The 56005-nt window shown below is 55.1% G+C and carries 52 protein-coding genes and 3 pseudogenes (1 of these 55 only partly in view); 31 read left to right on the top strand and 24 right to left on the bottom strand.

Features of this window, described 5'->3' with window-relative positions; genetic code table 11:
- Together MRY16398_RS25185 and MRY16398_RS25180 are read right to left on the bottom strand one after the other, a co-directional pair.
- Positions 1 to 449, bottom strand: the 5' portion of a protein-coding gene (locus tag MRY16398_RS25185; RefSeq protein WP_039076886.1) for a DUF1349 domain-containing protein. Its footprint begins 124 nt before the window's first position; only the first 449 of its 573 coding nucleotides appear in the window; its start codon is at positions 447 to 449; its stop codon lies off the left edge, out of view.
- 26 nt (positions 450 to 475) lie between these two features.
- A complete protein-coding gene (locus MRY16398_RS25180) occupies positions 476 to 733 on the bottom strand; it encodes a zinc ribbon domain-containing protein (RefSeq protein ID WP_125125408.1) in 258 nt (85 codons plus the stop codon).
- 211 nt (positions 734 to 944) lie between these two features.
- Here MRY16398_RS25180 and MRY16398_RS25175 point away from each other — a divergent pair, with 211 nt between their 5' ends.
- On the top strand, positions 945 to 2066 hold the full coding sequence (locus MRY16398_RS25175; protein WP_125125407.1) for a ribosomal protein uL16 3-hydroxylase: 1122 nt from the start codon (positions 945 to 947) through the stop codon (positions 2064 to 2066).
- Positions 2067 to 2148: 82 nt separating this feature from the next.
- Here MRY16398_RS25175 and mtr read toward each other — a convergent pair whose 3' ends face one another.
- The 3 genes from mtr to tnaC form a co-directional block, all read right to left on the bottom strand.
- On the bottom strand, positions 2149 to 3393 hold the full coding sequence (mtr, locus tag MRY16398_RS25170; RefSeq protein ID WP_071193542.1) for a tryptophan permease: 1245 nt from the start codon (positions 3391 to 3393) through the stop codon (positions 2149 to 2151).
- 220 nt (positions 3394 to 3613) lie between these two features.
- The gene (tnaA, locus tag MRY16398_RS25165; protein ID WP_125125406.1) at positions 3614 to 5002 is read right to left on the bottom strand and encodes a tryptophanase; all 1389 of its coding nucleotides are present in this window, start codon (positions 5000 to 5002) and stop codon (positions 3614 to 3616) included.
- Positions 5003 to 5126: 124 nt separating this feature from the next.
- Entirely contained in the window at positions 5127 to 5222 is a 96-nt protein-coding gene (gene tnaC, locus MRY16398_RS25160) for a tryptophanase leader peptide (RefSeq protein ID WP_072039686.1), read from the bottom strand.
- Between the two features lie 271 nt (positions 5223 to 5493).
- Here tnaC and MRY16398_RS25155 point away from each other — a divergent pair, with 271 nt between their 5' ends.
- Positions 5494 to 7119: an Eco57I restriction-modification methylase domain-containing protein gene (locus MRY16398_RS25155; RefSeq protein ID WP_125125405.1), complete on the top strand. Its 1626-nt coding sequence runs from the start codon at positions 5494 to 5496 to the stop codon at positions 7117 to 7119.
- Positions 7120 to 7806: 687 nt separating this feature from the next.
- Here the strand turns inward: MRY16398_RS25155 and MRY16398_RS25150 are convergent.
- Both MRY16398_RS25150 and MRY16398_RS25145 read right to left on the bottom strand, forming a co-directional pair.
- Positions 7807 to 10803 carry an Eco57I restriction-modification methylase domain-containing protein gene (locus MRY16398_RS25150; RefSeq protein WP_125125404.1) on the bottom strand — a complete coding sequence of 999 codons (2997 nt, stop codon included), beginning with the start codon at positions 10801 to 10803 and terminating at the stop codon, positions 7807 to 7809.
- A 164-nt stretch (positions 10804 to 10967) separates the two neighbouring features.
- Positions 10968 to 13127 carry a TonB-dependent siderophore receptor gene (locus tag MRY16398_RS25145; RefSeq protein WP_125125403.1) on the bottom strand — a complete coding sequence of 720 codons (2160 nt, stop codon included), beginning with the start codon at positions 13125 to 13127 and terminating at the stop codon, positions 10968 to 10970.
- A 436-nt stretch (positions 13128 to 13563) separates the two neighbouring features.
- On the opposite strand from MRY16398_RS25145, the gene MRY16398_RS25140 reads away from it, so the two are divergent.
- Genes MRY16398_RS25140 through MRY16398_RS25120 form a run of 5 tightly spaced genes read left to right on the top strand, consistent with a single transcriptional unit; the run spans position 13564 to position 18307 of the window.
- Entirely contained in the window at positions 13564 to 14391 is an 828-nt protein-coding gene (locus MRY16398_RS25140) for an ABC transporter ATP-binding protein (RefSeq protein WP_107223766.1), read from the top strand.
- Positions 14388 to 15404: a FecCD family ABC transporter permease gene (locus tag MRY16398_RS25135; protein ID WP_125125402.1), complete on the top strand. Its 1017-nt coding sequence runs from the start codon at positions 14388 to 14390 to the stop codon at positions 15402 to 15404. Before MRY16398_RS25140 ends, MRY16398_RS25135 begins: the two co-directional genes overlap by 4 nt.
- Positions 15401 to 16453 (top strand): FecCD family ABC transporter permease, encoded by a 1053-nt coding sequence (locus MRY16398_RS25130; protein ID WP_125125401.1) that lies wholly within the window; start codon positions 15401 to 15403, stop codon positions 16451 to 16453. Before MRY16398_RS25135 ends, MRY16398_RS25130 begins: the two co-directional genes overlap by 4 nt.
- Positions 16454 to 16466: 13 nt before the next feature.
- Positions 16467 to 17417, top strand: a complete 951-nt coding sequence (locus MRY16398_RS25125; protein WP_071193548.1) for an ABC transporter substrate-binding protein — start codon at positions 16467 to 16469, stop codon at positions 17415 to 17417.
- Positions 17414 to 18307, top strand: a complete 894-nt coding sequence (locus MRY16398_RS25120) for a MurR/RpiR family transcriptional regulator (RefSeq protein WP_039076875.1) — start codon at positions 17414 to 17416, stop codon at positions 18305 to 18307. Before MRY16398_RS25125 ends, MRY16398_RS25120 begins: the two co-directional genes overlap by 4 nt.
- Before the next feature lie 90 nt (positions 18308 to 18397).
- Here the strand turns inward: MRY16398_RS25120 and MRY16398_RS25115 are convergent, their stop codons facing one another.
- The 4 genes from MRY16398_RS25115 to MRY16398_RS25100 all read right to left on the bottom strand — a co-directional run bounded on the left by MRY16398_RS25115 (position 18398) and on the right by MRY16398_RS25100 (position 24724).
- Positions 18398 to 19762, bottom strand: coding sequence for an efflux transporter outer membrane subunit (locus tag MRY16398_RS25115; RefSeq protein WP_125125400.1), 1365 nt, complete (start codon positions 19760 to 19762; stop codon positions 18398 to 18400).
- Between the two features lie 2 nt (positions 19763 to 19764).
- On the bottom strand, positions 19765 to 22872 hold the full coding sequence (locus MRY16398_RS25110; protein ID WP_125125399.1) for an efflux RND transporter permease subunit: 3108 nt from the start codon (positions 22870 to 22872) through the stop codon (positions 19765 to 19767).
- Positions 22872 to 23993: an efflux RND transporter periplasmic adaptor subunit gene (locus MRY16398_RS25105; RefSeq protein WP_125125398.1), complete on the bottom strand. Its 1122-nt coding sequence runs from the start codon at positions 23991 to 23993 to the stop codon at positions 22872 to 22874. The genes MRY16398_RS25110 and MRY16398_RS25105 overlap by 1 nt, the downstream gene beginning before the upstream one ends.
- Before the next feature lie 155 nt (positions 23994 to 24148).
- Positions 24149 to 24724, bottom strand: coding sequence for a TetR/AcrR family transcriptional regulator (locus MRY16398_RS25100; protein ID WP_110295115.1), 576 nt, complete (start codon positions 24722 to 24724; stop codon positions 24149 to 24151).
- A 508-nt stretch (positions 24725 to 25232) separates the two neighbouring features.
- On the opposite strand from MRY16398_RS25100, the gene MRY16398_RS30725 reads away from it, so the two are divergent.
- The 4 genes from MRY16398_RS30725 to foxA all read left to right on the top strand — a co-directional run bounded on the left by MRY16398_RS30725 (position 25233) and on the right by foxA (position 29692).
- Positions 25233 to 25382, top strand: a complete 150-nt coding sequence (locus tag MRY16398_RS30725) for a hypothetical protein (RefSeq protein ID WP_172600686.1) — start codon at positions 25233 to 25235, stop codon at positions 25380 to 25382.
- 80 nt (positions 25383 to 25462) lie between these two features.
- On the top strand, positions 25463 to 25918 hold the full coding sequence (locus tag MRY16398_RS25095; RefSeq protein WP_232034363.1) for a lysozyme inhibitor LprI family protein: 456 nt from the start codon (positions 25463 to 25465) through the stop codon (positions 25916 to 25918).
- Between the two features lie 559 nt (positions 25919 to 26477).
- A complete protein-coding gene (locus MRY16398_RS25090) occupies positions 26478 to 27431 on the top strand; it encodes an AraC family transcriptional regulator (RefSeq protein ID WP_125125397.1) in 954 nt (317 codons plus the stop codon).
- Between the two features lie 164 nt (positions 27432 to 27595).
- On the top strand, positions 27596 to 29692 hold the full coding sequence (foxA, locus tag MRY16398_RS25085; RefSeq protein WP_125125396.1) for a ferrioxamine B receptor FoxA: 2097 nt from the start codon (positions 27596 to 27598) through the stop codon (positions 29690 to 29692).
- Between the two features lie 131 nt (positions 29693 to 29823).
- Here foxA and MRY16398_RS25080 read toward each other — a convergent pair whose 3' ends face one another.
- Entirely contained in the window at positions 29824 to 31242 is a 1419-nt protein-coding gene (locus MRY16398_RS25080) for an aminotransferase-like domain-containing protein (protein ID WP_039076868.1), read from the bottom strand.
- Positions 31243 to 31418: 176 nt separating this feature from the next.
- Between MRY16398_RS25080 and MRY16398_RS25075 the strand changes: the two genes are divergently transcribed.
- The 3 genes from MRY16398_RS25075 (at position 31419) to MRY16398_RS25065 (ending at position 33471) form a co-directional block, all read left to right on the top strand.
- On the top strand, positions 31419 to 31586 hold the full coding sequence (locus MRY16398_RS25075; protein WP_071193555.1) for a DUF1127 domain-containing protein: 168 nt from the start codon (positions 31419 to 31421) through the stop codon (positions 31584 to 31586).
- Between the two features lie 92 nt (positions 31587 to 31678).
- Complete coding sequence (locus tag MRY16398_RS25070; RefSeq protein ID WP_039076867.1) at positions 31679 to 32284, top strand: ATP-dependent Clp protease proteolytic subunit; 606 nt, start codon at positions 31679 to 31681, stop codon at positions 32282 to 32284.
- Positions 32285 to 32421: 137 nt separating this feature from the next.
- The gene (locus MRY16398_RS25065) at positions 32422 to 33471 is read left to right on the top strand and encodes a DUF1176 domain-containing protein (protein ID WP_039076866.1); all 1050 of its coding nucleotides are present in this window, start codon (positions 32422 to 32424) and stop codon (positions 33469 to 33471) included.
- 107 nt (positions 33472 to 33578) lie between these two features.
- On the opposite strand, the gene MRY16398_RS25060 is transcribed toward MRY16398_RS25065, so the two are convergent.
- Complete coding sequence (locus MRY16398_RS25060) at positions 33579 to 34355, bottom strand: NAD(P)H-dependent oxidoreductase (protein ID WP_079497336.1); 777 nt, start codon at positions 34353 to 34355, stop codon at positions 33579 to 33581.
- 88 nt (positions 34356 to 34443) lie between these two features.
- Between MRY16398_RS25060 and MRY16398_RS25055 the strand changes: the two genes are divergently transcribed.
- From MRY16398_RS25055 to MRY16398_RS25040, 5 genes are all read left to right on the top strand, one after another.
- On the top strand, positions 34444 to 35337 hold the full coding sequence (locus MRY16398_RS25055) for a LysR family transcriptional regulator (RefSeq protein ID WP_172600685.1): 894 nt from the start codon (positions 34444 to 34446) through the stop codon (positions 35335 to 35337).
- Positions 35338 to 35356: 19 nt separating this feature from the next.
- Positions 35357 to 35776 (top strand): FosA family fosfomycin resistance glutathione transferase, encoded by a 420-nt coding sequence (locus MRY16398_RS25050; protein WP_125125395.1) that lies wholly within the window; start codon positions 35357 to 35359, stop codon positions 35774 to 35776.
- A 152-nt stretch (positions 35777 to 35928) separates the two neighbouring features.
- Positions 35929 to 36054 carry a type II toxin-antitoxin system HicA family toxin gene (locus MRY16398_RS25045; protein ID WP_409349122.1) on the top strand — a complete coding sequence of 42 codons (126 nt, stop codon included), beginning with the start codon at positions 35929 to 35931 and terminating at the stop codon, positions 36052 to 36054.
- Positions 36035 to 36103, top strand: a complete 69-nt coding sequence (locus tag MRY16398_RS31475) for a type II toxin-antitoxin system HicA family toxin (RefSeq protein ID WP_409349132.1) — start codon at positions 36035 to 36037, stop codon at positions 36101 to 36103. Before MRY16398_RS25045 ends, MRY16398_RS31475 begins: the two co-directional genes overlap by 20 nt.
- 49 nt (positions 36104 to 36152) lie before the next feature.
- The gene (locus tag MRY16398_RS25040; protein ID WP_125125394.1) at positions 36153 to 36560 is read left to right on the top strand and encodes a type II toxin-antitoxin system HicB family antitoxin; all 408 of its coding nucleotides are present in this window, start codon (positions 36153 to 36155) and stop codon (positions 36558 to 36560) included.
- A 53-nt stretch (positions 36561 to 36613) separates the two neighbouring features.
- Here MRY16398_RS25040 and MRY16398_RS25035 read toward each other — a convergent pair whose 3' ends face one another.
- Positions 36614 to 37276 (bottom strand): O-methyltransferase, encoded by a 663-nt coding sequence (locus tag MRY16398_RS25035; RefSeq protein ID WP_336513204.1) that lies wholly within the window; start codon positions 37274 to 37276, stop codon positions 36614 to 36616.
- 99 nt (positions 37277 to 37375) lie between these two features.
- Here MRY16398_RS25035 and MRY16398_RS25030 point away from each other — a divergent pair, with 99 nt between their 5' ends.
- The 8 genes and pseudogenes from MRY16398_RS25030 (at position 37376) to MRY16398_RS24995 (ending at position 42182) form a co-directional block, all read left to right on the top strand.
- The gene (locus MRY16398_RS25030; protein WP_110295109.1) at positions 37376 to 38023 is read left to right on the top strand and encodes a TetR family transcriptional regulator; all 648 of its coding nucleotides are present in this window, start codon (positions 37376 to 37378) and stop codon (positions 38021 to 38023) included.
- A gap of 53 nt (positions 38024 to 38076) precedes the next feature.
- A complete protein-coding gene (locus MRY16398_RS25025) occupies positions 38077 to 38601 on the top strand; it encodes a hypothetical protein (RefSeq protein WP_039078200.1) in 525 nt (174 codons plus the stop codon).
- Positions 38592 to 39026 (top strand): putative T6SS immunity periplasmic lipoprotein, encoded by a 435-nt coding sequence (locus MRY16398_RS25020; protein WP_064572398.1) that lies wholly within the window; start codon positions 38592 to 38594, stop codon positions 39024 to 39026. The genes MRY16398_RS25025 and MRY16398_RS25020 overlap by 10 nt, the downstream gene beginning before the upstream one ends.
- Positions 39027 to 39064: 38 nt before the next feature.
- Positions 39065 to 40024 (top strand): ankyrin repeat domain-containing protein, encoded by a 960-nt coding sequence (locus tag MRY16398_RS30820; protein WP_197718599.1) that lies wholly within the window; start codon positions 39065 to 39067, stop codon positions 40022 to 40024.
- A gap of 192 nt (positions 40025 to 40216) precedes the next feature.
- Positions 40217 to 40527: pseudogene (locus MRY16398_RS25010) on the top strand (type II toxin-antitoxin system HigB family toxin).
- A pseudogene (locus MRY16398_RS25005) lies at positions 40494 to 40649 on the top strand (helix-turn-helix domain-containing protein); the annotation flags it as partial. The pseudogenes MRY16398_RS25010 and MRY16398_RS25005, both read left to right, overlap by 34 nt.
- 194 nt (positions 40650 to 40843) lie before the next feature.
- A pseudogene (locus tag MRY16398_RS25000) lies at positions 40844 to 41125 on the top strand (HlyD family secretion protein); the annotation flags it as partial.
- The gene (locus MRY16398_RS24995; protein ID WP_125125393.1) at positions 41115 to 42182 is read left to right on the top strand and encodes a DUF2955 domain-containing protein; all 1068 of its coding nucleotides are present in this window, start codon (positions 41115 to 41117) and stop codon (positions 42180 to 42182) included. The pseudogene MRY16398_RS25000 and the gene MRY16398_RS24995, both read left to right, overlap by 11 nt.
- Here the strand turns inward: MRY16398_RS24995 and MRY16398_RS24990 are convergent.
- From MRY16398_RS24990 to MRY16398_RS24970, 5 genes are all read right to left on the bottom strand, one after another.
- Positions 42176 to 42415 carry a DUF2164 domain-containing protein gene (locus MRY16398_RS24990; protein WP_039078211.1) on the bottom strand — a complete coding sequence of 80 codons (240 nt, stop codon included), beginning with the start codon at positions 42413 to 42415 and terminating at the stop codon, positions 42176 to 42178. The two genes, MRY16398_RS24995 and MRY16398_RS24990, sit on opposite strands and share 7 nt — an antisense overlap.
- 77 nt (positions 42416 to 42492) lie before the next feature.
- The gene (locus MRY16398_RS24985; RefSeq protein WP_107223750.1) at positions 42493 to 42750 is read right to left on the bottom strand and encodes a DUF3343 domain-containing protein; all 258 of its coding nucleotides are present in this window, start codon (positions 42748 to 42750) and stop codon (positions 42493 to 42495) included.
- Positions 42750 to 43514, bottom strand: coding sequence for a putative 2-hydroxyacyl-CoA dehydratase activator YjiL (gene yjiL / locus MRY16398_RS24980; RefSeq protein ID WP_125125392.1), 765 nt, complete (start codon positions 43512 to 43514; stop codon positions 42750 to 42752). Before yjiL ends, MRY16398_RS24985 begins: the two co-directional genes overlap by 1 nt.
- 9 nt (positions 43515 to 43523) lie before the next feature.
- Entirely contained in the window at positions 43524 to 44675 is a 1152-nt protein-coding gene (locus MRY16398_RS24975; protein ID WP_125125391.1) for a double-cubane-cluster-containing anaerobic reductase, read from the bottom strand.
- Positions 44676 to 44787: 112 nt separating this feature from the next.
- Positions 44788 to 46023, bottom strand: coding sequence for an MFS transporter (locus tag MRY16398_RS24970; protein ID WP_125125390.1), 1236 nt, complete (start codon positions 46021 to 46023; stop codon positions 44788 to 44790).
- A 337-nt stretch (positions 46024 to 46360) separates the two neighbouring features.
- Here MRY16398_RS24970 and MRY16398_RS24965 point away from each other — a divergent pair, with 337 nt between their 5' ends.
- Entirely contained in the window at positions 46361 to 47467 is a 1107-nt protein-coding gene (locus MRY16398_RS24965; protein WP_125125389.1) for a glycosyltransferase family 9 protein, read from the top strand.
- 55 nt (positions 47468 to 47522) lie between these two features.
- Here MRY16398_RS24965 and MRY16398_RS24960 read toward each other — a convergent pair whose 3' ends face one another.
- Positions 47523 to 48803: a DUF445 domain-containing protein gene (locus MRY16398_RS24960; protein WP_125125388.1), complete on the bottom strand. Its 1281-nt coding sequence runs from the start codon at positions 48801 to 48803 to the stop codon at positions 47523 to 47525.
- Positions 48804 to 48992: 189 nt separating this feature from the next.
- Here MRY16398_RS24960 and MRY16398_RS24955 point away from each other — a divergent pair, with 189 nt between their 5' ends.
- The 3 genes from MRY16398_RS24955 to MRY16398_RS24945 all read left to right on the top strand — a co-directional run bounded on the left by MRY16398_RS24955 (position 48993) and on the right by MRY16398_RS24945 (position 51691).
- Positions 48993 to 50531, top strand: a complete 1539-nt coding sequence (locus MRY16398_RS24955) for a DNA recombination protein RmuC (RefSeq protein WP_232034362.1) — start codon at positions 48993 to 48995, stop codon at positions 50529 to 50531.
- A 73-nt stretch (positions 50532 to 50604) separates the two neighbouring features.
- Positions 50605 to 50886 carry a type II toxin-antitoxin system RelB/DinJ family antitoxin gene (locus MRY16398_RS24950; protein ID WP_172600684.1) on the top strand — a complete coding sequence of 94 codons (282 nt, stop codon included), beginning with the start codon at positions 50605 to 50607 and terminating at the stop codon, positions 50884 to 50886.
- Between the two features lie 19 nt (positions 50887 to 50905).
- On the top strand, positions 50906 to 51691 hold the full coding sequence (locus MRY16398_RS24945; RefSeq protein ID WP_125125385.1) for a hypothetical protein: 786 nt from the start codon (positions 50906 to 50908) through the stop codon (positions 51689 to 51691).
- Between the two features lie 7 nt (positions 51692 to 51698).
- Here the strand turns inward: MRY16398_RS24945 and yjiA are convergent, their stop codons facing one another.
- The 4 genes from yjiA to MRY16398_RS24925 form a co-directional block, all read right to left on the bottom strand.
- Entirely contained in the window at positions 51699 to 52652 is a 954-nt protein-coding gene (yjiA, locus tag MRY16398_RS24940; protein ID WP_125125384.1) for a GTPase, read from the bottom strand.
- A gap of 10 nt (positions 52653 to 52662) precedes the next feature.
- A complete protein-coding gene (locus MRY16398_RS24935; RefSeq protein WP_039078221.1) occupies positions 52663 to 52866 on the bottom strand; it encodes a YbdD/YjiX family protein in 204 nt (67 codons plus the stop codon).
- A 96-nt stretch (positions 52867 to 52962) separates the two neighbouring features.
- Positions 52963 to 55116: a carbon starvation CstA family protein gene (locus MRY16398_RS24930; protein ID WP_071193572.1), complete on the bottom strand. Its 2154-nt coding sequence runs from the start codon at positions 55114 to 55116 to the stop codon at positions 52963 to 52965.
- Between the two features lie 251 nt (positions 55117 to 55367).
- Positions 55368 to 55910 carry a hypothetical protein gene (locus MRY16398_RS24925; protein ID WP_125125383.1) on the bottom strand — a complete coding sequence of 181 codons (543 nt, stop codon included), beginning with the start codon at positions 55908 to 55910 and terminating at the stop codon, positions 55368 to 55370.
- Between the last annotated feature and the right edge of the window lie 95 nt (positions 55911 to 56005).

Here is a 56005-nt window from a genome sequence, read left to right as displayed (position 1 = left end):
AAAGGGCACAAACGCAGCAACGGCCAGCTCAGACCATCCGTCGAATATTGCAGACGCAGGGCGTCATCTTTACGCGTCAGACGCAGCCAGAATTCGCGCGGGTTGCCCGGAAAAATCCCCGTCGCCCAGTCGGAATAGTCCAGTGTCAGCACGCTGCCGATAGCGGGGGCGCCATCGTTGAATTCAATACCCGCCTTCAGCCAGTGGCGGTTATCGGTCATCAACATAATGCCCGCCTGGTCATAAAGGGTGGTGAATTCCGCACAGATTTTGACCTGAAAGGTAAAATCCTCAGCGACCTCTTTGGCGAACAGATGACCGGAGAAGCGTTCGAAACCGTACCAGGTTTTGTGCCAGAAATCGGTGTGATCATCGGTGACAACCGACAGAACACCCTCTTCACATTGCCATTGGGCAGGTTCGTTAACCCATTGAAACTCCTCGTGCATGACGCTTCTCCTTTGTCTTTTGCGTGTTATACCGGCCCCTGCGCTTTGTCTGCCCAGGCCGGCATGGCCGTCAGATAGCGCACCGCGCGCTTGCGTGACTCTTCCGGCCCGACGTGTTGCCATGAATCAAGATAGCCTGCAAGTCCGGCTACCGCCTCCTCCCAGGATTTAAGATTGCCTTCGCTGTCGGTGCAATACTTGCAGTATTTGTCGCTCGGCCCCAGGGCGTCGGGGGCGGAAAGCGGCATTCCGCAGGAATGGCAGCACGCTTCATGTTGGGACATAGGACACTCCTTGTTTGATGAGATGAACAATAAATGTACATATTTTCGCCAGGGCAGAAGTGCCGCACGATCATATAACCACAAATAAAAAGTGGATTTTCAGTTGTGCTAGCGTGATCCTGCTTACGTCTAACCCTTGACCACCGACAAAGTAAATCCCGCCGATCCCTCACATAATCACGGCCGCTTATCATTCCACAGGTGTGACCCCATGGCTTACCAACTAAACCTTAACTGGCCTGAATTTTTAGAGAAATACTGGCAGAAAAAGCCGGTTGTATTGAAAAACGCATTTGCGAACTTTGTTGATCCGATCACCCCAGATGAGCTGGCAGGCCTGGCGATGGAAGTGGAAGTCGACAGCCGCCTCGTCAGCCATTTCAACGGTGAATGGCAAGCCAGTAACGGCCCGTTCGAACATTTCGATGGCCTGGGGGAAACGGGTTGGTCGCTGCTGGCGCAGGCGGTAAACCACTGGCACGCGCCGTCTGCCGAGCTGGTTAAACCGTTCCGTGCGATCCCGGAGTGGCGCTTTGACGATCTGATGATCTCTTTTTCCGTACCGGGCGGCGGCGTTGGCCCGCATATCGACTGGTACGATGTTTTCATTATCCAGGGGATGGGCAGCCGCCGCTGGCGTGTAGGGGATAAATTGCCCCTGAAAGAGTTCTGTCCGCATCCGGCGCTGCTCCACGTTGAGCCATTTGAGCCGATCATTGATGAAGACCTGGCGCCGGGCGATATTCTCTATATTCCGCCGGGATTCCCGCACGACGGTATTACCCACGAGACCGCGTTTAACTATTCCATCGGTTTTCGTGGGCCGAATGGCCGCGATCTGATCAGCAGCTTTGCTGATTATGCGGTTGATAAAGATCTGGGTGGCGATCACTACACCGATCCGGATTTAACCTGCCGTGAAAATCCGGGGCGGGTTGAAGAGTACGAGCTGGAGCGTCTGCGCGGCATGATGATCGAGATGCTCAATCAGCCGGAGGATTTCAAGCAGTGGTTTGGCCGTTTTATCACTACACCGCGCCATGAGCTGGATATCGCCCCGGCTGAACCGCCGTATGAGCCGCAGGAAGTGCTGGAAGCGTTGCAGGAAGGCCAGGTGCTGACGCGTCTGGGCGGGCTGCGCGTGTTCCAGGTTAGCGACTGTTTCTTCGTGAATAGCGAGCGTTTCGATACCGTTGCGCCGAAAGCCGCAGAAGCGCTGTGCCGCCATTTGTTGATCGGTAAAGAGGAGCTGGGTGAGGCGTTGAATAACCCAACCTTTATTGCCGAGCTGACCGGGCTGGTGAACCAGGGCTACTGGTATTTCGACGAATAATCGCCATCCCGGATGCGGTCTCATGTTCGGCCCACGGTCCTGATCCCCTCTCCCGGTGGGAGAGGGGCAGGGTGAGGGCAAACTAGCGGTACACCGGCAACAGATGAAAGCTGGAAAGCACGTGAATAATAGCGTTACCCGCGCCGAAACAGAGAATTAATATAATCATCGCTTTACCGCCCCACACACGATAATGCGGGCTGCCGAAGCGTTTACGCGATGCGCTGGCCAGCAGCGCTGGCACAATCGCCGCCCAGACAGTCGCGGCTAATCCGGCAAAGCCAATCGCATAAATAAACCCGTTCGGCCACAGCACGCCCCCAATAATTGGCGGCAGGAATGTGACCAGCGCGGTCTTAAAACGCCCCTGCGGGCTGTCGTCAAACTTAAACAGATCCGCCAGATAGTCGAACAGCCCCAGCGTCACGCCGAGGAACGAACTGGCGACGGCAAAGTTTGAGAACACCGTCAGCAGCAAATCCAGCCCGCGGCTGTTCAGCACACCGCTCAGCGCCTGTACCAGCACATCGATGTTGCCGCCTTTCCCGGCGATATCAATAAATGCCGGGCGCGGAATATTACCCATCGTACCGACCAGCCAGAAAACGTAGAGAACCAGCGCCATCAGCGTACCGAGCAGCAGGCAGCGGCGGATAGTCAGCGGGTCTTTGCCATAGTATTTCATCAGGCTGGGCACATTGCCGTGATACCCAAACGAGGCCAGGCAGAACGGCAGAGTCATCACGAGATAGGGCAGGTAGCTGGGGTTCACTTCGGCGGTGTTAAACAGTACCGCTGGCTGCACGTGCCAGATTAACCCGCCAAAGCTCATAAAGAAGGTGAGGATCTTGGCGCCCAGCACAATGGTGGTCATGCGGCTGACGGCCCGTGTGCTCAGCCAGACAATAAAGGCCACGACCAGCGCGAATAACAAGCCGCCCAGCCGTGCCGGGAAGTCGATATTCATTTGTGAAAAGGTATGGTGAATAACGGAGCCGCTGGCGGAAATATAAGCGTACGTCAGAATATATAAAACAAACGCGACGGTAAGGCCGTTAATAATATTCCAGCGATTACCGAGAAGGTCTTTGGTAATAGTGTCGAAGCTGGCGCCAATATGATAATTCAGGTTAGCTTCAAGAATCATTAATCCTGAATGCAACATACAAAACCAGGTAAAAACTAATGCGAGCAGTGACCAAAAAAACCATGAGCCAGACATGACAACCGGTAAAGAAAACATGCCCGCGCCAATAATGGTGCCACCAATAATCATTGCGCCACCAACGAGCGATGGCGCTTTATTTGTTACTGATAGAGTAGCCATAGTACGTTTCCATAGACGTCATATTCCGCATCGCCCGAGTGGGCGACGTATATACCCGTCATCTTTCACGTTGCATATGCGTTGGCGTGCACTCCCCCTTCTGTAAGCTCCAGGAGGTTTACGCTCTTGCTAACTTTCTGCAACTCGAATTATTTGGGGTAGAGCTATTCAGGCGTAACATCGGAAAGACGCGCCCGTTGCAGGCGCGTCCGGGTGAGTTTTATTCCACCGGTTTTAAACGGGCCACGAAGTGGCGCAATACCGGCGGTTCATAGGTGAAGGTCAGGCCTTTGATGGACGATGCGCGTTTTTTCACGGCAATCAGCGAATCAGCGATGTAGTCCATATGGTCGTTAGTGTAGACGCGGCGCGGAATAGTCAGGCGCAGCAGCTCCATCGGCGACGGTTTTTGCAGGCCGGTGGCCGGGTCGCGCCCTAACAGCAGCGAGCCAATTTCCACGCTACGAATACCCGCTTCCAGATACAGCTCGTTATTCAGTGCATGTGCCGGGAACTGTTCTGCCGGGATATGCGACAGCAGCAGTTTGGCATCGACAAACACCGCGTGGCCGCCGGTCGGGTACTGGATCGGAATACCGCCTTCGCGCAGACGCTCGCCCAGATACTCCACCTGTGCAATACGGTAGGTGAGGTAATCTTCGTTGGTGCCTTCTTCCAGGCCGATAGCCATCGCTTCCATATCGCGTCCGGCCAGGCCGCCGTAAGTGACAAAGCCTTCCATCGGCACGCAGCGGATGCGTACTTCGTTAAACAGATCTTCGTCTTCGCGGAAGCAGCACATGCCGCCGATATTCACCAGCGGATCCTTTTTCGCGGACATGGTCAGCATGTCGCCATAGGTATACATCTCGCGGATGATCTCTTTAATCGATTTATCCGCGCAGCCCTCTTCGCGCTGCTTAATAAACCAGGCGTTTTCGCAGAAGCGCGCGGAGTCAATGACCACCGGGATCTTATGACTTTTCGCGATTTGGTAGACTTCACGCATATTGGCCAGCGAAATCGGCTGGCCGCCGGAGCTGTTACAGGTCACGGTGGTGACGATCGCCGCCACGTTTTCCGCACCCTGCTCGGCGATGGTCGCTTTCAGTTGAGCGATATCGAAGTTGCCTTTCCAGTCGTACCAGGAGGTGGTATCGAACGCTTTCGGCGTCACTACGTTGATGGCTTTCGCACCGTTCAGTTCCACATGTGCGGCGGTAGTGTCGAAGTGGAAGTTGGAAATAAAGACCGGTTTTTTCGATTTGCAGCGCGCGATCAGCGACGGGAAGAGGATCTGTTCAGCACCGCGCCCCTGGTGGGTTGGGATGGTGAACGGATAGCCGATGATCTCTTTTACTTTTGCGCATAAATTCTGGTAGTTACGTGAGCCTGCATAGGCTTCGTCGCCCATCATCAGCCCGGCCCACTGGCGATCACTCATGGCCCCTGTGCCAGAGTCAGTCAGCAGGTCAATATACACATCCTCGCTATTAAGCAGGAAAGGGTTATATCCGGCTTCGGCCAGCGCTTTGACGCGGTCGTCGTAAGTGGTCATGCGGATATTCTCAACCATTTTAATGCGGAAAGGTTCTGGGATGCGTTTCATAATATTTCTCCAATAGCGTGCCTTGCGACGTCACGATATTTTCGGCGGTATAAAGCGCGCATAAAAATATCGCTCAACGTCGTGTTGAGTTTGATTTTTTTAATGAATAATGGGCAGCGGAGAATTAACGAGGGAAGTCGTTGGTAATGCGCGGATCGAGATTGTACCAGGCGTTCAGACCGCCCTGAGCAATGAGGCGGTAACTCAATCGGTATTTCATTACAGCGTCCTCTGACGTTACGGGAGTACTAAAAATAGATAAATATGAAAAAATATCCGCGATTAAACTCACAAATAGTTTATTGAGAGAACTATTCACTGTGAAATATGATGGCAGACACATTTTGCGTTCACTTTTTTAATCGCAATAACCCTGTGAATTTAAGGGGCTTGCTACCGTTTTCCTCATCCTTTGAGAATCGCAGCAAAGGCTGTACCCTATGTCGCGCAGAAACGGCGCACTGACCGCGCGGGCTTTTCAAAGGTAACGAATGAAATTCAAAGCAGACCAGACCAGCCAGAAACTCCGGGGTGGTTACTATACGCCGCAAAACTTAGCCGATTACGTGACCCGCTGGGTGTTGAGCACACATCCGGCCAGCGTGCTGGAACCGAGTTGCGGTGATGGTGCATTTATTCAGGCTATTCATAACAACAATGGCGATAAAGCGGTCAACCTGGAATGCTTTGAGCTTTTTGATATCGAGGCGCAAAAAGCCGTGCAGCGCTGCGAGACCCTGGGGTTTTCCAACGCGACGGTGACCGAAGGCGACTACCTGGTGTGGGCCAATAAGCAACTCGCTGAAAACCATATGCTTTATGATGGCGTGGTAGGCAACCCGCCGTTTATCCGCTACCAGTTCCTCGAAAATGAATTTCAGGTGCAGGCGGAGCTGGTGTTTAAACAGCTCAAGCAGAAATTCACCAAACATACCAATGCCTGGGTCCCGTTTTTGCTCTCTTCGCTGGCGCTGCTTAAAGAGGGCGGGCGGCTTGGCATGGTGATCCCATCGGAAATCATTCACGTGATGCATGCGCAGTCGCTGCGCAGTTACGCGGGGCAGGTGTGCTCGAAAATCGTGATTATCGATCCGAAAGAGATCTGGTTTGAAGACACCCTGCAGGGGGCGGTGATCATCCTGGCTGAGAAGAAAACCGATCCACAGCAGGAAACCGAAGGTGTGGGGATCGTCAGCGTTAACGGCTTTGATTTCCTTGCCGAAGATCCCAACGCGCTCTTTGCGCGTACGCCGGGGATCAACGGGGAAACCGTCGCCGGGAAATGGACCAAAGCGGTGCTGGAGCGCGATGAGCTGGCGCTGATTCAGTCGCTTATCAATCATGCGTCGGTGCATCAGTTTAATGATATTGCCACCGTGGACGTGGGGATCGTCACCGGGGCGAATGAGTTTTTCCTCGTGGATAATCAGACCGTTGAGCAGTATCAACTGGCCGATTATGCCCATCCGATGTTTGGCCGCAGCCAGCATTGTCCGGGGATTTTGTACGATGCAAACCAGCATGCGGAAAACCAGCGTGACGGCTTGCCGACTAATTTTCTGTATATCGCCGACGAGTTCGACGCGCTACCGTTAAAAGTGAAGGAGTACATCCTTTTCGGCCAGTCGCAGGAGTTGCACACGCGCTATAAATGCCGCATTCGCAAGCCGTGGTACAAGGTCCCTTCGGTTTACAGCACCAGTATCGGCATGCTGAAACGCTGCCATGAAGCGCCGCGTTTAATCCTCAATCAGGCGGAAGCCTACACCACCGATACCGCCTATCGTGTGCGTTCGACCTTTACCAGCAGTGAAAATCTGGTGTGCAGCTTTTTAAATCCGCTGACGGCCATTACCGCTGAGCTGGAAGGGCGCTATTACGGTGGCGGCGTGCTGGAGCTGGTGCCGTCGGAGATTGAACAACTGTATATCCCGGTTATTGAGGGGATGGAACACGATCTGGCGGGTATCAACCAGCAGGTGAAAGCCGGTGAGATCGCCGCCGTGATCCGCAGCCAGGGCGAGAAGATCCTCGCGGCGTTAGGTTTTAGCAAAAGTGATAACGATAGGCTGATGGCGATCTGGGAAAAGTTAAAGGATCGCCGGTTACGGAAATAACCCTCCCCCGGTGGCGCTTCGCTAACCGGGGCTACGACTGGTTTTCCCCCTCTCCCCAAAGAGGAGAGGGGACCGTTCGTGCTCGCATTTTTGTGGGGATTCCTCACCCCACAGGGAGAGGGGACTATTTCGTGCGGCCTGAACGTCTTCAACCTTTTTAGCCACGGCTGGCTCGTTTTCCCACATGACAACCACAGCGACATCTTTGTGCCCCCTTGGCGCAGAGCTTGTAGCGAGGGGGTTGAGTCCCCGCTGAAATCGGTGAGACGAAGACCCGATGACAAGGTCAGGCCGCCAGGGATGGCGGACTGAGGTTTGTCGAGACAGGACAAAATCGTCTGGAACGATTTTGAACAACGCAACGCGTTGGCCCGAAGGGCGAGCCCCAGGGATGGGGCGAGTAACTCGAGTCAAACCGACCGCAGGCAGCGGGGCGGGAGGCGAACGCAGTGCGAAGCACCGATTTTTTGCGGGGCCGCGGGGATTGTAAAGGGGAACGCGGTGTTCCCCTTTACCCGTTCACGTGTTCGGGTGGTCCATTTCGCCATGAACATAAGGTGAACGGAACCCTCCACCTGAGCTGCATATTCCCCTCACCCTAACCCTCTCCCCAAAGAGGAGAGGGGACCGATCGTGCTCGCATTTTTGTGGGGATTCCTCAGCCCTGAGGGAGAGGGAGAAAACCACTCACAGCCCCTTATACAACGCCTCTATCGACGGGATTTTCTCGTCCAGCTCACCCAAATCAAACAGCGCCGCAATCAACGCATCTATCCGCGCCTGCTGGGTGTCAAACTGGCGCTGATAAACGATTTTTTCCCGTGCGGATGCCTGCGTAATCTGCGCATACAGGTGGTTGAGCTGCCTTTGCAGAGTGGCGATATCATCATGGCGCGCCGCGTCCGCGCTGTCGGCAAAGCGGATGGTCGGAATCGGCATCCGGGTCTGGATTTTGGTGCCCCTGGCGATAAAGCCGCCGCGGAAAATCTCCCCATAAATCGATGCGAACCACTCCAGATGGCGGGAAGTCAATAGCGCCTGAATATAGTAAATGGAGTAGGGGCAGTCGTCGGGAACGTTAATAATGCTGTAGCCCGCGGTGCCGCCGGAAGAGACAAACGTCCGGTGGTTATCAATGGCGTATTTGTAGCCATTCGACAGCACGCCGACGATAATTTTTTGCGGCACATCGCAGTTCTCCAGCGCCTGGCTGCGCCCATAGCGATACCACTCATGCGGCGTTGTCGGGTCTGGTTTTATCGACCGCTTGCCATTATCAAGATGCGGTTTGACCACCTGCAGAAAAGCGAACGTCTGCGGATAAAGGGCACGTAAATCGTCGTACTCAATAAACTGAATGCGGCCATCCACCTTATGATAGGGGTAAATGACGAAGGCGTTCGGCTCCACATCTTTATAGCTGTAGAAGTTATCCTGACCCGAGCGTGGCGTTTCAAAATAGGGGCGGGTTAAGGCCTCTTCAACGGAATATTCCACGCCGTCGTAAACGAACCAGACATAGCCATTTTCCGTTTTCAGGCTTTTATGTACGTAATATTCATTGGCGCTGGTCTGGATACCGTTGGCAATGGCTCCTTTGCCCAGAATCTCCCCCAGTTCGGCAGACTTGCTGAACATTCGCTGCAAAATATCGTTCGTTTCTTTCTCCAGCACCCAAGTGTCGGAGTCCAGCTTATCGGGCGAATGGAGACTTAACAGCGACGATTTATCTTCACGGGTCAGCCACTTTTTAAAGTCTTTCACTTCATAAAAAGCGAATTCATTCTGCGGCGATTTTTGCAGGCACAGCAGGCAGGTATAAGTGGTTTTATTGAGAAAGACCTGATGCGAACCAAACGAAATCAGTTTGCTCAGATAGCGGTTATCCGCCAGCAGCTTACGCAGGTTTTTCCCCGCGCCGATTTTGGTGAATTTGGACGGAAGAATATAGCCCAGATAGCCACCCTCTTTTAGCAACTGCATGGCGCGTTCAACAAACAGGAAGTATTTATCGAACTGTTTGTAAGCCGACTGGTATTTCTTTTTGTAGACAGGCAATTCGGCCGGGGTGAACTGCTTCATATGCTCCGTTGCCATATACGGAGGGTTGCCGACAATCACATCGAAGCTGTTTTCATCAATATGCAGCGGGTTCACGCTATAGCTGTCCGCCGCCGCAACCCCGTCATTTGCATCCACCAGACTATTGCCGAAAATAATGTTGCGCTGAATTTTCGGCAGGATGGGTTTGTCATCGCCAATCGTCTCTTTCGATTCCCCTTCTAGCAACTTGAGCAGCAGACCAAAAGCACAGGCTTTTACCGCGTTGTAATCTTTATCGATACCGTAAATACAGCGGCTGAGCAGCTCTTTTTTCACCGACAATTTCAGTTTGAAGCTGTGCGGCGAAAGCTGTTGAAGCTTCGTGCGATCGTGCCTGATGTAATAGTCGACCAGCGTATCCTGGAGATACTGAAAGACCTCCAGAAGAAAGGCTCCCGAGCCGCAGGCGATATCGGCGAATTTAGCATTAAGGATCTGCTCATCGTTTTTGCCCCGGCAAAATTCGCTTACCGTGTTGCGGATAATCTCTTTAATGATGTGTACCGGTGTGGTCACCACATCGCGATCGAGATGTTCCTCTTTAGGGCGAATTTCGGGCGCGCCGTTGGGGCCAATTTTGATTTTTTCGCTCAGGAAGATCTCGTAAATACTGCCGAGAATATCGGAAGAAAAGACCGCAAAGGAGTAAGTGCTTTGTGGGAAATAGAGCTGATTGATGATCTCCCAAATCGCAGAATTATCATTACTGATCAGCTCCGCAATATGGTCGAGGGCGAACAGGCCGGAGTCATATTTGCGATCCGAGGCCTGCAACGTCTGCACCAGCGCCTGGTAATCCTGTTTCTGCGCTAAAGACCAGAGTGTCTCATAAGCTTCTAAGTCACGATCTTCACAGACGCGCAAAAAGACAATGCAGTTAATGTAGTTCTGCGTCAGATCGTTGATCTCTTCTTCATTCAGACCGGGCTTGAGGGAGAGAAACTCCCTGGCGAGCAATAAACGCCATTGATTGATTTGCCGGAGGAACAGATCGTCGACACTAAAGCGCAGGATCTTGCTTTCAATGGCGGACCATTCGTTATCAAATTGCCCGGAATAGACGCTATCACGGCCAATTAGCGCCATAATTTCATCGAAATGGGCCGCCAGTTCGCTGTAGTGATACAGTTTGATACGTGAGTGGCTGGTCTGGTCGCTCTGTTCTACCGGATTGGAGCAGTCATAAATGGCGGTATATTCGAAATTAGTCAGCACCGAGATTTTTAATTTGCCGGTAAAGCCGTAGCGTCGCACCTGTTTTGCCGGTTCCGGGTCGAGGGTAATATCCACGCTCGGCTTTTTGGCTTCGACAAAGAATTTACGCTCAGAGAACAGACGGAAGGTGTAATCCGGTTTCTTCGCGTTTTCCCCCATCCGCGCTTTTAATCCCTCTTCGACCAGCACTTCACGCTCGTTGGTCGGTTTACCCTGGGCATTGATAATGTCCCAACCCAGAAGGGTAAACAGCGGATCGAGAAAATCAGTTCGTAGCTGCGTTTCGTTATATTTTCTGGAGTGGTAGTAGGCCAAATCATTCTGATATTTCGCCACCAGTTGCTCAAGCTGCTCAATTTTTGTCATCTGATTTCCCGATCCTGACGTGCGGTATTTTCCCTGTGGGCGTTACGCTAAGCGGATCATCATAGGCAATACGCGCAACGATGTCTTTCCCTGGAAACCGGGGCGGCTTGCGACAGGCAAAAAAAAGCCCCGCAAACGCGGGGCAATGCTCACAAACATTAACCTTAAAAATCCATTTTCACCGTGAACTGCACTTCACGCGGATCGCCAGGCTGGTTACCCAGGTTGTTGGTGGCGATGGACGAAGTGTAATAGGACTTGTCGAACAGGTTTTTCACGTTCAATTGCAGCGTGACCGGGTATTGCAGCTTCATCTTGTAAGCGGCGAAGGCGTCAGCCACAAAATAGCCCGGCAGGTAGTAATCCGCGCCGTTGGTAGCCGAGCGACGATTCACCCCGTGACCGCCGCCGCCGAGCGTTAGCGTATTGCCGCCTGGCATATTGCGGATGTCATACGTCAGGAACACAGAACCGGTATGGCGCGGCACGTTTGGCAGCGGTTTCCCGGCATATTCCGGATCTTCGAGTACTTTGGCGTCGGTATAGCTGTAGCTGGCGATAACATTCATATTGCTGGTCAGCGCGCCGGCGATATCCATTTCCACGCCCTGCGAACGCACGCGGCCTGCGGTTTTCGCCACGGTCTCGTCACCGACAATCTCGCTGTACATCACGTTGCGTTTGTGAATATCAAACAGGGAAATATTGGCGGTGACGCCGTCAAAGAGGTCGAACTTCGCCCCCACTTCCCACGCGGTGGAGGTTTCGGGCGGCAGATCGCCAATATAGCTGGCGATGGAGTACTGCGGCATAAACGACTGCGCCACGTTGCCGAACAGGGAGATGGACGGCGTCAGCTTGTAGACCAGGCCGAATTTCGGCGTCCACTGTTCGTCGGTGCTGTCGGTGTTCACATTGAACGGACGGCCTTTGCCTGCGTACTCGGTGTAGTACTGGTAACGCACACCGGCGACGGCGATCCATTTGTCCGTCAGGTACAGCGCATCCTGAACATAGGCTGAGTAGCTCTCCTGCCTGATGGTCTGGTCGCTGTCCGATGCTGACACCGAGGTACATTTGCTGGCATTGCCGTAGGTCGGGTTATAGATATTGAAATCTTTGACGTTTTTACAGCGGATCATATCGGTACGCAGCAGATCGTAATTTTCATACGACACGCCGCTCAGGATCTCGTTATAGAACCCGGCGATATCCACGTTGCCCTGCAGATCGGCGCGGGTGCTGTGCATCCGCTGGGTCGATCCCTGGGTGGCATCCACTCGGCGCGTTAGATTCCCGGTGGCGGCATCATAGGCCATCACGCGCGACTGGTTATCGGTGTATTTGTCCTGGCTAAAGCTGTAGTCAAACTTCGCCGTCCATGCGCTGTTGAGACGGTATTCGGCATTCAGTTGCGCCAGATCAGACGCACCATCGGTAATGTTGAACGGCTCATCGAAGCGGGTTTCACGGCTCACATTCACCGGCTGTTTGGTCTTGAGATCGAAAATCGTGCCGCGATCAAACGGGGTGTTGTAGTCACGGTGCGAGTACAGCACGCTCACCGTGGCGTCATCGCCAAACCAGGTCAGCGACGGGGAGATAAAAGTGCTTTTCTCTTTACCGAAGTTGCGCCAGTAATCTTCATTCTGATATTCGCCAGTCAAACGATACGCCAGGCGAGTGCCTTCAATCGGCCCGGTAACATCGAGATCCCCGGTGCCACCGCCAAAGCTGGAAGAGGTGGCAGAGACGGAGCCACCAAAAGTGGTTTGCGGGCGTTTCGTTACAACATTGATAAGCCCACCGGGATCCAGAATACCGTATAGCGTGGAGGCCGGGCCTTTCAGTACTTCGACGCGCGAGGTCGCAGCATTAAAGCTGCGCGGCAGCACCGTTCTCAGACCATTGGTCATGATTGACCCGTCGCGGTTCGCGCCAAAGCCACGGCGCACAAAGGCATCCTGCGTGCCGCCTAAGGTGTTGGTCTGCACCACGTTACTGACGTTATACAGCGCTTCATCCAGCGTTGTCGCATGCTGATCTTCCAGCACTTTATCGCTCACGGTGTTAACCACCTGCGGAATATCCAGCAGCGGCATGGTGGTGAGCGTTGCCGCCGAGGTGTTCAGCGGTTGATAGCCCGCCGTCGCAGCCTGATCTGCCGATGACGCGCCTGCCAGTACGGTCAGCGTGTCACTGTCTTTATCCTGCGCAGCGTTTGTTGCTGCCTGTGCCAGAGGTGAAAAGGTTGCCCCCAGGAACAACGCAGAAAACAGTGCGTGCCCTTTTTTCCCGGAGATCGAAGAAGTTAACTCAGCCATGTTGTCCGTTTTTCCAAAATGCCCTCTGCCAGTCATGCATAAGGGAAGATTTTTATTCATTGCCCGCGACTGTAAATCTATCCTTCGGCGTGAAATATTCATGCCGGATATGTAATTGAGAATCATTCAATCATGGCGAAATGTAGTAGTAAATGGAAAAGTGAGAAAAATGACTACACCACATTTTGCGGATGAAAATGCGCCTGAAAACATCCCCTTTATCCATTTAGTTTATTGAAAATAAACAGATTAAAAATAAGGCTCAGCCAATGAAGTGGCTGTAGTCACCCTAAAATAACCGGTGAAGTTATGGGTATTTGAATCTCTTGACTACTACAGTGCCTGGCGGCAAAATCTAAAAGAGAATGATATTTATTTTTATTTGTTAAGCTGGCGCGCGCGGAGTGTACCACGTGGTTGCGGCGCAGGAGTATACATGCCACAGCAGGTGGACAACGCGGCCAGTCGGCCCGGAATTGTGCTGGATAATCTCTCGGCAGGTTATCAACAAAAGGTGATTGTTGATGGCATCAGCCTTGCCATCCCCTCCGGCAAAATGACCGTGCTGGTCGGTGCGAACGGCAGCGGCAAATCCACGCTCCTCAGTACCATTGCGCGCCTGCTCAAACCGCTGGGCGGCAGCGTCCAGCTTGACGGCAAAGCCATTCACCAACAGCCGACCAAAGCGGTCTCGCGCCAGTTGGGGATCCTGCCTCAGTCACCGTTAGTCCCCGAAGGGCTCACCGTGTTTGAACTGGTCTCCCGTGGACGCTTCCCCTGGCAAACTTTTATGCGCCAATGGTCTGACGACGACCAGCGGGCGGTAGAAGAGGCGCTGGCGGTAACCGGCACCACAGCGTTCGCGCATCTTCCGGTCGACAGCCTCTCCGGCGGCCAGCGTCAACGCTGTTGGATTGCGATGGCGCTGGCCCAGCAAACCCCGGTGATTTTACTCGACGAACCCACCACTTTCCTCGACCTGCGTTATCAGGTGGAGATCCTTGAACTGCTGCACTCGCTGACCCGCCAACACGGGCGCACCGTAGTGGTGGTATTACACGATCTGAACTTCGCGGTGAATTACGGCGATACGCTGGTCTTTCTGCGTCAGGGCAAAGTGGAAGGCGTGTTGCACGAAGGCGATCCCTGCCCGGCGGAGCTTATCAAATCGGTCTTTGATGTTGATGTGCATGTCTCCATTAACCCGATGACCGGGAAACCCTTCTTTATGCCATTTCGCCGTCAGCACGAGCCGCACGCATGACCACACAACCCCTTCTTGTACGCCGCCGTAGCGGGCGAAGCGGGCTGGCACTCCTGCTGGTGCTGGTGTTACTCGTGCTGGCCTCGGTGGCCCATCTGGGGCTGGGGGCGCGCACGATTGGCCCGCAAACCGTTGTCCGTGCGTTTCTGGCCTTCGACCCGCGCAACTTCGACCATCAGATAATTATCAGCCTGCGTCTGCTGCGCCTTGTGGCGGCGCTGGTGGTAGGGGCGGCGCTCGGCGTCGCCGGGGCGCTGTTACAGACGGTGATCCGTAATCCGCTCGGTGAGCCGCATATCCTTGGGCTGAATGCAGGAGCGGCGCTGGCGGTGGTTGCGACCACCGCGCTTGGGTTCACTTTCGGTCCTGGGCAACCGCTGATCGCCGCCTGCGGTGCCGGGGCGCTGTTTGCGCTGGTGATGGGTATTGCCAGCGCCGGGAAAAGCGGGCTGACGCCGATGAAGGTCACTCTGTGTGGCGTGGCACTCACCGCGTTTACCTCCTCTCTTACCGCCGCCATTCTGATCCTTGATGAACAAACCCTGCTGGCAATGCGCACCTGGCTTGCCGGGGATCTGGCAGGGCTACGCTGGGAGGCGGTCCGCACTGCGGCGCTGGTGGCAGCGATGGGGCTGGTTCTGGCACTGTGGGTGGCCCCGGCGCTCAATATGCTGGCGCTGGGGGATCAGGTGGCTATCGGGCTGGGGATCTCGCTGGCGCGTACCCGTGGCCTTGGGCTTGTTGCCATTGCCTTGTTGTGCGGGGCGGCGGTATCACTGGCCGGGCCGATCGGTTTTATCGGCCTGGTCGTCCCGCATCTGGTGCGCCGTTTTGCTACCGATGACCTGCGCCCGGGCGTGCCGCTTTGCGCGCTCACGGGGGCATTACTGTTGCTGCTGGCGGATATCGCCGCCCGTACGCTGGTCGCCCCCCATGAGCTGGCAACCGGGGTGATGACCGCGCTCGTGGGAGCACCGCTGTTTATCCTGCTGGCATCGAGGTTGTTCAAATGAGTTCGCTGCTATCGCGCGCAGGCTTTCGTTCGTTTCGTCTGGGGCGTTTTTCCCGTTTATGGCGGCCAAAGACGGCAGTGTGGGGCGCCGTGCTGCTGGTGCTCGCGCTGGGGTTATTACTTACCGGCCTGATGCAAGGCTCGCTGCCGGTTCCCGCATCGGCGATCGGGCACGCGCTCTTTTTCCCACAGGCGCTTAATGCAGAACAGTTGTACATCGTGTGGGATATCCGTTTGCCGCGCCTGCTGATGGCGCTGCTGTGCGGCGCCATGCTGGGTATGGCCGGGGCGGCGATGCAGTCGATCACCCGCAATGGTCTGGCGGACCCTGGGCTGCTGGGGGTGAAAGAGGGCAGTAGTGTGGCGGTGCTGGCGTTAATCCTCCTCTTCCCGGCGCTGGGGCTGGCCTGGCGGCCCGTAGCGGGCATGGCGGGCGGCCTGCTGGCGGCGTTGATCGTGCTGCTGCTGGCGCGGGATTTTTCGCGTCCGCGTTTTATTTTGCTCGGTATTGGCGTCTCCTGGACGTTTGCGGCAGGCATTGGGGTGTTTATGACCACCGCCGATGTGCGCGATGTACAGACCGCGCTGGTGTGGCTGGCGGGCAGCCTGCATACCGCTACCTGGCCGCTGCTGCTGGTGGCGACCTGCTGGGCGCTGCCTGCCGCGCTGATTTTGTTTGTTACCGCGCGGGCCTCAGATGTGGCGCTGCTCGGCCATCAGGCCGCCGCCGGGCTGGGCGTGCGGATGGCGTGGCTGATGCGCATTCGTTTTTTTGCTCCGGTGTTACTGACCGCCGCCTGCGTCTCCTGTGCGGGTAGCATCGGTTTTGTCGGGCTGATTGCGCCGCATATGGCGCGTTTTCTGCTGCGCGGCGGCCAGGTGGCGCTGTTGTCCGGCAGTGCGTTGCTCGGTGCGCTGCTGGTGCTGGTGGCCGATTCGCTGGGGCGGCTGGCATTTGCGCCGCTGCAAATCCCGGCGGGCATTGTGATTTCATTAACGGGCGGACCATTTTTCCTGCTGTTGCTCTGGCAGCGGCGGGACCGGTTATAACTCAGGGAGCTGTATGCGTTTACTATTCGCTTTTTTATTACTGGCGGTGACGGCGGTGCATGCCGAACCCGCGACCCGCACCTTTACCGATGATCTGGGGCGGACGGTGACCGTGCCGCTGCATCCGCAGCGTATTGTCTCGTTGCACGATCTCGATATCACCATTCCGCTGATTGAGCTGGGCGTGCCGCCGGTCGCCAGTCATGGCCGCACCCGGCCCGACGGCAGCCATACGCTGCGCTCCAGTGCGATGTTGACCGGGGTGGATTTTGATAACAGCCAGATCGCGTTTATCGGCACCGCAACCATTGATATTGAAGCCGTGGCGGCGGCAAAACCGGATCTGATCATTACCGAGCCAAGTCGCAATACGCCGGTGGAGCAACTGGAAAAAATCGCCCCGACCGTCAGTATCGATCACCTTGACGGTGGCGCGCCGCGTATCTATAGCAAACTGGCGGAGTTGACCGGCAGCCAGGCGCGACTTGCCATTCTTGAACGTCGCTATCAGGCGCAAATCGCGGCGCTAAAAGCGACGGTGGATACCGGTAAAATCCGCGTGTCGGTGATTCAGGCCAACCAGGGGAAAATCAACGCCCTGCATACCTATCATTCGCTGGGACGTGTGCTGCGTGATGCCGGGTTCACCTTCCCGCCGCTGATTGAGCGCATCCCGGAGGGCGGACGCATTGATGTCAGCGCGGAGCGGTTGCCGGAGCTGGATGCCGATTTTGTCTTCGCTACCTGGCGTGGGGATACCGGCGGTAAGCCGCAGGATGAGATGGCGGCGATGGATGCGGTAATGCCAGGCTGGTGTAATTTTCTGTCGGCCTGCCGTACCGGGCATTATGTGTTGATTTCACGGGAAGAGGCCATTTCCAACTCCTATGCGGCGCTGGGGCTGATGGCGGCGCAGGTGCAATCGCAGATTGCCGGGCGTCCGTTACCGGGTGCAACGCCATGATGCGCGCAACGAAAAGCAAAGGGCGGGTGGATGTCTATGGCGAGCGCTACCGGGCGCGGGCGCATACGCTGTCGCCGCGCTTATTGTCGGTGGCGCGCTACATCCACGATAACCGGGACGTGGTGCTGGAGCATACGGCCATTGAAATTGCGGCGGCCACGCAAACCTCGGACGCCACGGTGGTGCGTGCGATTCAGGCGCTCGGCTTTGCCGGGTTACGCGACCTGAAACAGACGATGGAGCACTGGTTTGGGCCGACGGTGACCTCGGCGGAAAAGATGAGTACCACGGTCGGAGCGCTGTCATGCGATGTCAATTCCGGCATCGATTTTGTGCTCGAAGGGCACCAGTACACCTGCGAGGTGTTGTCTGCGCCGGATAACCGTTATGCCATCGCGCAGGCCGTCGCCCTGCTGGTGGAGGCGCGTCAGGCGGCCATTTTTGGGATTGGCGCTTCGGGAATTCTGGCCGATTACACCGCCCGCCTGTTCAGCCGCGTCGGGCTGCCCGCGGTGGCGCTCAACCGTACCGGTATTGGGCTGGCAGAGCAGTTGATTAGCCTGCAACGCGGCGATGTGCTGGTGATGATGGCGCAGAAATCGGCCCATCGGGAGGGGCTGACGACCCTGAAAGAGACCAAACGGCTGGGTATTCCGACGATTTTGCTGACCAATGCGCTGGATTCGCGTTTTAGCAAAGAGGCAGACGTGGTGATCCATGTGCCGCGCGGCGGTGAGAAGGGCAAAATCCCGCTGCATGGCACGGTGTTGCTGTGTCTGGAGATGATTGTGTTGTCCGTGGCGTCGGCTACCTCCCAGCGTGCCATCAAAACGGTGAAACGCATCAATGAGTTTCACCGTGGCCTGAAGCCCGGCGGCAAAAAGGTGTAATTCCGGCGATGGGCAAGGGGGCATTCCCGGATGGCGGCAGTCGAACGGTCCCCTCGCCCCTTTGGGCAGACGGTTAGGGTGCGAGGAAAATCACCCCACGCCACCCCCCAGGGATTGCCACAACGTTACCCGGTTCTCAAGATCTGTCTGCTGCAGCGAAATCAACCCCTCCTGCGCCGACCATAGCGAACGCTGTGCGGTCAGCACCGATAAATAATCCCCGGTCCCCGCCTGATATTGACGCTGAGCGATATCCAGCGTTTTTTGTTCGGCAGCCACATATTCACGCTGGGCGTCGAGCTGTTCATCCAGCGTCTGGCGGCGGGCGAGGGCATCGGCAACATCTTTAAACGCGCTCTGAATCGTTTTCTCGTAGGTGGCGATCAACCCTTTCTTCTCTGCTTCCGCGTAGCGCAACTGCGCCAGGTTGCTGCCCCCGGTAAACAGCGGCAGCGAAATCGACGGGGCAAACGACCAGACCTTCATACCGTTATTAAACAGCGACGACAGGGCTGAACTGCCCACCCCTGCGCTGGCGGTTAACGAAATCGACGGGAAGAAATTCGCCCGTGCCGCACCAATGTTGGCATTGGCGCTTTTCAGGTTGTGCTCCGCTTCCTGAATATCCGGACGGCGCAACAATACCGAAGACGACACCCCCGCAGGCGTCAGCTTGATGCTGTCCTGCGCCAGGCTTTCGAGCGTACCGGGCAGCAGACTTTGCGCCACGGTCGTTCCCGCCAGCAGATTGAGCGCATTGATATCCTGCGCCACCTGGGTTTTGTAACTGGCGACGCTCGCGCGTGCCTGCTGATAGACCGCCATGGCTTCGCTTACATCCGTCGCCGCCGCCGTCCCCACCTGCTGTTGACGCTTCACAATCGTGAGCGAATTTTGCGCACTCGCCATTGTCTGCTGCGCCAGCGCCAGGTTGCTGTTATCCGCCGCAAGCGTAATCCACGCGGTGGTGATTTCCCCCACCAGCGTCAGGCGGGCGTTTTGCGCGGTATATTCGCTGGCAAGCCAGGTCTCCCGCTGGGCCCGCGCGAGGCTCTGGTTACGGCCAAACAGATCCAGTTCAAAGCTCGACACCGCGCCATTGGCCTCTGCACTGGACGTCACGCCGGTGGCCGCAGTACGGCTGCGGGTGTTGCTCAACTCCGCATTGACGGTGGGGAAGAGCGCGGCCCGGTCTTCGGCATAGAGCGCGCGTGCCGCATCGATATCGGCAATCGCTTTTTGCACATCGCGGTTTTGGGTGAGCGACAGGCTCACCACCTGCTGCAGGCGGCTGTCATTGACCACCTGCTTCCAGTCGGTGGCGACCGCCTTCGCCTCGCCGCTGCTACCCGGCAAAGTGGCAGGAACCGGGGCTGCCGGGCGTTGATAGGTCGGGTCGAGCGACACACAGCCCGCGCTCAGGAGAGCCAAAACAAGCACACTAATTCGAAACATAATTACTCCTGGCGTTGACGTTTACCGGCGAACAGACGTTTCACCAGCACAAAGAACAGCGGAACAAAGAAGATGGCGAGCAGCGTGGCGGCCAGCGTACCGCCGATGATGCCGGTCCCGATGGCGACACGGCTGTTGGCTCCGGCCCCGGTCGCCACTGCCAGCGGCAGCACCCCGGCGATAAACGCCAGCGAAGTCATCATAATCGGACGCAAGCGGGTTCGTGCCGCACGCAGCGCCGCCCGGCTCAGGGAATAGCCTTCCTGCACCGCCGCTTCGGCAAACTCGACAATCAAAATGGCGTTTTTCGACGACAGACCGATGGTGGTCAGTAGCGCGACCTGGAAGTAGACGTCATTGTTCAGACCACGCATCCAGGCCGCCAGCGCCGCCCCAAGCAGGCCGAGCGGGATAACCAGGATGACCGAAATCGGCACGGACCAACTCTCGTAGAGCGCTGCCAGACAGAGGAACACCACCATGATCGAGATGGCATAAAGGCTCATGGCCTGGCCGCTGGCGAGTTTCTCCTGCAATGACAGGCCGCTCCAGGCCCAGGTAGAACCGGCGGGCAGATTATTAGCGAGGGTCTCCATTTTGGTCATCGCGACGCCGGAACTGAACCCGCTGGCATTCTCCCCCTGAATTTCATAGGCCGCCGAGCCGTTGTAGCGCACCAGACTTTCCGGGCCATATTCCCAGTGGGTGGTGGCAAAGGCGGAGAACGGCGTCATGCTGTCATCGCTGCCGCGTACGTACCATTTTTTCAGGTCAGACGGCGCGGCGCGAAACGCGCTATCCCCCTGGATATAGACCTTCTTCACGCGTCCGCGATCGATAAAGTCATTCACGTAGGTCCCGCCCCAGGCGCTGGATAGCGTATTGCTGACATCGCTGAGCGACAGACCCAGCGCGACGGCTTTATTGCTGTCGATATCCACCTGCAACTGCGGCATTTGTGGCAGGTCGTTGGCGCGAACGGCTTGCAGCTCCTGGCTTTTGCTGGCCTCGCCAATCAACTGGTTACGCATTTTCAGCAGTTCGTCGCGATCGGTACTGCCACTTGCCAGCAGCTCAAAGGTAAAGCCGTTACTCTGCCCCAGACCGTCCACTGACGGTGGGATCATGGCGAAAATGCTGGCATCGCGGAGAGTGCTTAACTGCCGGGTGGCCCGCAGGGCGATCGCCTGGGCGGTATTTTCCGCCCCCTTACGCTCTGACCAGTTTTTCAGCGAGACGAAGGCCATCCCGGCGTTCTGGCCGTTACCGCTAAAGCTAAAGCCAGTGACCGTGAAGATGGCGTTGGTATTGGCTTTCTCTTTGGTGAGGAACCAGTCGGTCACTTTGCTGGCGACCGCATTGGTGCGCGGCGCGGTGGCCCCGGCGGGCAGGGTGAACTGCACCATGACAGAGCCCTGGTCTTCGGTCGGCAGGAAGCTGCCGGGCAGACGCCACATGACAAACGCCATCGCCGCACAGAGCACGCCATAGGTGGCGAGCACGGTCACGGAGCGGCGCAAGACGCGCAGGACACGGTGCTCGTATTTATTTTCGGTGCGGGCATAGAAGCGATTGAACGCGCCGAAGAAGCCTTTCTTATGGGGCTTACTGTGCTGCATCACCGTGCCGCACAACGCCGGGGTCAGGGTGAGCGCAACAATCACCGACAGGGTCATAGCCGAGATGATGGTGACCGAGAACTGACGGTAAATCACCCCGGTAGAGCCACCAAAGAAGGCCATTGGCAGGAATACGGCGGAGAGTACCAGCGCAATCGCCACCAGCGCACCGGAGATTTCGCCCATCGATTTTTCAGTAGCTTCGCGGGCGGGCAGCCCTTCGTCGCGCATAATACGCTCGACGTTTTCCACCACCACGATGGCGTCATCCACCAGCAAGCCAATCGCCAGCACCATCGCAAACAGCGTCAGGGTGTTAATCGAGTAGCCAAAGAGCGCCAGTACCCCAAAGGTCCCCAATAGCACGACGGGCACCGCCATTGCCGGAATCAGGGTGGCGCGGACGTTTTGCAGGAACAGATACATCACGCAGACCACCAGTACGATGGCTTCGATGAGCGTCTGCACCACATCTTCAATGGAGATTTTGATAAAGTCGGTGCTGTCTTTCGGGTAGGCGACGTCATAACCCTGCGGCATGCTATGACGGAACTCGGCAATTTTATCTTTCACCAGGGTGGCGGTATCCAGGGCGTTCGCGCCAGGGGCCAGCATCACCGCCAGGCCCGCCGCCGGGTGGCCGTTTAGTTTCGCTGTCGCCGAATAGTCTTCGCTGCCCATCTCTACGCGGGCAACGTCGCCGACGCGGACCACCGCACCGTTGGTTTCACTTTTGATGATGATATTGCGGAACTGCTCCACGGTTTGCAGGCGAGACTGCGCACGCACGGTGGCCGTCAGTTGCTGACTGTTTGAGGCCGGCAGCGCACCGATCTTCCCGGCGGAAACCTGCACGTTTTGCGCTTCAATGGCGGTCTGCACATCAGACGGCATCAGCGCATAAGAGGCCAGTTTGTCCGGGTCCATCCAGATACGCATGGCATATTCCGCACCGAACACCTGCAGGCTCCCCACGCCGTTAACGCGCGCGAGCGGGTCCTGCACATTACTCACCAGCCAGTCGGCGATATCGGAGCTGGAAGCACGGTCGGTTTTGTCATACATCGCCATGATGAGCAGGAAGCTGCTCTGGGATTTCACCACCGTCACGCCAGATTGGGTGACTTCGGTTGGCAGGCGGGATTCGGCCTGTTGCACCTTGTTCTGTACCTGCACCTGAGCGGTGTCCGGGTCGGTACCCTGTTCGAACGTCACGGTGATGGTCACCTGGCCATCGGAACTGCTGGTGGAGGTGAAATAGAGCAGGTTATCGAGCCCGGTAAGCTGTTGTTCGATAACCTGGGTCACGCTGTTTTCCAGGGTTTGCGCCGATGCGCCGGTGTAGGTGGCGGTGATTTTTATCGAAGGGGGCGCCACATCCGGGTATTGCGCGATGGGCAGCGTGCGGATAGCCAGCACCCCGGCCATCATGATCAGTATGGCGATCACCCAGGCAAAGACCGGGCGACGCACGAAGAAGCTGGAGAACATCAGGCTTTGCCTCCATTGTTTTGCACTTCAACGGCTTTCGCCTCTGCACCGGCGGTAACTTTATCGGTACCTTCAACAATCAGCTTGTCGCCGCTTTGCAGCCCTTTCAGGACCAGCCATTTATCGCCGTAGGTGTCACCCGTTTCGACACTACGCTGCTCGACCTTGTTTTGAGCGTTGACCACCAGCGCCGTGGCATTGCCTTTGCTGTCGCGGGTGATGCCCTGTTGTGGGGCGAGAATGGCGTTTTCCATCACGCCTTCATTGACTCTGGCGCGGACAAACATGCCGGGCAGCAGTTGCTGATGCGGGTTAGGGAAGATAGCGCGCAGGGTGACAGAACCGGTGGCTTCATCCACGGCCACTTCGGTCAGCGCCAGTTTGCCGGTTTCGCTGTAGGTGCTGCCATCTTCCAGAATCAGCGATACATTCAGCGTGCTGTCGTTACTGGCGAGCGCCTGCTTACGTAAACGCAGCAGGTCGGCACTGGAGCGGGTGAGATCGACATACATGGTGTCCAGCCCGCGCACGGTGGCCAGCGCCGTGGTTTGTTCGGCAGTGACCAGCGCACCGGGAGTAACAGACGAGATGCCAATCCGCCCGCTAATCGGCGACGTGATGGTGGTCCAGTTCAGGTTGATACGCGCGCTTTCCAGCGCCGCCTGTTTGGCGCTGACGCTGGCGCGATCCTGCGCACAGGTAGATTTCGCGTCGTCGGCATCCTGCTGTGATACGCCGTTGTCTTTTACCAGCAGCGCATAGCGGCGCGCTTTCTGACAGTCGGATTCCACCAGCGATTGCGCCTGTTTGAGTGAGGCATCGGCTTCATTGAAGGCGGCACGATAGCTGGACGGGTCAATCTGATACAGCGGCTGGCCGGCTTTCACTGCGTCACCTTCGGTGAAGAGGCGCTTCTGAATGATGCCGCCAACTTGCGGGCGGACTTCCGCGCTTAGCGAGGCCGAGGTGCGCCCGGTCAGGGTGCTGAATACGGCAAGCGGTTGGCTCTGGAGCGTGACGACCCCGACTTCCTGGACCGCGTTGTGTTGTGCAGGTGGCGTGGCATTGTCGCAGCCAGTTAATGCGAATAATGCCACGACGGTGGTTTTTATTAACTTCATTATATTTTCCCGGCGTGTAAAAGGCCTGCCCGTTGATAATCAAAGGGCGGCTGGTTGACCATATTTTGGCGATGGCAATACGCCACTTCCGCTATTAGCGGAAATGATGACGGGCGATGTCGTTATACATCGCCTGAAATTCGTTTAGTCCCGGATTATTTTTCAGTAAATAACATATGCATTATGTCCTGATATATTTTCTGTAATTGCGCCGGGTCGCATTTTTGCGGCGTCAGGTTTCTAAAAATGGTGCCTTCTATCAGCGACGCCATAATCTCCACACAGCAGCGGACACGGCTATCTTCAAGATGCGGGTGCGCCTTTTTCAGGTGGGCACAGGCGGTTTCATACATGCGCGCATCGGCCTGCGCCATCATTGCTGCAACGCGTGGATTGCGGGTTGCCTCGGCCGCCACTTCCAGCATCAGCGCATCATCGTCGTGGCTGAGCGTTTGCCGCCAGGCCAGCACCTGCGGGATATGCTGAGTCTGGGCGTTGCTTTCCATTTCCGCGATACGGTAGTCGATGATGCGGCGGATCATCTCTTCGATAATGGCGTCTTTACTGGCGAAATAGCGATAAATCTGCCCGACGCTCAACTGAGCCTCCAGCGCGATTTGCGACATGCTGGCCGCGTGAAAACCGCTGGCACGAAAGCAGCGCCGCGCCGCGACAATGATTTCGTCCTGGCGCATCTGATGGCGTTCTTGCTGCGAGACTTTTTGTGTCATGCCGGGCTCCGGGTAGTGGTGTTGAGAATGATCGTTCTCATTTGCCGTAAGAATATATGAATTTTGCGCCAGGCGTTAAGCATTTTCTGGGGAGATAATATGGATTTACAAAAGTCCATATTGTGGAGAAATAATGAAGAAGATAATGGGGAAATTAAGGAGAAAGGTGTCGATAAGCCATTGGGAATATTAATGGGGGTAATATCCATAATATTTGTGTGTATCATTAATTAGCGTTGCGCTAATGAAATAAGAATATGGTTCAACTTTCATCTTTGAGAGCAGACCAGGACACGGCTTACGCTCTCAGATATCGAAGGGAAACGCAGTATGTCTGTTTGACCTGGAGGGTTTTTTGTAAGCATGAAGATGAGAGTGGATAAGTGGCATCCATGCGTTATGCTTTTCACGCGTCCTGGATAGGTCATCTATACCGAGACCAGGTGATCAGTGGGGGTAATGGTGCCGAAGCCCACTGGTTGGTAGCAATCTTAAAGGGAATATCATTATGGCTGACAATACCTCACAGTTTTCTGGCGTATCAGGTTCCGTGGGGACGTCCGGAATGAACAATCCGAATGACGTGAAAGCGTTGCAAAAGATGATTATTGATGCCGGATATAATCACATCCGTGGAAATAATATCTGCTTAAGATGAAAAATAATCTCATTAATTACCGTAAAGCTGATTGAATATATGAGCAATGAGTTAACTTGCCAAAGAATAAGGTATTTGCAATGAAACCTTTACGTGCAACGCTGGCGCTCCTGTTTCTGATGCCTGCAGTTTCATATGCGGCTCTTTATGAAGGGATGGAGAGAGATGTTTGCTTTAAAAATCAGAGCAATATACATATTGCTTATGATTGTCTGTCAAAAAAAACGGCGGAATCTTCGCATGCTCTGGATAATATTATTGCTGAGACGAATAAGCAAATAAAAATTAACAATCCAGGTCCGGTCTTCCGCAGCGAAGATCCGAAATTGACGATAGGGGATATCTACAGTAAATCATTTCTGGCTGCACAAGTGGACTGGAAAGCATATAGAGAAAATTTATGCCTGGCTGTCGCGTCACAAATAGGTGAGGATGCAAATGACTACCAGTCATATATTGATCAATGTGTGATTAATTTGAATAAGCGGCATGTTGAAGAAATAAAGATGATGGATATTAAATCTGGGCATAACTGAAATGGCTGGGCTGAAAAGTTACGGTAAGGTCTGTTGTTATTTTGGGATAAACGGCTCCTGAATTCTTAACATGAGGCGTGGTGATTGAGAGATCCCCCGGCGGCGCTGCACTTGCCGGGGCTACGTGGTAGATACTGTGAATGTCTGCAACCTTTTTAGCCAGGCTGACCCGTTTCCCAGCATGACAACCACAGCGACATCTTTGTGTCCCCCTGGCACGTTCACGGGTTCTTGCGCTATTGAAAAGCAAGGAACATAAGGGGAACGGAACCCTCCACCTGAGCCGCATATCCCCCTCACCCTGACCCTCTCCCCAAAGAGGAGAGGGGACCGTTCGTGCTCGCATTTTTGTGGGGAATCCTCTGCCCCTGTACGGTCCGAATAAGGCGTTTACGCCGCATCCGAGGTTGACCTAAAGGTGAGAACAATTCTCAATATTATTGCCGCCTGGCGGGGGCAATGGTAATCTGTAGGCGTTTTTCAGGGCGTCGACCCGGAAATTTTCGCGCATCCCCGGTGGAATGTTGAACATTGGACAGGATCACAATGGCTGCCCGCTATGCAAAAAAGACACTTTTCCGTTGAAGATTTTATCGGGTTTGGCGAACGCTACGGCATTGATTATCGCTTCCCGTCACTCTCTGCCTGCCGCGACGTCAGTAAAGAAAAACACATTGTGATTCAGGGCGATGTCGAAGAGATGACGTTCTCATCCGGTCTCAACCTCACCAGCTCAGATATCCGCGTCCTGCAACCCTATGAAACCACCTCCTTGCATAGCTGCCCGCTCTATATGCTGGTGGTGCTGGAAGGTAGCGTGATGCTGCGCGTCAACGGTCAGGAATTTGTGGTGCGCTCCGGTATGGCCTTTACCTCGCGCCTTGGCGAGCAGCAGGTGATGAACGCCGTACACCTTGCTGACTACCACTTACGCACGCTTTCGCTGGGCGTAGACCCGGCGCGCTGCTGGCAATCGCCGCTGCTCTCTGCGTTGCTTCAGCAGTGGGAAAACGGCGGGGCGCCAACCTTCTTATGGCAGGTGCCGGGCTTTTTGCTCTCTGGCCTGCAATACATCCAGCAGTCCAGCCAACCGGGGCTGTCGCGCCAGTTAATGCTCGAAGGCGTCATGCTACAACTGCTAGGTCACGGCCTGTCACAGCGCCTGCAAAATCACACATCCCGCCATGCCCCCAGCGGCGAACAACATCGGCTCGAAACCGTGCGTCGCTTGCTGGAGCAGCAGCCGGAGAAAGAGTACACCCTCACGGAACTGGCCCAACTGGCCGCCATGAGCAGCAGCAGCCTGCGGACCAAGTTTCGCCAGGCCTATGGTCACTCGGTGTTTGATTATCTTCGCGATTGCCGTCTGGAGCTGGCCCGCCGCTACCTTGCACAGGGGTACAGCGTGCAGCAGGCAGCGTGGATGTCGGGCTATCAGCATGCCACCAATTTTTCTACCGCCTTTCGCCGTCGCTATGGCATTACCCCCGGAGAGGCGCGCCACGCCTGTTAATCCCCGTTATTCATCCGGTCATCCACGGGCCTGTAGACCAAAGTTCCACAGTGGTGATGCGTTTTGTCACCGCGCATACGTCTCTTGTCATTGCGCATAGCTGCCGCCGTCGGCAAAAGGGTAATAATTCTTATTTACAATAAAAACGGCTTCTGGAGATTTTCATGTTCGCAAAAACGCGACTGGCGCTGATGATTGGCTGCATGACGGGTGGATTGAGCGCGACGGTCCTGGCACAGGACACCTCGTCGACAAAAGAAGAGACGGTGGTGGTGACCTCACAAATGCAAAGTGGCGCAACCAAGCTGGAAACGCCGGATATCGAAACCCCGCAATCGGTCTCTATTGTGACGCGCCAGCAGTATGAAGAGCAGGGGGCCACCAGCGTGCGCCAGGCGGTGGGTTACACGCCGGGTGTCTATGCCAACCAGATTGGTGCCTCCAACCGCTTTGATTACATCGTCTTGCGCGGCTTTTCCGACGGGAGTCTGGATAATATCTATCTCGACGGCCTGAAAATGATGGGTGACACCAACTCGCACAGTTCGTTGGTGGTGGACCCGTGGTTCCTCGACAGTATCGAAGTGGTGCGCGGCCCGGCTTCCGTACTGTATGGTCGCTCTTCGCCTGGCGGGATTGTGGCGCTGAATTCCCGTAAACCGTCGTTTGATCCGGGGGGCGAAATCAAAGTGTTCGCCGGGAATAACAACCAGCGCGGTGCGGCCTTTGATGTGACCGGCCCGGTGGATGATAACGACCGCGTTGCCGTGCGTTTAACCGGCATGACCCGCTATGCGGATTCCCAGTTCGATCCCTTAAAAGAAGAGCGCTATGCCCTGATGCCTAGCCTCACCTGGCGCATCACCGATAGCACACGCCTGGATCTGATGGCCTATCTGCATCGCGATCCGGAAGGCGGTAGTCACTCGGGCTTACCGTATGAAGGCACCGTTGTCCCTCACGCCGGGCAGAAAATTTCTAATACCTTCTATGAAGGGGAAGACGATTACGACAAGTACGACCGCCGCGAAAATATGGTCGGCTACAACTTCGAACACGCCTTTGATAGCGGCTGGTCAGTACGCCAGAAATTGCGCTATCTGCACACCAAAGTGAACCTGAATCAGGTGTATGCGGCAGGCTGGCTCAACGATACCGAACTGAACCGTGGCTATTCCGGTTCTGATGAGAAGATGAATGCCATCACGCTCGACAACCAACTGGATGGCAGCGTGGAGACCGGCCCGGTTAACCATCGCCTGTTGATGGGGGTGGATTACCAGCGCCGCAGCAATAATGTGGCCGGTTACTACGGCGCTTTCCCGGCGATCGACGCGTTTAACCCGGTATATGGCGCAGATCCGGATTACATCACGCAGTACAGCAGCGAGAAGCATAAGCTGGAGCAGACCGGGATCTACATCCAGGATCAGATGTCACTCAATAAGTGGCGACTGACGCTGGGCGGCCGCCACGATCAGGTGAAGGTCACAAACGTTAATAAGCTCAATGACACCAGCGATACCCTGGATCAAGGCCATTACAGTAGCCGTGCGGCATTACTGTATCTGTTCGATAACGGGATTGCGCCTTACGTGAGCTACTCAACCGCGTTCACGCCCACCAGCTTTACCGATGAAAACGGCAAGATCCTGGAGCCGATGAAGGGGAAACAGTGGGAAGCCGGGTTGAAATTCGAGCCGGAAGGGACGCAGACGATGTACAGCGCCTCGGTGTTCCGCATTAACCAGAAGAATATCGCCACCAAAGAAGAGCCAACCGATCCGTACCGCTCTATCGGCGAGATCGAATCCGAAGGGGTGGAACTGGAAGCGGTGGGGCAGTTAACGGATAGCCTGCGTCTACAGGCGGCCTATACCTACACCGATATTCGCTACAAGAAGAGCAGCCCGGAAGAGCAGGGCAAGCGCGCCGTCTACGCACCGCGTAATCAGGCCAGCGCCTGGCTGAGCTACGATGTGAAGAGCGGGCCGCTGGACGGGCTGACCGTCGGTTCCGGCGTGCGCTATGTGAATGGCCTTACCTCGGATCGCCAGAACACGCATACGCTGCCGTCCTATACACTGGTGGATCTGGCGGTCGGCTATGACCTGTCGAAGGTGGGTTTGAAAGGGCTGAGCGCACAGGTCAACGTCAATAACCTGACGGACAAGAGCTATATTGCCGCCTGTAACTCGCTCTCTTACTGCTACTTTGGTGCCGAGCGCAGCATTGTGGGCAGCCTGTCGTATAAGTTCTGAGTGTCTTGAGAACTCCCGGGTGGCGGCGCGCACGCGCCTTACCCGGGATACGATTTTACCGGGGCCGCGGTGCGGTGGTTTGGTAGCCCCGGTAAGCGAAGCGCCACCGGGGAAGGAAAACGAAGGGGAGATTAACTCTCTTCCATCGCGAAATGAATAGCTTCGCCCAGCTTCGAAATGGCCTCGCGATACCGTTCAGTCAGCGGCAGGGCGCAGTTAATGCGCAGGCAGTTGCGGTATTTCCCCGAGGCGGAAAAAAGCGAGCCCGGCGCAATCTGGATTTTCAGCCGACAAAGCTGGCGCGAGACACAGAGCATATCCACCCCTTCCGGTAGCTCCACCCACAGCATATAGCCACCTTTTGGCCGCGTAACGCAGATTCCGCATGGAAAATACTGGCGGATCCAACAGGTATAGGTTTCCAGGTGCTGCTGATAAAACTGGCGCATCCGGCGAATATGGCGATGGTAGTGGCCGTCGCGAATAAACGCCGCCATCGCCAACTGATTAGTGGGCACTGTGCTGCCGATAGCGGCATATTTCATATGCAGCACCCGATCGCGATAGCGCCCCGGTACAATCCAGCCCACACGCAGCCCCGGCGCGACCGATTTGGTAAACGAGCTGCACAGCAACACGCGGCCATCGATATCAAAAGATTTAATGGTGCGCGGGCGGGGATAATCGGTGACGAGCTCGCCATAGATATCGTCTTCGAAAATGACAATGTCATGGCGCTGCGCCAGCGCCAGTATCGCTTTTTTGCGCGCATCCGGCATGATCGAGCCCTGCGGGTTGCTGCAACTCGGCACGAGGATCACCCCTTTGATCGGCCACTGTTCCAGCGCAAGTTCCAGTGCCTCAATGCTGATCCCGGTTTCCGGATCGGTTGGGATCTCCATCGCTTTAATGCCAAAACCGCGCAGTAACTGCATGGTGCCATAGTAGGAAGGGGACTCCACGGCCACGATATCACCCGGTTTACACACCGAAAGCAGGGCGATGCTCAGCGCGCCGTGGCAGCCGTTAGTGATCACGATATCTTCCGGGTCCACCACCGTGCCGCCATCAACCATCAGGCGGGAGATCTGCTCGCGCAGTTCGCGGCGTCCTTGCAGGGCGTCGTAGCTCAGAATGTCGCACTGATTGTGCTGCACCAGACGCGCCATTTCGCGCCACAGCGGTTTCAGCGTCGGTTGCGAAATGTCCGGCGCACCGCCGCCAAAATTGAGCATCTCTTTGTCCGAACGGGCATCGAGCAGTGTGAGCACTTCATCCCACTGCGTCACTTCTACCGGGCGCTGAACCGGGCGCGATATGGCAGGCACCGGCGGTTTAGCTTTGCGCGGGGCGACAAAATAGCCCGAGCGCGGCTGCGGGGTGATCAACTGTAGGTTTTCCAGTACCTGATACGCCTGCTGTACGGTGCTGATGCTCACGCCGTGCTCCTGGCTCAGATTCCTGACGGATGGCAGTTTCTCGCCATGGCGGTAAAGCCCTTGTTCAATGCGCTCCGCCAGTAAGGTGGCCAGGTTTTCATAACGTGTCATGCTGTATCCTTTGTTGTCACCATACAGATTGTAAAACCAGTACAGATGGCGGAGAAAAATGCCGTTCAGATACAGTTGTAGGTGATCTGTATGTTAAAGAAAAGTAATTTCTGCGTCTGTATTGCATACAGGGATTCCAGAGAAAATAGGGCTCTGTTCAGGTGAGGAGAGACGCGATGGAATTCTTTGAAAATAGACCGCAACGACCATTTTTCGGGTTAGTACAACTGTGGCATTGGGCGAAAAGAAAATGGGAACGGCGCAAGACGCGGATAATTTTGAGCAATCTTAGCGATGAGCAACTGAAAGACCTGGGATTGCGTCGTGACGATCTGGGTTATTGATCCCCCAAAAGTGCGGAGATAACATCTTGTTATTTTCCGCCTTTTATGGCGTAGACTATGCTTAATGCCATTATCACTACGGGGGATTCACCATGCATTATATGGGCAGTAAAGACGACGATAAAAAAGAGAACGAAGGCGGCAACGTCACTCAGATGATGCAGCAGAAGTTGCTGGATTCGCGCTCGATCATTATCTCCGGTGAGATTAACCAGACGCTGACCGAAAAAGTGGTGACCCAACTGCTGCTGTTGCAGGGGATCAGCGATGCGCCGATCAAAATCTACCTGAACAGCCAGGGCGGCCATGTTGAAGCTGCGGATACCATTCACGACATCATTAAATTCATCAAGCCGGAAGTGCATATCATTGGTACTGGCTGGGTGGCGAGCGCCGGGATCACCATTTTCCTGGCGGCGAAAAAAGAGCATCGCTACGCGCTGCCAAACACTCGCTTTATGATCCATCAGCCGCTGGGCGGCGTGCGTGGCCAGGCCAGCGACATTGAAATTGAAGCGAAAGAGATCATCCGCATGCTGGATCGCGTTAACCGTCTTATCGCCGATGCGACCGGGCAACCGGTTGAGAAAGTGAAACAAGACACTGACCGCAACTACTGGATGAACCCGCAAGAAGCGATTGATTACGGCATTGTCTCCCGCGTAGTAAACAGCTACGGGGACCTGAAGCTGGATTAATTTCCCCTCTCCCGATCCCCTTCCTGTGCGAGGGGGATCAAATCCACGTTATTTCCTTTCACCGTAGAAAAAATTTCACTTCTCCGAATGCACTAAATTCTTCACACTGTCGGCGATGGTGAATACGGAGAAACGGCATGAATAAAAGTTATAAAGCCGCACTGGTGATGATAGCGACGCTCAGTGCGCCGGCAATGGCAGAAAACAATAGCACCACGTTTAACCACAAAGATTGGGAAGTCGTTTGTGACAACACGCTGACCTGTCGCGCTGCGGGTTATAGCAAGGAAGAAGAAGCCAGCGGGTCGGTACTGCTGGTGCGTAAAGCCGGTGCGGATGCTCCGCTTGTTGTCGATGTTGTGCTCGCGGAAATGGAATCCGATGAGACTGCACCGCAGTCCAAATTGGTTCTGTGGATTGATGACAAAGAGATCGGTGAAGTTGAGCCGGAGGACACCGATACCTGGCGGTTGTCTCCCGCGCAAACTCAGGCGCTGATCGAGGCAGTAAAAGGCAGCGGCAAAGTCGAATTTAAAGGCGGTGCGAAGCCGTTCGAGCTGTCTGGCGATGGCGCGACAGCGGTGCTGCTGAAAATGGATGATGTGCAGGGGCGTCTGGACACCCCCGGCGCGCTGGTGAAGAAAGGCGATAAACCGGAAAGTAGCGTACCGGCGGCGAAAGAGCCCCCGGTGATTCAGGCGGCCAAAGTGAGTGATGCGCAGGAGCGCGTGCTCAATGAAACGGAAGTCGCCGCGCTTAAGCCTAAATTGATTGCTTCGTTACCGAAAGACACCAATTGCGAGCGTTTGAAATCACCGGACCCGCAGGCGGATGAGGGCGATAACGATATCAGTCTGACGCCGCTTGACGATACCCATGCGCTGATTTCCACGCTCTGCTGGCGCGCGGCGTATAACGAAGGCTATGGCTTCTGGGTTATCGACAGCAAGCTCGCGGGCGAACCCGTGCTGGTGACCGATTCCGCGTCGGATTACAGCGATGGCCTGATTTCGCTGGGTCAGCGTGGCCGCGGGATAGGCGACTGCTGGGCATCCGCGGAGTGGGTGTGGGACGGTAAAGCGTTCACCCAGAGCAGCGAATCCACCACCGGTATGTGCCGCTACATTCGCGCGGGCGGCACCTGGGATCTCCCGTCATTTGTTGCGCAGGTCAAAGAGCCGGAATAAGGCATTTATCGTTGAATGGCATCCCGGTTTACCCTTTTGGTATTTTTGGGTAAGCAGGGTGCCATTGTATTCCTATACGGGTAACGTATTTCATACCTGAATGGATGTCACTTCACATGCACACCAAACCCGCTCTCGCCTGGTGCGATATCCGGGCGCAGGGTCAGTGCGGGAATGGTGTAATCCCCGGCATTCTGCCGCCTGAAGGGCAGCGGTTCCGCCTGCCAAAGCGTGTCCAGACGCTGTGCCAGTTGCTGGCAATACGCTGCATATTTCTCATCATCTGTCTTGCTGGTGCGATAAATCACCAGCGGCGGCAACACTTCGAAGCCCGGATAAAACAGCATCCCGTGCTGGATGGGGAACAGAATATCGTCGATTGGGCCGTTGATCCCACGGGGGCTATAGTGTGATTCCCAGCCGCCTGTCGTCACCAGCAACATCGCCCGCTTGCCTGACAGACTCCCCTCGCCATAGCGATCGCCCCAGTGAGTGTCGCTGTGTTCGCCCACACCATAGGCAAATCCATAGGCGTAAACCCTGTCGAACCACCCCTTCATAATGGCAGGCATCGAAAACCACCACAGCGGAAACTGGAAAATGACCGCGTCTGCCCAGCGTAATTTCGCCTGTTCGCCAGCGATATCCGCACTTTGCAAACCCTGCTCAAAGGCCTTTTTTGAATCCAGTGACGGGTGGAAATGGTCACCCGCCAGCGGGGCCAGCGTGTCGCTGGCATCCAGTTGTGATTTCCAGTTCATGGCGTAGAGATCGGATACCTGCACGTGGTGTCCGCTATTTTCCAGATGCGAAATGGCAAAGGCATTCAGCGCACCGTTCAAAGAGTGGGCTTCGGGATGGGCGTAAACAATCAAAACATTCATTGTGTGTACCTGGTGTTGGGAAAGTCACCCCACGGTAATGAATGGAAAGGTATAGTAGAAATTAATTACTGATATTGCAGGTATAGCCATGGTTAATTTCCGTCGTATCGATTTGAATCTGCTGGCGACGCTGGATGTCCTGTTGACCGAACTTAACGTGACGCGGGCGGCGCAAAGGCTCAATTTGTCGCAGCCCTCGGTCAGCGTGCAGCTTGCCCGCCTGCGGGAGATCTTTGGTGACCCGCTGTTGCTGCCGGGGCCGCGTGGCATGCAGCCGACCGCCCGTGCCGATGAACTGCGTCTACCGCTGAGACAGGCGCTTGATGCGCTGGAAAGCGCCGTTTCGTCCGGTAGCCCTTTTGATCCGGCGAGTGCCGATCTCACCTGGCGGATCGTGGCGACGGATTACACCGAGTCGGCCGTGGTGTTGCCTGCGCTCAACAGCCTGCGGGCGGCGGCACCGGGTACCCGTCTGGCGCTCTTCGAGCTCAATCCCCCGCAGATTTTGCGCCAGGCGGAGCAGGGCGATGTCGATCTGATCTTTCATACCCGTGAAGGAGCGCCGCCTGCATTGCATCAGCGACTGCTGTTTACCGAACGCTATGTGCTGGCCGGGCGGCTGAATCACCCGGCCTTAAAACGTCGCCCGACGCTGGCGCAATTCTGCAGGCTGGAGCATGTGATTGTCTCGCCGGAAGGCGGGGGCTTTAGCGCGATAACCGATGAGGTGCTGGCAAAGAGTGGGCTTTCACGGCGCGTCGTACTCTCTGTGCCACATTTCTTGTTTATGCTGGAGGCGCTGGCCACCAGCGACCTGGTAGCCGTACTGCCGGAACGTCTGGTGAAAAAGGCAGGAGCCTTGCAGGTGGTGGAGCCGCCCGTGCCGCTGCCGGGGTTCGATATGCTGATGCTCTGGCATGAACGTCTGCACCGTGACCCGGCACACCAGTGGCTGCGACAGCACTTACTCGACTGCCTTTAATTTCTGCTGAGATGACAACATGTTAAACGGTCTGAATCACCTGACGCTGGCGGTCAGCGATATCGCCAGCAGCATCGGTTTTTACCATCATCTGTTGGGGTTACCCCTGCATGCACGCTGGGATAACGGCGCGTATCTGCGCTGTGGCGATCTGTGGCTCTGCCTGTCGCTGGACGCGCAGCGGCGGTATATCGCCCCGCCGGAGAGCGACTACACCCACTATGCCTTTAGTATCGATGAAAATGATTTTGCTACATTTGTGGCACGCCTTACGCAAGCGGGGGTAATGTCGTGGAAAGAGAACAGAAGCGAAGGGGAGTCGTTCTATTTTCTCGACCCGGACGGGCACAAGCTGGAAGCCCACGTGGGTAGCCTCGCGCAACGGCTGGCCGCCTGCCGCGCGAAGCCATACAAGGGGATGGTGTTTTTTGACAAGTAGCCCCGGTAAGCGCAGCGCCACCGGGGAAATCCCGGATGGCTACATGCGCTGAATACTATTTATACCCACTATACCTACAAATGCATTGGTGCTGGTGTGGATAGTGGGTATACTCTCTTTGCGCTGTTAAAAGGGAGACATTATCGAAAGGGATGACAAGCAGAGAACTCATGAAACAACTGCAAGAGCGTGGCTGGGTTCTTGACCGGGTGAAAGGAAGTCACCACACGTTTGTGAAGGCGGGAGGTAGCGTATGTCATTACGGTACCTCACCCTGAAAAGGATATTGCAAAGGGAACATTGCAGAAGATCCTGAAACAAATGTAATTAAAGCGGCACCGGGCCGGTGCCCTTTCAATCTTAATAGAGGTAAACCATGAAATTTCCGATCTATCTGCATCAGGCTGATAGCGGCAGTTTCTCCGGATTTGTACCGGACATCACGGGCTGCTATTTCGCAGGTGAAACGATTGATGCCGCGATCGCTGATGCCTGGAATGCGATCGATGCTCATCTGGATTATGTCACTGAGAAAGGAGAACTCGTGCCACAGGCGCAGAGCATTTCCGTGCATATGAATGATGAAGATTGCCAGGGCGGTATTTGGGCTTATGTCGAGGTTGATTTAAGCAAATATGACAGTAAAGCGGTGAAGTTAAATATTACATTGCCGCAAAATTTATTAGTAAAAATAGACACCTATGTTGAGCTTCATCGGGAGTACGGATCGCGAAGTGGTTTCTTTGCCGATCTGGCGCGCCGGGAGCTTCAAAAAAGCGCGTAACCTCTTTTTCAGTGGTGCGTGCGGCCCGCCTTACACGGCGGGCTTTCAATCCCTCATCCCAGCCAGACAGACAGCTCCACATCCTCGCTAAACGGCGTCGACAAATAGCCATTTTCTGGCGAGCGGACTTTTTCCAGATACGGCGGGTAATAATCGGCGTTATCGGCGACGATCAGCGCGCCTTTTCTCAGGTGTGGCTCCAGTAACGCCAGAATTTCTGGGTAGAGCGATTTCGCGCCGTCGAGCAGCACCAGATCAATCGATTCAGGCAGATCCTGACGCAGGGTTTCCAGCGCATCGCCTTCGCGGATCTCAATCAGATCGCTCACGCCACCCAGGTTAAAATGCTGCCGGGCGCGCGCCGCTTTGGAGGGCTCGAACTCGCAGGTAATCAACCTGCCGCCACCGTTATCACGCAGTGCCGCCGCCAGATGGAGCGCGGAGATCCCAAACGAGGTGCCGTACTCGACAATAGTGCTCGCATTACTGCTACGCGCCAGCATATACAGCAGTGTGCCGGTCTCTTTTGACACTGGCAGCCACAGATCTTTCAGGCGCCCGTACAGATCCCGGTAGTCGGTTTTGCTCTGTAACAGGCGCATCTGTTCCTCTTCGGAGACATCATCCAGTACGGGGCTGGTGGTTGCCTCGGCCTCGGCAAACAGACGTTCCAGCAACAGGGACAGCGGTGCGGTGGTAAGGGTGGTCATGGTCATGCAGGACTCCAGTATAAAATATGACGAATTATTCGCATTTAGAATATGATGGATTCGTCACATTCACTATTCGCATTCCTTTCGCTGGAGACTCACCCGATGACATCCCGTTCAACCCCGCGTATTTCCTCACGAAAACAGCCGCGTCAGGCACGTTCTACCGCGCTGGTGACGGCAATCCTGGAAGCCGCTATTCAGGTTTTAGCCGAGGAAGGAGCACCGCGTTTTACCACCGCGCGGGTGGCCGAACGTGCGGGCGTCAGCGTTGGTTCGGTGTATCAGTACTTTCCCAATAAAGCTTCGATTCTTTTCCAGCTCCAGCTTGAAGAGTGGCAGCGTACGTCCGCACTGATGCGGGAGATTTTGCAGGACGCCCGTTATCCGCCACTCCAGCGAATGCGCACGCTGGTGCTGGCTTTTGTGCGCTCGGAGTGTGAAGAGGCTGCGATGCGCACCGCGCTGGATGATGCTGCGCCGTTGTATCGCGATGCGCCGGAGGTGATGGCAGCAAAAGCCGCGGGGGAAGGTATCTTTCAGACCTTTGTGCAGGAGGTGTTACCGAGTGAGACGCCCGCCAGACAGGCGCAGGTCTGCGAACTGGTGACCACCACCATTGGCGCGGTGGGCAAGGCGTTCTCTTCTGTGCCGCGTAGCGAGGCGGAGATCACCACGTTTGCGGCAGAACTGGGGGAAATGGTGTGCGGATATCTGCAGTTGAAAGACGAAATGTCACGCCGCGGCGATTGAAAAATCATTCGTAAGGTTTATATATATGAGGTCGCCATAATCAGAGGGTGTCTATGGACGGGGAAGGGAGTCAGCGGTTATTGCAGCCGGGCGAGATCCGTCTGGCCAGAAGTGTCTTCGGTAATAGTATTGAATACCATAAAGTCTGGGTGCATCACGAAAGCTATTTCCCGTTTGGCTTACAGCCGCAAAGTGCGGGAATGGCCCCCGATGGCGAGCTCTATTTTCGCGAATGGTACCGGAACGATTTTTCGCGAGAGTCGCATCCTTTTCAGCATATTTTCATTCATGAACTCAGCCATATCTGGCAGCGTAACCGCGGCATGAATGTGCGTGTAAATGGCTTAGTCAGTGGGCTGGTGAGTTATCGCTACCATTTAAATGGGCGACCTTTACGACGTTATTCGATGGAACAGCAGGCACAAATCATTGCCGATTATTTCATTCTCAAAACTTACGGCTATGCTTCCTGGATGGCATTAAGAGCGAGAGGCGATGTGACGCTTGACGGGGATCTCCGTGAGTCCCGCATGTTGCCTGAATATCAAAAAACGTTGCAGGGGTTTCCATGGTGCTAAGAAAGGGGATAACACGCGGTATGTTATTACTGGCGTCCCTGCTGGCACTGACTGGCTGTCCGGGCTCAGGCGACAGGCTAAGGCCCGATGAAACCACCTCGGTGAGGCGTACAGCGAATAATGAAGTCTGTTTTGCCGTTCATCATGCGGGAGATTACCAGCCGGTATTTATCTCTATTAATCCGCGCAATATTCCGCCCCCGAAACATAAATATACTTTGATGCCGCCCTTAAAGGTGAAAGATGCGCAACTGTGTATTCCGCCCTCTTTCTATACTTTCGCCAGCGACGGGCAATTTATCGTTAAGTACATCCTCAAATCGAGAACCCAAAGCCCGCCGACACGCAGCGTAGTGGTAGGGGTTGACGTTTCAAAAGGGGAAATAAGTGTCTTCCCCTTAGCAAACAGTGAAATCACTCGCTAAAGGATGAAAGTAAGACGGAACAGCAAAAAGGAGGCTCCATGGCCGATTCTCTGGCGCTGGCGGCAGGCCAGCTTTCTCTTAATGCATGGCAGGGGAAGTGGGATGAGGCCCTGGCTGTCCTCGAACAATATCCCTCGCTGATTAATCATGTTTCGCAGAAAAAAGGCTATTCCGCGTTGCATCAGGCCGCGTGGCACGGTGCGGATTTAACGGTCATTGGACGCTTGTTGCAGTACGGCGCGGATACCCAGCTCAAGACGCACGATAAACAGCAAACGGCGTATGACATTGCCGTTAAGAAGCATGCGCAGCGTGAGGATCTGCGGTTTGTGCTTTATCCGGCCTCGCGAACACTCGCCCAGTTGATGCGTAAGATTTTCGCCCAGGGCATGCCGGAGTTGATGAATTATCCCGATAAATTGCTGATGGACAATCTGGTGATGTTGCTTAGCGATGAAGAGTGTGTTTCGCCAACGGCCAGTGCGAAGGAGCGCTTTTATGGCGCCTTTATGGCGATGACGGGAACATCGCTCTCTACGCCCTTTGTACGCCACGCCTCGATTCCCCCGCACTGGTGGGTGGATACCGACTACTGGCGTGATGAATTTTTACCCCAACTCCTGGCGCTGGAAAAACGCAAATCATGCATTCCGCTGGAACACAGTTGGGCAACGATTGGCGATCTGCTGACACCGGACCACTCTGGTTGGGGACTCAGAGGCGACCCCTGGTTATGGATGGAGATGCGCAAATCGTTATCCCGTGTCCCGCTGCCGGACACGCTAAAAGAGCTGACCGCGCTGCTGCGTAACGTTGTGCTCGCGCGAACCAATTCATCCATGCTTGATGACGATGCGGTCTATATCCCGCGTTTTTGCCGCGGCGGTATGAGCAGCGGCCATATTTCACTGCGTTTCTGGGAACAGAAAGCCATCCCCTCCATTGTGCAGCGCGCCGGGTGGCTAAGGGAGATGTGGGGGGCGGGGGAGCGGGGGTAAGATGCATCTTGTTCACGAAATATGTTTGTTCATGCTGCGTGAACAATGGTCATTCGTGAACAAGAAGGTTCAGTTAACGCCTTTCAATGCCGTCACAACGTACTTGCGATTGCACCGGTAAAGGGTGTTTATACCTGTTTCCAGCATACCGAGCGAAGAGGCTATTATGTAAACAGATGGGCAGGATGCCAGATACATGTCATTTCAAAAGAGCCTTTTGAGGAAGCGGCAAAGCGAAATCCTAATGACGCCTTAGCCATACGGGCGCTGTACCGCTTAGTGTGTGAGATAGACTTCTCTTCTCCGACTGAGATGAAAGCGCTGATACCGAGCCTGGATAATTTTAAGTACCGGAATAAATCGTGGTTTCTGGATGTTGGAGGCAACAATCTGAGGGTTATCGCCTACATCGATTTTGTGAATAAACGCTTCATGTGAAGCATATTACTACCCGCGCTGAATACGACAAGTTGACCAGCACAAGTTGTCTTATGCTGACCTGAAAGAGGAGATCGGCTCTAAATCACTGGTGAGCCAGATCCTATCCGGCCGTCGTTCTCTGACTATCGCTCACATTAAGGCCTTATCCGCGCGTTTTGGCGTGAAACCAGAATGGTTCTTTTAACCGTCATAAACGAATGAGGCCGCTTTTCTCCCTCTCCCTTTCAGGGAGAGGGCCGGGGTGAGGGTGATAACTAATTGCTACATCAACAAATTTCCCCTCACCCTAACCCTCTCCCCAGAGGGGCGAGGGAACCGCCCGAGCTATTTTTTAGGTTTGTCAGCAGTCTGAGACCGACCGTGGGCGGCCTGCCATCACCGGGCCATGTGTTTCGCGGCCATGTCACCAGCAGCGATGCCGGGGTGTTAGCCGGGCAGCAAGCGGTTAACGGTGAGCTGTCGGAACCGGAAACCTCCAACCGCTGGGTGCGTGATGCGCAGCGCATGCGTATTCATGTGGCGCTGGATGACGCCTTGCCCAAATCCCTGCCGACCGGCGCGCGCGCCACCGTGCAGCTATATAACAGCGAAGGGCCGTTTGCCCGCTTCTTCTCGGGGCTGCAAATCCATCTCGTCAGTTGGCTGCACTATGTCTATTAATACCCTCGCGCGCGTCTTTACGCCGCACGGCAACATCGTCTATACGGCGAATGATTTTCGCCAGACGCTGCGCATTGTGTTTGCCGGGATGATCGCGCTGAGTATCTCGAGCTTTTACAACACCAGCTATGGCGTCTTTTATGTCGTCTACCCGGTGATGTTGCTCTCGCTGGTGCCGGTGTTTAACCGTCACGTGGCGAAGCAGTTTATTTTTAGCGCAGTGCTAAATTGCGTCGAAATGGTGCTAATCATCGGCTATTTGTCGAAATGGCCGCTGATGATGACGCTGGTGGTATTCGGCCTGTATGTGATGCGTTTTCGCTTTATGAGTAAGGGGCCGCTGTTCCTGTTTGGTTCTGCCGGGGTGGTGTGTCAGAGCACGATGCTCAACTTTATGAGCTACCCGACCAGCGACTGGCACACGTTGATTTTCTCCAATATTGAAGCCAGTGTGATGGCGGTAGCGCTCAGTGCGCTGATGAATTACCTGATCCCGGATGTGGCGCCGCGTAATCTGCCGCCGCGGATCGAAAAAAACGATGCCCGCGTGCGGCATGAGTCCCTGCTCTCCGGGACCGTGGCGACGATGATTTTTGTCGTGTTCCAGATAAGCGATCTCAGTGATTCGCTGTCAGCGCTGATGGCGGGTATTTTGATCCTGTTCCCGATGCATTATCGCGGTGCGGTGATGAGTTCGTTGTGGCGTGTGGTGGGGGTGATTCTCGCCTGTCTGTATATCCTGCTGGTGCAGTTGATTCTCTACAATCACAGTAGCCATATGTTGTTGATGATGCCGCTGATAGGCCTCGGGCTGGCGTTTAGCGCGCGACTGCACGTGATGGAAAAGGTGGGGGCGGGCGTCGGTTTTTCCAGCGTTACCACCATCGGCATTATGTTCGGGCAGAACCTGCACCCGGATACCGACCTAGTGTTTAGCGATCTTTATCGCATTGTGTCGGTGACGGTCGCTCTGTTGGGCACACTAACGATGGTGTTTCTGGTGCATCTGATCTTAAACCGTTTCGAGGCGACGCGGTTTGTGGTCGAAGATCAGTAGATTTTTTTCAGATCCATCTCTTCCTGAATGCGTTCGCTGTAAGCGGCGTGCGTGCGGATGGCTTCATCGATCCCGGCGTTAAACAGCGTCGGGCCGATATTTTCAATGACGAAATCGACAAAGAATTCGGCGTCGAATTGTTCCAGTTCGAGGTCGAAGTTGTCGGTGCAGTAGCGTTGCAGTTTTTCGCGAAGCATCTCGCGTTCGCTGTGGCTGAGATCGATTTTGCTCATCGGGCTTCCTGGTAAGAAAAAAAGGCATCATAGCAGAGCTTCGCAGTAACGCGCTCCCGGATGGCAGCGCAAGCGCCTTATCCGGGCGACGACGCATACACCGCCACCTGCTCAAACGCTTCTCCCTCGCAGCGGTAAATCGCCTGGGTCGCGCCGGGCAGCACCCACTGCTGTTCGGTACCGGGCGGGCACTGCAGACGAATGCATAACCCGCAGCCGCCGCGCAGGGTGCGCGGGATATCCGCCACGCGAAACGACACGCCGGATGCCTGCAACAGTTTGCGGGTCTGCACGACGCCTACGGTGGAGTGAAATAAAAACAGGAACTCTTCCATCAACGTCCCCTCTGGCGCTGACCAATCAGCGCCGCGCCAATCGCCCCCGCGTATTGAGCATCGTCATGGGTATGCACCGCCATCTTCAGATGCTCACTCAGCATGGCACGGAAACGGGCGCAATGGCTTACGCCGCCGGTAAACAGCAGCGGTCCCTGAGTGGTGAGCCGCGATATAAAATGGCTGCTGCGTCGTGCCATCGCATTGATCACACCCGCCAGAATCGCCTCGGGAGCAACGCCCGCTGAGCGCAGGCTGATCACTTCTGATTCGGCGAACACGGTGCACATGCTGGTCAGCGGATGCGGCGCGATGCCGTCGGTGATCCCGTCCAACGCCTCCACCGTAGTACCCAGAGTGCGTGAAATGACGTCCAGAAAGCGCCCTGTTCCGGCGGCGCATTTGTCGTTCATCAGAAAATCGGTGAGATTGCCCTGTTCATCAAGCTGGATAACCTTGCTGTCCTGACCGCCGATATCAATGACGGTGCGTGCCTCCGGCAACAGCAGGCGCGCGCCCAGCCCGTGACAGGAAATCTCTGTTACCTGCTTATCAGCAAAATCTACCAGTTGCCGCCCGTAGCCGGTAAGCGTCAGGAAGGGCTTTTCCTCCAGACCAGCCCGCAGTGTCTCCCAGGCGTCATGAATGCTGTCCGCCGGGCGAAACGATGTCGGGCAGAGGAAACGCCGGACAATGGTGTTCCCCTCCAGCAATATCCCTTTGGTGGTGGTTGAACCGGAATCAATACCTATCGTGAACGTCACCCTGACCCCTTAGAGCATCTCGATAAACGCGGCGACACGGGTGCTGAGCTGCCCGATATCGGCGGTGGAGTAATCCGTCTCAATCGCCATGTAGGGAATGTTGTGCTGCTGGCGCACGTGGCATTTGATGGCGAGCGATTCCACCGCGTAGGTGTGGCAGGCCTGCAAAATCACGTCCACCACGCCGTCGGCCTGGTACTCTTCGACCATCTGGCTCAGCAAACGCAGGCGTTCGGTATTAGGTGAAATGCAGGAGCAGCCAATCGCCAGATATTTGTCGGTCAGCGCGTCGTAGACATCACCGTCCTCCGCCACATTGCGTTCGGTAGCTTTCGCCCCGGTGCAGTTCTCGTAGCCCACTACCCAACCGCCGTTCTCTTCAATGGCACGCACCACTTTTTCGGCCGCGCCGCCAATCGGGCAGCCGGTGATCAGGATGCGCGGACGGGATTCCAGCCGCTTGCCCTGTTCCCACTCGGCCTTCACGCGGGCGGTCATCTCATTGAGCTCGGCAATCAATGCGTTTTTATCGAAACGGAAGGTCGCGCCGTACACCACTTTCAGGATGTCGGCCCCGCTCAGCGCGGGCGGATTTAACTGCCCCAGACGGTAGAAATCAGCCGTTGCCTGACGTTCACGGTTTTTCAGTACGATGGCCTCGCGCAGGGCGGTTTCGCTGATCGGCTGGCCGAAGCGCTCCTCGATGTGCTTTTGCAGGCGCAGAATTTCCGATTTCCACAGCGCCCGGGAGGCGTCATCCGTCGCGCTGTTAGGCAGTTGCATTACGTGGACGGCTTTGAAATCTGCCATGTATTCGTACATTTTTTTCTTGCCGTCGCAGGTGGTTTCGCCCACCACCAGGTCGGAAAAATAGAAGTACGGACATTTGTCGGTTTTACCGAAACCATAGCTACTTTTAATCAGCGGGCAGAGATTACGCGGCAGATCTTTTTCCGCTTCTTCAATGGTTTCGTCGTTGGTGGAGCACAATGAGACCACGACTGCTCCCGCGGCCATCGCGATTTCCTGCGGCATAAAAGTACAGTAGGTGCCGACCAGCGGGATCCCCTGTTCTTTCAGTTCCATCACGGTGAGAAAACCTTTCTGGCGGGCGTCGGAGAATTGCTCAAATACTTCCGGAAGTTCTGTAATAAGAGACATGATTTTTCCTTCCCCGTAACACGGGAGACAATGAAAAAAGAGGCGGTCTGCTGCCGCCGAAGGAAGAATTATAACCTTATTGAATATATGGAATTGTTGATCTGCCGCGAGATTAGCGGCATTGAGCGCTTTCGTACTGCTGTACCCGTCGCACCAGACGGTTGAGGCAGAGTATGGCAACGCCGCCTGTAACCAGCGCCAGCAGATGAAATGGAATGCGCCCGCCGCCGGAGAACCACAGCCAGCGTGCGCCCTCAATGGCGATCGCCACGGTGCTCAGCACCACGATATTGAGCGACGCCGACACAGTGCCTTTCGGTAAGTTATTCGTAAATAGGGTAAAACGAAAAAGGGTCGAGAAAATCAGCCCGATACCAAAGCAATAGATACTGGTGCCGGTAACCGACCAGAACCAGAGGTGCGGAAAGAGCAGATTGCCGGCGAGCAATGTCACCAGCCCGATAAGCTGGATGGGCACGGTACGACGGATATAACGCGGATTGGTCGGATCTTCCACAAAGCGCATCACCACGATATTGGCGGCGATCAACGCGCCAAAGACCGGGATCTGCGCCCAGGCGAATTCCGCCGTAGTCATGCCACCTGCATCGATCAGAATCACCGGGGAGACGGCCACCCAGGACATGAGCGGAATGTAATAGAGCGCGAGCGTGGCGGCCCCGTTGAGGAACACGCGGTTGCGAAATACCGCGCAAAAGTCATGGACGACGCTCATTGCCCGTAGCGGCGTCTCCTGCCTTTTAACGGTTTCCGGCATCGCCAGCATCAGCCCAAGCCAGGCCACAAAACCGAGGACGGCAATCGCCGCGAAAATCACCTTCCAGTGGACAAAATGCATTAACGCAGCGCTGCCAAGGGGCCCAATCACCGGGGCCAGCAGCACCGCCGAGGTGATAAGCGACATCAGCTTAATGGCTTTGGTCGGTTCAAAGGCTTCCTGAACGGTGACGTACCCGACCGTGGAGATAAAACAGATGCTGGTGCCCTGAATAAAGCGCGCCGCCAGGAACTGTTCAAAGGTGGTGGTGAACAGCGTGGCGATACAGGCAAGGGTAAAGATAAGCGCCCCGGTCAGCAGCACCGGGCGGCGACCAATTCTGTCGGACAGTGGGCCTAACGCCCATTGCAGCGCCATGCCACCTGCCATATACAGGCTGACTGAGAGCGGGGCGAGGCTGACATCGCCATCAAAATCGCGCACCACCTGAATGATGCCCGGCTGGATCATGTCGGTGGTGAGGTAGGCGGCAAAATCGTACAGCACCAGCGCCATCGGGAAGATAAAGACCCCGGCGTAACGGGCGAAAAATGCGGGCTTCCATGACATAACAGTCTCCTTTTACGGTTTTTCTTACCGCGCTCTTCTATTGTGCGAGCAGACAATTTATATGTCGACGTTAATTTTGCCTGTTTTTTAACCGGCGGGCAGTTGGCACCTTTGCGTTTCACATGTGCGCTGGCGCCGCTGGCTCATACCGGGGCCGTTTTGGGCTGCGTCATGACCAACCGCAGAAATATTCACGTTTTTTATGATATTTTATGGCGATTCGTCAGGCTTTGTTCTTTACACATCAAGCAAAGCTGACAATGGGTTGGTGGTTATCAATCAGTAAAAATTATTGAAGTGATAAAATAAAACAACGGATTCATCGGGAGAATGTTAGATGGCATCCAAAAAATTTAAAAATGCCTTTATTTCAGCAGCCATTGGTTGCTACCGCTTTTTAACGGGAAATAAGCTTTGTGGTGCAAGTGAATATAACGCAGAGCGCGTAAAAAGCATTGCCATTTTTTCTACAACAGCACTTGGTGATTTGATACTCAATACACCGGCAATCCTGGCTATAAAAGAACGGTATCCTGATGCCGCGCTGACGCTTATATCAAGCCATAAAAATAAGGCACTCGTTGAAAATAGTCCGTGGTTCGAAAATATTATTTATTGGGATCAAAAAGTTAAGAATGTATCGAGTGTCGCCAGGCGCCTTCGTGCCTGCAAACCGGATGTGGCGGTCCTGCTCCATTCCAAGAGTCCGTATGATGTGCTTTGTGCTGCTCTGGCTAAAATCCCTTTTGTGCTAAAAGATGCGTACAACGGAAGCGATCTGGCTATGTGTAAGCAGGTTACGTCGATGCCTGAAAATAATTTTCCTGGCCATTTAATAGAGCGAAAGCTAGCGTTGGTCAATTTAATGGGATGTTCTACAAAAAATATTCAGATGCAGATCCCTTATCCCGTCAAAAATATTTCAACTTCGCCAGATAAAGTGGTCGTTGGTTTCCAGTTGGGCGCTTCTGAAAAATTGCGCCAGTGGCCGGTTGAATATTTCAGAGAGCTTGCAAAATTATTGCTCGCCGCGGGAAATAATTTCGAAATAGCCCTGATCGGTTCTCCAGCCGAAAGGGGACTGGCAGAAGCTTTTCTTGATGGGTTTAGCAATCAGGAACTCGGCAGGATCAACGATTATGTCGGGAAATGCTCGTTGACCGGACTGGTTGAGTGCATTGCCGGGTTCGATGTTCTTGTTACCCCTGATACCGGGCCTCTTCATCTTGCGGTTGCCCTTAAGGTGAAAACGGTCAGCCTCTTTGTAACCGCAAATCCCGCTCATACCGGGCCGCTTCAGGATCCTGAACGTCATATCGTCATTAAGGAATCTCCCATGCAGGCGATGGAGCTTGCCGAATATCCGGAGCAGCCTATGGCAATCATTAAGCCTGAGAGAGTCCTTACCGCTGTGCAACGTGTGGTCACGGCAGAGGAAATGTAACACCTGAGCGGAGGTGAGTAATTAACATTCATGGCACTGTTTTTTGTTGCTTTTTTCACCCCGTGGGCAGCGAAAGCAGGGCGGGGATCTGCGAGAGCAGGTAAAGCACCAGGCCAATCGAGCCGCCGACCAGCGTGCCGTTGATGCGGATGAATTGCAGGTCTTTGCCAATATTCAGCTCGATCTGGTGCGACATATCGCGGGCATCCCAACTTTTCACCGTATCGCTGATATGGCGGGTGAGGAACGCGGCAAAATCCGGTGCGACGCTGTGAGCCGCCTGTTCCAGGTGTTCGTTAAGTGATGCACGTAGCGCGCCGTCCGCCAGCAGCGTTTCGCCAAACCACAGCCCGGCTTCGGTGATGCGCTGTTTAATGCGTGAATCGTCGGCCTGCATATCGGATTTCATCCAGTCGCGCAGGTCACCCCACATCTCTCCCAGATAGCGGTTAAACGCGTCATCTTCTTTCAGGTAGCGTTTAATGTTATCGGCCCTGGCGGCCATCTCCGGGTCGGTTTTCAGATTGGCGATCAGTTTCAGCACGGCTTTATCGAAGGCCCGGCGGATCTGGTGCGCGCTATCGTGGGTGACATCATCCAGCAACGTATTCACCGCCCGGGTAACCATCACGGCGCTTTGTTCACCCAGCCACTCGGTGGGCAAAATTTTGGCCTTACGCGGATGCTCCGTTTTCAGCCAGCGCACGACCTGGCTGGCGATAAAGTCCCGGCTGCTCTCTTTTTGCAGTAACAGGATCATCTGGCCGATCAGGGCATCCAGCAATACCTGGTGGCGCTGGTTTTTGGTCATGCTCTCCAGCATCAGCGCGCCGGTTTCTGTGAGATCGACTTTATCGATCGCCCGATGTACCGCGCGTTTAAGCAGGTTTTTGATGCGTGTGTCGTCTGCCAGCTCCAGAAATCCGCTCATGACCTGCATCAGGTGCTGGCCGACACGACGGGCGTTATCCGGCTGGCTGAACCAGACACCAATCATCTGCGCTGGCTGATGACGGTGAATGAGTGCCACCAGCGACTGGGTGTCGAGAAATTTTTCCTGCACGAACTGGCCGAGGTTGTCGCCAATGCGATCTTTATTGCGTGGGATAATGGCCGTGTGGCGGGAGATAAAAGGAATAGGGACACGGCGAAAGAGCGCCACCACGGCGAACCAGTCTGCCAGCGCGCCGACCATTGCCGCCTCGGCAATCGCCTTCACCCCGCTGACCCAGAAGTTGGGTGGCAGAAAAAGGGTAACGATGAAGATCGCAGCCGCGATCAACAGTAATGAGAGCGCCAGGCGTTTGGCTCGTTTGAGTTCTGTGATTTTGTTCATGGTTTAAGCATAGAGCAGAGACGCAGTTTCGCTTGGTTTTCAAAGTGAAACGTGGTGGTGACGGTTCCCCTCATCCCGGCCCTCTTCCCAAAGAGGTGAAGGCGAAAGGCAGGGCGAAAACCAAATATTGCATCTTCGTTTGCCGGGGGTATGGTAGTCGCAGAAAAGATGGATAAAGGATGCTCTGACATGACGCTTACGATGATTGCCGCTGTGATTGCCGCCCTGCTGGGGGGCGCGTTTGGCTGGCTTCTCACCCAACAGACATTTACCCGCAAAATGGCCGCGCTGGAGCATGACCATGAGCTGGCGGAGGACGAGCTGGCGGCAACCAAGAAACTGCTGCGTGAGCAGGAAGCCAAAACTGACGCGGCGCGCGAGGAAAAGCATCAGCGGGATATCGACGTCAGCGCCATGCGCCAGCAAATTAGCGATCTGAAAGGGCGAGCGGATGAGCTCTTGCAGCGTCTGGCCAGAACAGAAGCGCAACTGGAAGAAGAGCGTCGTCTGTCGGGCCAGCTCGACCATGACTATACCGAGCTGAAAACCACGCTTGAACAGCGCGAGCACCATTTCCGCGAACAGTTTGCCAGCCTGGAAGAGACCAAAAAATCCCTGTCGCGCGAGTTTGAAAATATCGCCAATAAGATTTTCGAAGAGAAGGGCAAAACCTTCACCACCACCAGCAAAAACAGCCTGGATGACATGCTTAAGCCGTTTCGCGAGCAAATTGAGGGCTTTCAGAAACGGATCAATGAAGTGCACGACGCCTCCATTCGCGGCAATGCCGATTTGAATGCGGAGATTAAAAAGGTGCTCGATGTCGGTCTGAAAATGAGTACCGAGGCGACCAACCTGACCTCGGCGCTGAAAGGCGATTCCCAACAGCGTGGTGCCTGGGGCGAAGCGCAATTGCGCCGTACCCTGGAGATGAGCGGGCTGGTGGAAAAAGAGCACTTCGAGGTGCAGAGCGCTTTTACAGACGAAAACGGACGCAGGAAACAGACGGACTACCTGATCCGCTTGCCGGACAATAAGCACATCATTATCGACAGTAAAGTGTCGCTGAATGCCTATGATCGCGCCTGTTCGGCCGAAACGCCACAAGCGCAGCAGCACGCGATGGATGAGCACATCATGGCGGTACGCCGCCACATCGATGATCTGGCGTCGAAGGATTACACCAACCTGGCGGGTATTCGAAGCCCGAGCTTTGTACTGATGTTTATGCCCATCGAAGCGGCCTATATTGAGGCGCTGAAAACGAATAAAGGGTTGTTTGAATACGGCTACCGCAAAGGGATTGTGCTGGTCTCCCATACCACGCTGATTCCGATTCTGCGTACCGTCTCTAATCTATGGATGATTGAACGCAGCAACAGCGAAGCGCGGGAAATCAGTGAACGTGCCGGGGAAATCTTCAATACCGTTTGCCTGGTGGCAGAGCGCTTAAGCAAGCTTGGCGGCACACTGACCACCGCCAGCAACCAGTACAACGCCACCGTGACCTCGTTGGTGGGTAGTCAGGGGCTGTATGGCAGAGTGGAGCGCTTTGGCAAACTCTCCGAGAAGGTCAACAAGGAGCTACCGAAGCTTGAGATTTCCCACCGTGATTTCGAGCACGAACGGATGGCGATGATCGTCGAAGCGATACAGGAGCCCACCGCTGTAGAGGGAGACGCGGCCGTACTGCCCGAAACGCCTTCGCAAGCCGTTAACGAGGGCTAAGGAATGGGTGTTTTCAGATTTCCATCCGTGTTTTTTGTGGCTACAATGTGGCTACAAAATGAATGGGGGATATATGGATTCTGTTATCCGATCGCGTATCGACAAAGAGTTGAAAGAACGAGCTGCTACCGTGCTGGAAGAGTGTGGACTGAGTTGGAGTGTGGCTATCCGCTTGTTTGCTGAGCAAATCATAAAACATGAAGGGCTACCTTTTGAAGTAACCCGTAAACCGACTGCCCGTCTGCGAGTAGCAATGAACGAAGCAGATGAAATTATTACGCACCGGCATGGACGCTTTGAGAGTGCAGAGCAGCTTATGGACAGCCTGAATCATGGTAAAAAGCAAACGGACTAACCCCGGGTGAAAAGAAACCATGAGCGCTATTTCTGCTAATTTGTCCCGCTTTCGCGACGCTATCGTCACTTTTTCCGGTCGCAAAACGCCCGGTGAGTTACCTGCGGAATTTTTGCTGGCGCAGGAGGGAAACCTCGCGCAGTACTACATCCCTTTTGATGCGGTAAATACCCGTGCGCTGGTGGTGCTGGTGGGGATAACGCCGGGATATGTGCAGTGGTATAACGCGGTAATGACAGCGCAGAAAGTGCTGCGTGAGGGCGGAGATGACGCGCTGGCGTTACGTGAGGCGAAAAAACATGGGGCCTTTAGCGGGCCGCTGCGTAATAACCTGGTCAAATTGCTGGATGGTATTGGCCTGGCACAGATGCTCTCGCTGGATTCCACGGCGCAGCTTTTTACCGACCATACCGGGCTGGTACATTGCACGTCGCTGTATACCCAGCCGCTGTTTGTCAAAGGCGTCAATTACAACGGCACGCCGCATTTTTCCCGCTCCGCGTTATTGAGAGCGTCAATTGATGAAGGATTCGCCCAGGAAGCGGCGGTGCTGAAAAAAGCGGTATTTATTCCGCTGGGGCCGGTGGCGACCGAAGGGGTAAACCTGCTGGCCAGTCGGGGCGTGCTGGACGAGGCGCGGATATTGTCGGGATTGCCGCATCCGTCCGGGGCCAATATGGAGCGGATTAGCTATTTTCTGGGGCTTAAAGCGCGCGATACGCTGTCGAGTCGCACCAATGCGGACCTGCTGGATCAGGCAAAAGCCAGTTTACTGGCGAAGGTCGGTAAACTGGTTTTTGTGTAGTATGACGTCAGGCTTTCAGCCCGGCAAAGGCGTCGCGGATTTCCTGTTCCGGCAGTTGAATGCCGATAAACACCAGCGTGCTGTGCGGCGGCTCGTCGCCCCACGGGCGGTCCCAGTCGGCGCTGTAAAGCCGCTGTACGCCCTGGAACAGCAGGCGGTTGGGCTCGCCATCAATCCACAACATGCCCTTATAGCGTAATAACTTGTCGGCAAACGACAGCAGCAGGTTTTCCATTACCCTGGAAACGTCGCTGATATCGACCGGATAATCCAGCTCCACCACAATCGATGAGACGTCGTTCTGCTTGTCCGCAATAAAGTGGAAACGTGGGCTTGAGGTGATGTTCTCTTCCAGCATAAAGCCGTTGGTGTTAAACAACTGGCCGAGATTGATATCGCCGTGGGTGACGGTATAAATCGGCGCGCGGGCGTTGATGCGGCCCAGACGTTCGCGCAGTTTTTCACTTTCACCGGCGACATCGGTTTTGGTCAGCAGAATACGGTCGGCATAGCCTATCTGCGACTGGGCGATGGTGAACTGATTCATCTGCTCATCCGCATGGACGGCATCCACCAGCGCGATCACGCCATCTAACAGGTAACGCTGACAGAGGATCTCATGGGAAAAGAAGGTCTGGATAATCGGACCGGGATCGGCCATACCGGTGCACTCGATCACCAGGCGATCAAAGGCGACGTCACCGCGATCGAGGCTATCGAGTAAATCCAGCAGCGCGTCTTCCAGCTCGCTGGAACGGGTACAACAAATACAGCCGTTGGTGAGCGTTTTGATCTGCGTGGCGCGGTCGCCAATCAGTTGATCGTCAACCGAGACTTCACCGAATTCATTTTCGATAACGGCGATTTTGAAGCCGTGCTGCTCGTTGAGGATATGACGCAGCAGGGTGGTTTTGCCGGCGCCAAGAAAACCGGTTAACAGGGTGACAGCAATCGGTGTCATGTTCTCTCCTTTAGCAGCAGCGCACGCCACCTTCTCCACTTCCGCCGTAGCGCGCTTCCTGACGTTCGCGGAAAAACTCAGTGTACGTCATCCAGGGTTTATCCGGATGATTGGTTTTCATATGTTCGACGTAGTTGTCGTAATCCGGGATGCCAATCAGCATTTTTGCCGCCTGGCCGAGGTATTTTTTGGCCTGACCTAAGTTACCAAACATAACGCATCCTGATAAGAAAAAGCCCGGTGGCGCTACGCTTTACCGGGCCTACAGAACCTTGCAGGGCGGGTAAGCGCAGCGCCACCCGCCGTTTTTTTAGTGATGTGAAGAGGTCTTCACGCCGCCTTCCGGTACCGGGACATACGGGGTTTCTTTGTCGGTACGTACGGTGTTGTTACGCACGTTCAACCAGGTCTTGATACCGTAGAAGATGATGCTGTACACGACCACCAGGAACAGAATACTCAGACCTGCGTTGGTGTAGTTATTCACCACGATATGGTTCATGTTGGCAATCTGCTGTGCGGTCAGATCAGAGCCACCGGCAGCAATCTTCTCTTTGTACTGGTTAGCCATGTACAGAAAGCCTTCCAGTTGCGGGTTGGCGCTGAACAGTTTCAAACCCAGCGCCCAGGTGGTGCACAGCAGCAGCCACAGCGCAGGAACCACGGTGACCCAGATGTATTTGGTGCGCTGCATTTTCACCAGCACCACCGTACCCAGCATCAGCGCGACAGCCGCCAGCATCTGGTTAGAGATACCGAACAACGGCCACAGACTTTTCACGCCGCCCAGCGGGTCAACCACACCCTGATACAGCAGGTAGCCCCACAGCCCAACGCAACCTGCGGTACCGATAATACCGGCGACCAGTGAGTCGGTTTTCTTGAGGAACGGCACGAAGTTACCCAGCAGATCCTGCAGCATAAAGCGGCCAGCACGGGTACCGGCGTCCAGCGCAGTCAGGATGAACAGTGCTTCAAACAGGATACCGAAGTGGTACCAGAAGCCCATGTCCGCCATCGGCATGATTTTGTGGAACACGTGGGCGATACCCACAGCCAGCGTCGGTGCGCCGCCTGCGCGGTTCAGTACGGACGGTTCGCCGATATCTTTAGCCGTTTGCAGAATCTGCTCAGGGGAGATAACAAAGCCCCAGGAGCTTACCGTTGCCGCCGCGTGCGCGGTGACATCTTTCAACTGCGCCAGAATCATCGGTGCGTTGTCGCCGCCCAGCTCATGCAGGTTCGGCATTGTGATGCCAAGGCCAGCAGGCGGGGTGTTCATTGCAAAGTAGAGACCCGGTTCAATGATGGATGCCGCAACCAGCGCCATCACCGCAACGAAGGACTCCATCAGCATGGCGCCGTAACCGATAAAACGCGCGTCGGTTTCATTCGCCAGCAGTTTCGGCGTGGTACCGGAAGCGATCAGCGCATGGAAGCCAGAGACCGCGCCACAGGCGATGGTGATAAACAGGAACGGGAACAGCGCACCTTTCCACAGCGGGCCGGTACCGTCGATGTACTGCGTGACCGCAGGCATTTTCAGTTCCGGGTTGAGGATAACAATACCCAGCGCCAGACCCACGATAACGCCGATTTTCAGGAAAGTTGCCAGATAGTCACGCGGTGCGAGGATCAGCCATACCGGCAGTAGCGCAGAGATGAAGGCATAACCAATCAGCGCGAAGGTGATGGTGGTGTCTTTGAAGGTCAGCGCCGGGCCCCAGTACGGGTCGTGGGCGATGATGCCGCCGAAGTAGATGGAGGCCACCAGCAGCACGATACCAATGACCGACACTTCACCCACGCGGCCTGGGCGCAGGAATCGCATGTAGATACCCATAAACAGGGCAATCGGTACAGTGGAGCAAACGGTGAACACGCCCCACGGGCTTTCTGCGAGGGCTTTTACCACGATCAGCGCCAGCACGGCGAGGATGATGATCATGATTAAGAAGCAGCCAAACAGGGCGATAGTCCCTGGCACGCGGCCCATCTCTTCTTTCACCATCTCACCCAGAGAGGCGCCGTTACGGCGTGAAGAGATAAACAGCACCATAAAGTCTTGCACCGCACCTGCCAGCACAACGCCTGCCAGCAGCCACAGGGTACCCGGCAGGTAGCCCATTTGCGCTGCCAGCACCGGGCCGACCAGCGGACCAGCGCCTGCGATAGCGGCAAAGTGGTGACCAAACAGGACGTAACGGTTGGTGGGGACGTAGTTCAGGCCGTCATTATTAATAACAGCCGGGGTAGAACGTGTCGGATCGAGCTTCATCACCTTTTGCGCGATGTACAAGCTGTAGTAGCGATACGCCACGAGGTACACAGAAACGGAAGCGACCACGATCCACAGCGCACTGACGTGCTCACCGCGTCGTAAAGCAATGACGGATAAGCAGAAGGCGCCGAGGATGCCGAGGAGCACCCAGGGTATATGTTTGAATAGCTTTTTAGTATCCATGTCAGACCTGATTATCAAGAAAAATGAAATCGGAGTTGATGTGTTAAAAGACGGCCTTGCTGGTGACGATCATGGCAAATTACAAGCGTAAAAAGGGCGCGATCTGATTGAGTGGTATGAATAGCGGGGTAAGCGGTCAGCTAAGCGGATAAGCGGTTTTATACGGCGCTAAGCGGCTGAAAATATGTGATAAGGATCACGTGGAGCCGCGGGCTCGCAGGCGTTGATAAAAAGGGCCTGCGAGCAAACGGTCAGATCACGATATAGCAGTAGGGAGTATTTTCGATAGGGGCCAACAGTACGTGCTTCTCTCTGCTTTTGGTCTGGTAATATTTATCCTGGAGGTAATTATCAATCAGTGCGTCTAACCGCTCAGCGTCAATGGTTCGCGTAATACCTAAGGTCCAGAAGCTGCGCAGATCGATCTCAGAACGCCTTATTTTTGCTGATTTTTCAAGGTCGAGGATCATATTTCTGACGCAACTGGTGGGGTCAATATTTTGCTTTATTTCCAGAGCGATGTAGCTATCCACCGTCCAGCCTTTTTTCCTCAGCAAGAAGTCAGTGCGCAGTGAATCGCGCTGCGGATGCATGCGTTTGTCGCACTCCAGGCTGATCTCGCGCCACCATTCGTGGTCGGTGGAAGCCAGCAGGTTAGCGAACTCAATTTGCATCCAGATTTCCCAGCCGGAAATATTATGCTGGTCGATTATATTCAATTTTTGCTGAATATCCTGGCGAGTGAAAAACAAATGTAACAGAGTTGATAAATGATCAAAATCGCGGTTAATCACTTTTAAGTCCTTGAGTTAAAAGAGGTAACCTATTAAAGCAGTGAGTCGCTTAAGGGGGAAGATTATTCTTAATGCCAGAGGGAATTATCCAGTTT

Source organism: Phytobacter sp. MRY16-398, assembly GCF_003925915.1.
GTDB lineage: Bacteria > Pseudomonadota > Gammaproteobacteria > Enterobacterales > Enterobacteriaceae > Phytobacter > Phytobacter diazotrophicus.
This window is presented reverse-complemented; position numbering and strand designations above follow the sequence as displayed.

What these genes read in the sequence shown, in the direction of transcription:
- MRY16398_RS25180 (WP_125125408.1), bottom strand. Translation starts at nt 733, where the DNA reads ATGTCCCAACATGAAGCGTGCTGCCATTCCTGCGGAATGCCGCTTTCC.
- MRY16398_RS25175 (WP_125125407.1), top strand. Translation starts at nt 945, where the DNA reads ATGGCTTACCAACTAAACCTTAACTGGCCTGAATTTTTAGAGAAATAC.
- mtr (WP_071193542.1), bottom strand. Translation starts at nt 3,393, where the DNA reads ATGGCTACTCTATCAGTAACAAATAAAGCGCCATCGCTCGTTGGTGGC.
- tnaA (WP_125125406.1), bottom strand. Translation starts at nt 5,002, where the DNA reads ATGAAACGCATCCCAGAACCTTTCCGCATTAAAATGGTTGAGAATATC.
- tnaC (WP_072039686.1), bottom strand. Translation starts at nt 5,222, where the DNA reads ATGAAATACCGATTGAGTTACCGCCTCATTGCTCAGGGCGGTCTGAAC.
- MRY16398_RS25155 (WP_125125405.1), top strand. Translation starts at nt 5,494, where the DNA reads ATGAAATTCAAAGCAGACCAGACCAGCCAGAAACTCCGGGGTGGTTAC.
- MRY16398_RS25150 (WP_125125404.1), bottom strand. Translation starts at nt 10,803, where the DNA reads ATGACAAAAATTGAGCAGCTTGAGCAACTGGTGGCGAAATATCAGAAT.
- MRY16398_RS25145 (WP_125125403.1), bottom strand. Translation starts at nt 13,127, where the DNA reads ATGGCTGAGTTAACTTCTTCGATCTCCGGGAAAAAAGGGCACGCACTG.
- MRY16398_RS25140 (WP_107223766.1), top strand. Translation starts at nt 13,564, where the DNA reads ATGCCACAGCAGGTGGACAACGCGGCCAGTCGGCCCGGAATTGTGCTG.
- MRY16398_RS25135 (WP_125125402.1), top strand. Translation starts at nt 14,388, where the DNA reads ATGACCACACAACCCCTTCTTGTACGCCGCCGTAGCGGGCGAAGCGGG.
- MRY16398_RS25130 (WP_125125401.1), top strand. Translation starts at nt 15,401, where the DNA reads ATGAGTTCGCTGCTATCGCGCGCAGGCTTTCGTTCGTTTCGTCTGGGG.
- MRY16398_RS25125 (WP_071193548.1), top strand. Translation starts at nt 16,467, where the DNA reads ATGCGTTTACTATTCGCTTTTTTATTACTGGCGGTGACGGCGGTGCAT.
- MRY16398_RS25120 (WP_039076875.1), top strand. Translation starts at nt 17,414, where the DNA reads ATGATGCGCGCAACGAAAAGCAAAGGGCGGGTGGATGTCTATGGCGAG.
- MRY16398_RS25115 (WP_125125400.1), bottom strand. Translation starts at nt 19,762, where the DNA reads ATGTTTCGAATTAGTGTGCTTGTTTTGGCTCTCCTGAGCGCGGGCTGT.
- MRY16398_RS25110 (WP_125125399.1), bottom strand. Translation starts at nt 22,872, where the DNA reads ATGTTCTCCAGCTTCTTCGTGCGTCGCCCGGTCTTTGCCTGGGTGATC.
- MRY16398_RS25105 (WP_125125398.1), bottom strand. Translation starts at nt 23,993, where the DNA reads ATGAAGTTAATAAAAACCACCGTCGTGGCATTATTCGCATTAACTGGC.
- MRY16398_RS25100 (WP_110295115.1), bottom strand. Translation starts at nt 24,724, where the DNA reads ATGACACAAAAAGTCTCGCAGCAAGAACGCCATCAGATGCGCCAGGAC.
- MRY16398_RS30725 (WP_172600686.1), top strand. Translation starts at nt 25,233, where the DNA reads ATGGCTGACAATACCTCACAGTTTTCTGGCGTATCAGGTTCCGTGGGG.
- MRY16398_RS25095 (WP_232034363.1), top strand. Translation starts at nt 25,463, where the DNA reads ATGAAACCTTTACGTGCAACGCTGGCGCTCCTGTTTCTGATGCCTGCA.
- MRY16398_RS25090 (WP_125125397.1), top strand. Translation starts at nt 26,478, where the DNA reads ATGCAAAAAAGACACTTTTCCGTTGAAGATTTTATCGGGTTTGGCGAA.
- foxA (WP_125125396.1), top strand. Translation starts at nt 27,596, where the DNA reads ATGTTCGCAAAAACGCGACTGGCGCTGATGATTGGCTGCATGACGGGT.
- MRY16398_RS25080 (WP_039076868.1), bottom strand. Translation starts at nt 31,242, where the DNA reads ATGACACGTTATGAAAACCTGGCCACCTTACTGGCGGAGCGCATTGAA.
- MRY16398_RS25075 (WP_071193555.1), top strand. Translation starts at nt 31,419, where the DNA reads ATGGAATTCTTTGAAAATAGACCGCAACGACCATTTTTCGGGTTAGTA.
- MRY16398_RS25070 (WP_039076867.1), top strand. Translation starts at nt 31,679, where the DNA reads ATGCATTATATGGGCAGTAAAGACGACGATAAAAAAGAGAACGAAGGC.
- MRY16398_RS25065 (WP_039076866.1), top strand. Translation starts at nt 32,422, where the DNA reads ATGAATAAAAGTTATAAAGCCGCACTGGTGATGATAGCGACGCTCAGT.
- MRY16398_RS25060 (WP_079497336.1), bottom strand. Translation starts at nt 34,355, where the DNA reads ATGAATGTTTTGATTGTTTACGCCCATCCCGAAGCCCACTCTTTGAAC.
- MRY16398_RS25055 (WP_172600685.1), top strand. Translation starts at nt 34,444, where the DNA reads ATGGTTAATTTCCGTCGTATCGATTTGAATCTGCTGGCGACGCTGGAT.
- MRY16398_RS25050 (WP_125125395.1), top strand. Translation starts at nt 35,357, where the DNA reads ATGTTAAACGGTCTGAATCACCTGACGCTGGCGGTCAGCGATATCGCC.
- MRY16398_RS25045 (WP_409349122.1), top strand. Translation starts at nt 35,929, where the DNA reads ATGACAAGCAGAGAACTCATGAAACAACTGCAAGAGCGTGGCTGGGTT.
- MRY16398_RS25040 (WP_125125394.1), top strand. Translation starts at nt 36,153, where the DNA reads ATGAAATTTCCGATCTATCTGCATCAGGCTGATAGCGGCAGTTTCTCC.
- MRY16398_RS25035 (WP_336513204.1), bottom strand. Translation starts at nt 37,276, where the DNA reads ATGACCATGACCACCCTTACCACCGCACCGCTGTCCCTGTTGCTGGAA.
- MRY16398_RS25030 (WP_110295109.1), top strand. Translation starts at nt 37,376, where the DNA reads ATGACATCCCGTTCAACCCCGCGTATTTCCTCACGAAAACAGCCGCGT.
- MRY16398_RS25025 (WP_039078200.1), top strand. Translation starts at nt 38,077, where the DNA reads ATGGACGGGGAAGGGAGTCAGCGGTTATTGCAGCCGGGCGAGATCCGT.
- MRY16398_RS25020 (WP_064572398.1), top strand. Translation starts at nt 38,592, where the DNA reads ATGGTGCTAAGAAAGGGGATAACACGCGGTATGTTATTACTGGCGTCC.
- MRY16398_RS30820 (WP_197718599.1), top strand. Translation starts at nt 39,065, where the DNA reads ATGGCCGATTCTCTGGCGCTGGCGGCAGGCCAGCTTTCTCTTAATGCA.
- MRY16398_RS24995 (WP_125125393.1), top strand. Translation starts at nt 41,115, where the DNA reads ATGTCTATTAATACCCTCGCGCGCGTCTTTACGCCGCACGGCAACATC.
- MRY16398_RS24990 (WP_039078211.1), bottom strand. Translation starts at nt 42,415, where the DNA reads ATGAGCAAAATCGATCTCAGCCACAGCGAACGCGAGATGCTTCGCGAA.
- MRY16398_RS24985 (WP_107223750.1), bottom strand. Translation starts at nt 42,750, where the DNA reads ATGGAAGAGTTCCTGTTTTTATTTCACTCCACCGTAGGCGTCGTGCAG.
- MRY16398_RS24975 (WP_125125391.1), bottom strand. Translation starts at nt 44,675, where the DNA reads ATGTCTCTTATTACAGAACTTCCGGAAGTATTTGAGCAATTCTCCGAC.
- MRY16398_RS24970 (WP_125125390.1), bottom strand. Translation starts at nt 46,023, where the DNA reads ATGTCATGGAAGCCCGCATTTTTCGCCCGTTACGCCGGGGTCTTTATC.
- MRY16398_RS24965 (WP_125125389.1), top strand. Translation starts at nt 46,361, where the DNA reads ATGGCATCCAAAAAATTTAAAAATGCCTTTATTTCAGCAGCCATTGGT.
- MRY16398_RS24960 (WP_125125388.1), bottom strand. Translation starts at nt 48,803, where the DNA reads ATGAACAAAATCACAGAACTCAAACGAGCCAAACGCCTGGCGCTCTCA.
- MRY16398_RS24955 (WP_232034362.1), top strand. Translation starts at nt 48,993, where the DNA reads ATGACGCTTACGATGATTGCCGCTGTGATTGCCGCCCTGCTGGGGGGC.
- MRY16398_RS24950 (WP_172600684.1), top strand. Translation starts at nt 50,605, where the DNA reads ATGGATTCTGTTATCCGATCGCGTATCGACAAAGAGTTGAAAGAACGA.
- MRY16398_RS24945 (WP_125125385.1), top strand. Translation starts at nt 50,906, where the DNA reads ATGAGCGCTATTTCTGCTAATTTGTCCCGCTTTCGCGACGCTATCGTC.
- yjiA (WP_125125384.1), bottom strand. Translation starts at nt 52,652, where the DNA reads ATGACACCGATTGCTGTCACCCTGTTAACCGGTTTTCTTGGCGCCGGC.
- MRY16398_RS24935 (WP_039078221.1), bottom strand. Translation starts at nt 52,866, where the DNA reads ATGTTTGGTAACTTAGGTCAGGCCAAAAAATACCTCGGCCAGGCGGCA.
- MRY16398_RS24930 (WP_071193572.1), bottom strand. Translation starts at nt 55,116, where the DNA reads ATGGATACTAAAAAGCTATTCAAACATATACCCTGGGTGCTCCTCGGC.